Source organism: Streptomyces sp. NPDC127117 (genome assembly GCF_042677325.1).
In the GTDB taxonomy this organism is placed as follows: Bacteria; Actinomycetota; Actinomycetes; order Streptomycetales; family Streptomycetaceae; genus Streptomyces.
In genome coordinates, this window is the sequence record NZ_JBHXTM010000027.1 from 1 (window position 1) to 54,462 (window position 54,462).

The 54,462-nt window shown below is 70.9% G+C and carries 52 protein-coding genes, 1 rRNA gene and 2 pseudogenes (1 of these 55 only partly in view); 26 read left to right on the forward strand and 29 right to left on the reverse strand.

What is annotated here, in order from left to right; translation table 11 throughout:
- From rrf to ACFVH0_RS23380, 9 genes are all read left to right on the forward strand, one after another.
- A 5S ribosomal RNA gene (rrf, locus tag ACFVH0_RS23340) occupies window positions 1–107 on the forward strand; the annotation flags it as partial.
- Window positions 108–181: 74 nt separating this feature from the next.
- Complete coding sequence (locus ACFVH0_RS23345; protein WP_385822919.1) at window positions 182–826, forward strand: HAD family hydrolase; 645 nt, start codon at window positions 182–184, stop codon at window positions 824–826.
- Between the two features lie 42 nt (window positions 827–868).
- Entirely contained in the window at window positions 869–2,074 is a 1,206-nt protein-coding gene (locus ACFVH0_RS23350; protein WP_385822921.1) for an MFS transporter, read from the forward strand.
- Window positions 2,043–3,215, forward strand: coding sequence for an acetoin utilization protein AcuC (locus ACFVH0_RS23355; protein ID WP_385822923.1), 1,173 nt, complete (start codon window positions 2,043–2,045; stop codon window positions 3,213–3,215). Before ACFVH0_RS23350 ends, ACFVH0_RS23355 begins: the two co-directional genes overlap by 32 nt.
- 122 nt (window positions 3,216–3,337) lie before the next feature.
- Entirely contained in the window at window positions 3,338–4,153 is an 816-nt protein-coding gene (locus tag ACFVH0_RS23360) for a phosphatase (RefSeq protein WP_385822925.1), read from the forward strand.
- Window positions 4,154–4,281: 128 nt separating this feature from the next.
- Window positions 4,282–4,494: a helix-turn-helix domain-containing protein gene (locus tag ACFVH0_RS23365; RefSeq protein ID WP_014046653.1), complete on the forward strand. Its 213-nt coding sequence runs from the start codon at window positions 4,282–4,284 to the stop codon at window positions 4,492–4,494.
- A gap of 110 nt (window positions 4,495–4,604) precedes the next feature.
- Complete coding sequence (locus ACFVH0_RS23370) at window positions 4,605–4,703, forward strand: 30S ribosomal protein bS22 (protein ID WP_003948845.1); 99 nt, start codon at window positions 4,605–4,607, stop codon at window positions 4,701–4,703.
- A gap of 198 nt (window positions 4,704–4,901) precedes the next feature.
- Window positions 4,902–5,996, forward strand: a complete 1,095-nt coding sequence (locus tag ACFVH0_RS23375; protein ID WP_385822927.1) for an NAD-dependent epimerase/dehydratase family protein — start codon at window positions 4,902–4,904, stop codon at window positions 5,994–5,996.
- 15 nt (window positions 5,997–6,011) lie between these two features.
- On the forward strand, window positions 6,012–7,076 hold the full coding sequence (locus ACFVH0_RS23380; protein WP_385822929.1) for a lysophospholipid acyltransferase family protein: 1,065 nt from the start codon (window positions 6,012–6,014) through the stop codon (window positions 7,074–7,076).
- 84 nt (window positions 7,077–7,160) lie between these two features.
- On the opposite strand, the gene ACFVH0_RS23385 is transcribed toward ACFVH0_RS23380, so the two are convergent.
- The 3 genes from ACFVH0_RS23385 to ACFVH0_RS23395 all read right to left on the reverse strand — a co-directional run bounded on the left by ACFVH0_RS23385 (window position 7,161) and on the right by ACFVH0_RS23395 (window position 10,669).
- Complete coding sequence (locus tag ACFVH0_RS23385; RefSeq protein ID WP_385822931.1) at window positions 7,161–8,351, reverse strand: DUF5667 domain-containing protein; 1,191 nt, start codon at window positions 8,349–8,351, stop codon at window positions 7,161–7,163.
- A gap of 225 nt (window positions 8,352–8,576) precedes the next feature.
- Window positions 8,577–9,353: an ECF subfamily RNA polymerase sigma factor, BldN family gene (locus ACFVH0_RS23390; protein WP_385822933.1), complete on the reverse strand. Its 777-nt coding sequence runs from the start codon at window positions 9,351–9,353 to the stop codon at window positions 8,577–8,579.
- A 362-nt stretch (window positions 9,354–9,715) separates the two neighbouring features.
- The gene (locus ACFVH0_RS23395) at window positions 9,716–10,669 is read right to left on the reverse strand and encodes an HAD family hydrolase (RefSeq protein WP_385822935.1); all 954 of its coding nucleotides are present in this window, start codon (window positions 10,667–10,669) and stop codon (window positions 9,716–9,718) included.
- Window positions 10,670–10,816: 147 nt separating this feature from the next.
- Between ACFVH0_RS23395 and ACFVH0_RS23400 the strand changes: the two genes are divergently transcribed.
- The 6 genes from ACFVH0_RS23400 to hemB all read left to right on the forward strand — a co-directional run bounded on the left by ACFVH0_RS23400 (window position 10,817) and on the right by hemB (window position 17,402).
- Window positions 10,817–11,092 carry a glutaredoxin family protein gene (locus ACFVH0_RS23400; RefSeq protein ID WP_385822936.1) on the forward strand — a complete coding sequence of 92 codons (276 nt, stop codon included), beginning with the start codon at window positions 10,817–10,819 and terminating at the stop codon, window positions 11,090–11,092.
- A gap of 272 nt (window positions 11,093–11,364) precedes the next feature.
- Window positions 11,365–12,132, forward strand: a complete 768-nt coding sequence (locus ACFVH0_RS23405) for a redox-sensing transcriptional repressor Rex (protein ID WP_385822938.1) — start codon at window positions 11,365–11,367, stop codon at window positions 12,130–12,132.
- Window positions 12,129–13,628 carry a glutamyl-tRNA reductase gene (locus ACFVH0_RS23410; protein WP_385822940.1) on the forward strand — a complete coding sequence of 500 codons (1,500 nt, stop codon included), beginning with the start codon at window positions 12,129–12,131 and terminating at the stop codon, window positions 13,626–13,628. The genes ACFVH0_RS23405 and ACFVH0_RS23410 overlap by 4 nt, the downstream gene beginning before the upstream one ends.
- Window positions 13,625–14,611 carry a hydroxymethylbilane synthase gene (gene hemC / locus ACFVH0_RS23415; RefSeq protein WP_385822942.1) on the forward strand — a complete coding sequence of 329 codons (987 nt, stop codon included), beginning with the start codon at window positions 13,625–13,627 and terminating at the stop codon, window positions 14,609–14,611. Before ACFVH0_RS23410 ends, hemC begins: the two co-directional genes overlap by 4 nt.
- Window positions 14,608–16,278, forward strand: coding sequence for a uroporphyrinogen-III synthase (locus ACFVH0_RS23420; protein ID WP_385822944.1), 1,671 nt, complete (start codon window positions 14,608–14,610; stop codon window positions 16,276–16,278). The genes hemC and ACFVH0_RS23420 overlap by 4 nt, the downstream gene beginning before the upstream one ends.
- Before the next feature lie 128 nt (window positions 16,279–16,406).
- A complete protein-coding gene (gene hemB, locus ACFVH0_RS23425) occupies window positions 16,407–17,402 on the forward strand; it encodes a porphobilinogen synthase (RefSeq protein WP_385822945.1) in 996 nt (331 codons plus the stop codon).
- 67 nt (window positions 17,403–17,469) lie between these two features.
- Here hemB and ACFVH0_RS23430 read toward each other — a convergent pair whose 3' ends face one another.
- From ACFVH0_RS23430 to ACFVH0_RS23470, 9 genes and pseudogenes are all read right to left on the reverse strand, one after another.
- Complete coding sequence (locus ACFVH0_RS23430; protein ID WP_385822947.1) at window positions 17,470–18,747, reverse strand: choice-of-anchor A family protein; 1,278 nt, start codon at window positions 18,745–18,747, stop codon at window positions 17,470–17,472.
- A gap of 188 nt (window positions 18,748–18,935) precedes the next feature.
- Window positions 18,936–20,903, reverse strand: coding sequence for a transglycosylase domain-containing protein (locus ACFVH0_RS23435; RefSeq protein WP_385822949.1), 1,968 nt, complete (start codon window positions 20,901–20,903; stop codon window positions 18,936–18,938).
- A 102-nt stretch (window positions 20,904–21,005) separates the two neighbouring features.
- A complete protein-coding gene (locus tag ACFVH0_RS23440) occupies window positions 21,006–21,491 on the reverse strand; it encodes a hypothetical protein (RefSeq protein WP_385822951.1) in 486 nt (161 codons plus the stop codon).
- A gap of 25 nt (window positions 21,492–21,516) precedes the next feature.
- On the reverse strand, window positions 21,517–21,888 hold the full coding sequence (locus ACFVH0_RS23445) for a DUF983 domain-containing protein (protein WP_385822953.1): 372 nt from the start codon (window positions 21,886–21,888) through the stop codon (window positions 21,517–21,519).
- A gap of 71 nt (window positions 21,889–21,959) precedes the next feature.
- Window positions 21,960–22,751, reverse strand: coding sequence for a DUF4253 domain-containing protein (locus ACFVH0_RS23450; protein WP_385822955.1), 792 nt, complete (start codon window positions 22,749–22,751; stop codon window positions 21,960–21,962).
- Between the two features lie 52 nt (window positions 22,752–22,803).
- A complete protein-coding gene (locus ACFVH0_RS23455; protein ID WP_385822957.1) occupies window positions 22,804–23,466 on the reverse strand; it encodes a 1,4-alpha-glucan branching protein in 663 nt (220 codons plus the stop codon).
- A gap of 24 nt (window positions 23,467–23,490) precedes the next feature.
- Window positions 23,491–23,742 carry a DUF397 domain-containing protein gene (locus ACFVH0_RS23460; protein ID WP_385822959.1) on the reverse strand — a complete coding sequence of 84 codons (252 nt, stop codon included), beginning with the start codon at window positions 23,740–23,742 and terminating at the stop codon, window positions 23,491–23,493.
- Window positions 23,739–24,402 (reverse strand): annotated as a pseudogene (locus ACFVH0_RS23465) (DUF5753 domain-containing protein); the annotation flags it as partial. The gene ACFVH0_RS23460 and the pseudogene ACFVH0_RS23465, both read right to left, overlap by 4 nt.
- Window positions 24,403–24,529: 127 nt before the next feature.
- On the reverse strand, window positions 24,530–25,333 hold the full coding sequence (locus ACFVH0_RS23470) for a HEAT repeat domain-containing protein (protein ID WP_385822961.1): 804 nt from the start codon (window positions 25,331–25,333) through the stop codon (window positions 24,530–24,532).
- Between the two features lie 68 nt (window positions 25,334–25,401).
- Here ACFVH0_RS23470 and ACFVH0_RS23475 point away from each other — a divergent pair, with 68 nt between their 5' ends.
- Complete coding sequence (locus tag ACFVH0_RS23475; RefSeq protein ID WP_385822962.1) at window positions 25,402–25,869, forward strand: hypothetical protein; 468 nt, start codon at window positions 25,402–25,404, stop codon at window positions 25,867–25,869.
- A 124-nt stretch (window positions 25,870–25,993) separates the two neighbouring features.
- A pseudogene (locus tag ACFVH0_RS23480) lies at window positions 25,994–26,413 on the forward strand (GNAT family N-acetyltransferase); the annotation flags it as partial.
- Window positions 26,414–26,425: 12 nt separating this feature from the next.
- Here the strand turns inward: ACFVH0_RS23480 and ACFVH0_RS23485 are convergent.
- The gene (locus ACFVH0_RS23485) at window positions 26,426–26,884 is read right to left on the reverse strand and encodes a hypothetical protein (RefSeq protein WP_385822964.1); all 459 of its coding nucleotides are present in this window, start codon (window positions 26,882–26,884) and stop codon (window positions 26,426–26,428) included.
- Window positions 26,885–26,906: 22 nt separating this feature from the next.
- A complete protein-coding gene (locus ACFVH0_RS23490) occupies window positions 26,907–27,638 on the reverse strand; it encodes a hypothetical protein (RefSeq protein ID WP_385822966.1) in 732 nt (243 codons plus the stop codon).
- A 351-nt stretch (window positions 27,639–27,989) separates the two neighbouring features.
- On the opposite strand from ACFVH0_RS23490, the gene ACFVH0_RS23495 reads away from it, so the two are divergent.
- Window positions 27,990–29,177, forward strand: a complete 1,188-nt coding sequence (locus ACFVH0_RS23495) for a serine hydrolase domain-containing protein (RefSeq protein WP_385822968.1) — start codon at window positions 27,990–27,992, stop codon at window positions 29,175–29,177.
- Between the two features lie 291 nt (window positions 29,178–29,468).
- Here ACFVH0_RS23495 and ACFVH0_RS23500 read toward each other — a convergent pair whose 3' ends face one another.
- Window positions 29,469–30,179: a DUF4232 domain-containing protein gene (locus tag ACFVH0_RS23500; RefSeq protein WP_385822969.1), complete on the reverse strand. Its 711-nt coding sequence runs from the start codon at window positions 30,177–30,179 to the stop codon at window positions 29,469–29,471.
- 311 nt (window positions 30,180–30,490) lie between these two features.
- Between ACFVH0_RS23500 and ACFVH0_RS23505 the strand changes: the two genes are divergently transcribed.
- Window positions 30,491–31,930: a helix-turn-helix domain-containing protein gene (locus ACFVH0_RS23505; RefSeq protein ID WP_385822970.1), complete on the forward strand. Its 1,440-nt coding sequence runs from the start codon at window positions 30,491–30,493 to the stop codon at window positions 31,928–31,930.
- Between the two features lie 69 nt (window positions 31,931–31,999).
- Here ACFVH0_RS23505 and argS read toward each other — a convergent pair whose 3' ends face one another.
- Entirely contained in the window at window positions 32,000–33,781 is a 1,782-nt protein-coding gene (gene argS, locus ACFVH0_RS23510) for an arginine--tRNA ligase (RefSeq protein WP_385822972.1), read from the reverse strand.
- A 172-nt stretch (window positions 33,782–33,953) separates the two neighbouring features.
- Here argS and lysS point away from each other — a divergent pair, with 172 nt between their 5' ends.
- The gene (lysS, locus tag ACFVH0_RS23515) at window positions 33,954–35,720 is read left to right on the forward strand and encodes a lysine--tRNA ligase (RefSeq protein WP_385822974.1); all 1,767 of its coding nucleotides are present in this window, start codon (window positions 33,954–33,956) and stop codon (window positions 35,718–35,720) included.
- Between the two features lie 115 nt (window positions 35,721–35,835).
- On the opposite strand, the gene ACFVH0_RS23520 is transcribed toward lysS, so the two are convergent.
- The 3 genes from ACFVH0_RS23520 to ACFVH0_RS23530 all read right to left on the reverse strand — a co-directional run bounded on the left by ACFVH0_RS23520 (window position 35,836) and on the right by ACFVH0_RS23530 (window position 39,497).
- Window positions 35,836–37,281: a DUF2637 domain-containing protein gene (locus ACFVH0_RS23520; protein WP_385822975.1), complete on the reverse strand. Its 1,446-nt coding sequence runs from the start codon at window positions 37,279–37,281 to the stop codon at window positions 35,836–35,838.
- Between the two features lie 173 nt (window positions 37,282–37,454).
- The gene (locus ACFVH0_RS23525; RefSeq protein ID WP_385822977.1) at window positions 37,455–38,342 is read right to left on the reverse strand and encodes a DUF3558 family protein; all 888 of its coding nucleotides are present in this window, start codon (window positions 38,340–38,342) and stop codon (window positions 37,455–37,457) included.
- A gap of 255 nt (window positions 38,343–38,597) precedes the next feature.
- Window positions 38,598–39,497, reverse strand: a complete 900-nt coding sequence (locus tag ACFVH0_RS23530; protein ID WP_385822979.1) for a DUF3558 domain-containing protein — start codon at window positions 39,495–39,497, stop codon at window positions 38,598–38,600.
- Window positions 39,498–39,667: 170 nt separating this feature from the next.
- Between ACFVH0_RS23530 and ACFVH0_RS23535 the strand changes: the two genes are divergently transcribed.
- Window positions 39,668–40,861 (forward strand): RtcB family protein, encoded by a 1,194-nt coding sequence (locus ACFVH0_RS23535; RefSeq protein ID WP_385822982.1) that lies wholly within the window; start codon window positions 39,668–39,670, stop codon window positions 40,859–40,861.
- 73 nt (window positions 40,862–40,934) lie between these two features.
- Here ACFVH0_RS23535 and ACFVH0_RS23540 read toward each other — a convergent pair whose 3' ends face one another.
- Window positions 40,935–41,693: an SDR family NAD(P)-dependent oxidoreductase gene (locus tag ACFVH0_RS23540; protein WP_385822984.1), complete on the reverse strand. Its 759-nt coding sequence runs from the start codon at window positions 41,691–41,693 to the stop codon at window positions 40,935–40,937.
- Window positions 41,694–41,902: 209 nt separating this feature from the next.
- Complete coding sequence (locus ACFVH0_RS23545; RefSeq protein ID WP_259930096.1) at window positions 41,903–42,238, reverse strand: YnfA family protein; 336 nt, start codon at window positions 42,236–42,238, stop codon at window positions 41,903–41,905.
- 85 nt (window positions 42,239–42,323) lie between these two features.
- Here ACFVH0_RS23545 and ACFVH0_RS23550 point away from each other — a divergent pair, with 85 nt between their 5' ends.
- Window positions 42,324–42,884 carry a hypothetical protein gene (locus ACFVH0_RS23550; protein WP_385822986.1) on the forward strand — a complete coding sequence of 187 codons (561 nt, stop codon included), beginning with the start codon at window positions 42,324–42,326 and terminating at the stop codon, window positions 42,882–42,884.
- 91 nt (window positions 42,885–42,975) lie between these two features.
- Here ACFVH0_RS23550 and ACFVH0_RS23555 read toward each other — a convergent pair whose 3' ends face one another.
- Window positions 42,976–44,433, reverse strand: coding sequence for an FAD-dependent monooxygenase (locus tag ACFVH0_RS23555; RefSeq protein WP_385822988.1), 1,458 nt, complete (start codon window positions 44,431–44,433; stop codon window positions 42,976–42,978).
- A 125-nt stretch (window positions 44,434–44,558) separates the two neighbouring features.
- On the opposite strand from ACFVH0_RS23555, the gene ACFVH0_RS23560 reads away from it, so the two are divergent.
- Together ACFVH0_RS23560 and ACFVH0_RS23565 are read left to right on the forward strand one after the other, a co-directional pair.
- The gene (locus ACFVH0_RS23560) at window positions 44,559–45,131 is read left to right on the forward strand and encodes a TetR family transcriptional regulator (RefSeq protein WP_385822990.1); all 573 of its coding nucleotides are present in this window, start codon (window positions 44,559–44,561) and stop codon (window positions 45,129–45,131) included.
- 125 nt (window positions 45,132–45,256) lie between these two features.
- The gene (locus ACFVH0_RS23565) at window positions 45,257–45,745 is read left to right on the forward strand and encodes a MarR family winged helix-turn-helix transcriptional regulator (protein WP_385822992.1); all 489 of its coding nucleotides are present in this window, start codon (window positions 45,257–45,259) and stop codon (window positions 45,743–45,745) included.
- A gap of 154 nt (window positions 45,746–45,899) precedes the next feature.
- On the opposite strand, the gene ACFVH0_RS23570 is transcribed toward ACFVH0_RS23565, so the two are convergent.
- From ACFVH0_RS23570 to ACFVH0_RS23585, 4 genes are all read right to left on the reverse strand, one after another.
- Window positions 45,900–46,643, reverse strand: coding sequence for a Mut7-C RNAse domain-containing protein (locus ACFVH0_RS23570; RefSeq protein ID WP_385822994.1), 744 nt, complete (start codon window positions 46,641–46,643; stop codon window positions 45,900–45,902).
- A gap of 50 nt (window positions 46,644–46,693) precedes the next feature.
- Window positions 46,694–47,548, reverse strand: a complete 855-nt coding sequence (locus ACFVH0_RS23575) for an NAD(P)H-binding protein (protein WP_385822996.1) — start codon at window positions 47,546–47,548, stop codon at window positions 46,694–46,696.
- Between the two features lie 219 nt (window positions 47,549–47,767).
- Window positions 47,768–48,301, reverse strand: a complete 534-nt coding sequence (locus ACFVH0_RS23580) for a GNAT family N-acetyltransferase (protein ID WP_385822998.1) — start codon at window positions 48,299–48,301, stop codon at window positions 47,768–47,770.
- A 36-nt stretch (window positions 48,302–48,337) separates the two neighbouring features.
- Window positions 48,338–49,138: a DUF6597 domain-containing transcriptional factor gene (locus tag ACFVH0_RS23585; RefSeq protein WP_385823000.1), complete on the reverse strand. Its 801-nt coding sequence runs from the start codon at window positions 49,136–49,138 to the stop codon at window positions 48,338–48,340.
- A 91-nt stretch (window positions 49,139–49,229) separates the two neighbouring features.
- Between ACFVH0_RS23585 and ACFVH0_RS23590 the strand changes: the two genes are divergently transcribed.
- The gene (locus tag ACFVH0_RS23590) at window positions 49,230–49,802 is read left to right on the forward strand and encodes a TIGR03086 family metal-binding protein (protein ID WP_385823002.1); all 573 of its coding nucleotides are present in this window, start codon (window positions 49,230–49,232) and stop codon (window positions 49,800–49,802) included.
- A 409-nt stretch (window positions 49,803–50,211) separates the two neighbouring features.
- On the opposite strand, the gene ACFVH0_RS23595 is transcribed toward ACFVH0_RS23590, so the two are convergent.
- The 3 genes from ACFVH0_RS23595 to ACFVH0_RS23605 all read right to left on the reverse strand — a co-directional run bounded on the left by ACFVH0_RS23595 (window position 50,212) and on the right by ACFVH0_RS23605 (window position 53,472).
- On the reverse strand, window positions 50,212–51,357 hold the full coding sequence (locus tag ACFVH0_RS23595; protein ID WP_385823005.1) for a hypothetical protein: 1,146 nt from the start codon (window positions 51,355–51,357) through the stop codon (window positions 50,212–50,214).
- Window positions 51,358–51,460: 103 nt separating this feature from the next.
- Window positions 51,461–52,417 carry a universal stress protein gene (locus tag ACFVH0_RS23600; protein WP_385823007.1) on the reverse strand — a complete coding sequence of 319 codons (957 nt, stop codon included), beginning with the start codon at window positions 52,415–52,417 and terminating at the stop codon, window positions 51,461–51,463.
- Window positions 52,418–52,470: 53 nt separating this feature from the next.
- Window positions 52,471–53,472: an Acg family FMN-binding oxidoreductase gene (locus ACFVH0_RS23605; protein WP_385823009.1), complete on the reverse strand. Its 1,002-nt coding sequence runs from the start codon at window positions 53,470–53,472 to the stop codon at window positions 52,471–52,473.
- 165 nt (window positions 53,473–53,637) lie between these two features.
- On the opposite strand from ACFVH0_RS23605, the gene ACFVH0_RS23610 reads away from it, so the two are divergent.
- On the forward strand, window positions 53,638–54,462 hold the 5' portion of the coding sequence (locus tag ACFVH0_RS23610; protein ID WP_385823011.1) for a universal stress protein. The gene runs 147 nt beyond the window's last position; the window shows 825 of its 972 coding nt (coding positions 1–825); its start codon is at window positions 53,638–53,640; its stop codon lies off the right edge, out of view.

Below are 54,462 nucleotides of genomic sequence, written 5' to 3' on the forward strand. Positions count from 1 at the left end.
ATTGCGTTAGGGAAACGCCCGGTTACATTCCGAACCCGGAAGCTAAGCCTTTCAGCGCCGATGGTACTGCAGGGGGGACCCTGTGGGAGAGTAGGTCGCCGCCGAACTCCTTTTACGGGAAAGCCCCGTGTCCTTGTGGACACGGGGCTTTTCTGCGTTTCCGAACGTCTAGGCTCGAACCATGCGCTACGAACTGGTCATCTTCGACAACGACGGTGTGCTCGTGGACAGCGAGCCGATCTCCAACACCATCCTGGCCGAGTACCTCACGGAGCTCGGTCACCCCACCTCGTACCAGGAGAGCCTTCGGGACTACATGGGGGCCGCCGTGCACCGGGTGCACGATCTCGTCGAGGAACGGACCGGGGAGAAGCTGCCCGCGGACTTCGACGACACGCTCCACTCACGGATCTTCGCCGCGTTCGAGCAGGAGCTGGAACCGGTGGCCGGGGTCGAGGACGTACTGGGGAAGCTCGTGGCCGACGGGGTTCCGTACTGCGTGGCGTCCTCCGGCAGTCACGAGCGGATCCGGGTCGGGCATCGCAAGACCGGGCTCGACCAGTGGTTCGAGGAGGAGTGGATCTTCAGCGCGGAGGACGTGGGGCGGGGAAAGCCGGCGCCGGATCTGTTCCTGCGCGCCGCCGAGCGGATGGGCGTTCCCCCCGAGCGGTGCGTCGTCATCGAGGACAGCCCGCTCGGAGTGGAGGCGGCCAAGGCCGCCGGGATGGATGTGTACGGGTTTACGTCGATGATGCCGGCGGACCGGCTCTCCGGGGTCACCGGGCACTTCTCCGACATGAGCCAACTCCGGGAATTGCTGGCCTGATCCATCTACCCACGGGTAGAAACTGGCCTTACGCTCGCCGCCATGACAGATGCTCGTTTGCGCCACGGCAGGGCCTCCCTCGCGGTGAGTTTCTTCGTGCAGGGAGTCACCTTCGCTCTGCTGGTGACGCGGATTCCCGCCATCCAGGACCGGTACGGGATATCCGACGGGCTGCTGCCCGTCTTCCTGGCCGCAGTGCCCATCCTGGCCGGGGTCGGCAGTGTGGTCACCGAGAAGGTGGTCGTGCGGGTGCGGCCCAGGGTCGTGCTCAGGTGGGCGCAGCCCGTCGTGATGCTCGCGCTGCTCGGCGCCGGCGCCGGGAACGCGCTGTGGGAGGCGGCCCTGGCGCTGGGCGTGTTCGGGCTGTCCGTCGGGGCGCTCGACGCCTCCATGAACATGATGGGCGTCAGCCTCCAGCGGGCCTACGGGCGGTCCATCATGCTCGGGTTCCACGCCGCGTACAGCCTGGGCGGGATCGCCGGGGCGTCCATGGCCTGGGCCGGTGCGCACTGGGACCTTTCGCTCCTGGTCTCCTATCTGCCGGCGGTCGTCGTGCTGCTGCCCGTCGCGTTCATCGGGAGCCGGTGGTACGCCGAGGGCGCGGAGCCGGAATCGGAGTCGGGCGAGGCGCAGGGCAAGGGGGCGGCCTCGGTCTCCTTCAAGCTGCTGATGCCGCTCTGTCTGGTGATGAGCTTCGCGTACATCGGGGACTCGACGGTCTCCAACTGGAGCGCGAAGTATCTGCAGGACGTGCTGGGCAGTTCGGAGCAGCTGTCGACCGTCCCGTACAACGTCTACATGGTGACGACCCTGCTGGGGCGGGCCGTGGGGGACCTCGGGGTGCGGCGGTTCGGGGCCGTGGCCGTGGTGCGGTTCGGGAGTGTGCTGGCCGCTGCCGGGTTCGCCGTGGTGGCGGTCGCCGGTGGGGCGTGGGTCGGGATGCTCGGGTTCACCATGCTGGGGCTCGGGCTCTGTGTGATCGTTCCGCAGACCTTCGCCGCCGCCGGGCGGATGTTCCCCGGGGCGAGCGATACGGCCATCGCCCGGCTGAACGTCTTCAACTACGTGGGATTCCTGGTGGGATCGCCGTTGGTGGGGGCGCTCGGGGACGCCTGGAGCTACCGGGGGGCGATGCTCGTACCGATGGTGCTGGTGCTCGCGACGCTGGTGTACGCCAAGTCGTTCGGCGCGGAGTCCGCCCGATACGGTGGCGGGCATGAGCGGCCGCGCACAGTTGATGTGGGATGACGCAGTAACGGGATACGACTTCGGGGAAAGTCATCCGATGGACCCTGTCAGGCTCGCCCTGACCATGGGGCTGGTCCGGGCGTTCGGGCTCGACGGCATGGTGGACGTGGTGTCGGCCAAGCCCGCCGGGGATTCCACGCTGCGGCTGGTGCACCGCGAGGACTATGTGGCCGCGGTGCGTGCCGCCTCGGCGGATCCGAAGCACGCCGATCAGAAGTACGGGCTCGGGACCGTGGACGATCCGGCGTTCGCCGGGATGCACGAGGCGTCGGCGCTGATCGCCGGGCAGTCGGTGGCGGCGGCCGAGGCGGTGTGGCGCGGGGACACCGCGCACGCCGTGAACTTCACGGGCGGGCTGCACCACGCCATGCCGGGCGGCGCGGCGGGGTTCTGCGTCTACAACGACCCGGCGCTCGCCATCGCGCGGATGCTGGAGCTGGGTGCCGAGCGGGTCGCGTACGTCGATGTGGATGTCCACCACGGGGACGGGGTGCAGGCGGCCTTCTGGGAGGATCCGCGGGTCCTGACCATCTCGCTGCACGAACACCCGCGGACCCTCTTCCCGCAGACCGGCTGGCCGGAGGAGACCGGCTCCGGGGCGGGTGAGGGCAGTGCGGTGAATGTGGCGCTGCCGGCCGGTACGGGGGACGCGGGGTGGCTGCGGGCGTTCCACGCGGTGGTGCCGGAGCTGCTGGCGGACTTCCGGCCGCAGGTGCTGGTGAGTCAGCACGGGGCCGATACGCATTTCGAGGACCCGCTCGCCCATCTCGCGGTCTCGCTGGACGCGCAGCGCGCGGTGATGTCGGCCTGTCACGACCTCGCCCATGAGCATGTGGAGGGCGGTCGTTGGGTGGCCCTCGGCGGGGGCGGTTACGCGGTGGTCGATGTGGTGCCGCGGTCCTGGACGCATCTGGTGGGGATCGCCGCGCACGCGCCGGTCGACCCGGAGTCGGTGATCCCGTCGTCGTGGCGGGACGAGGTCTACGCCCGGACGCGGCAGTTGGGGCCGGCCCGGATGACGGACGGCCGTACGCCTTCCTGGAAGTCGTGGGAGGAGGGGTACGACCCCGCGGACCGGCTGGACCAGGCGGTGCTGGCGACGCGGCGGGCGGCGTTCCCGTTGCGGGGGCTGCTGACCTGAGCCGGGCGGGGGTGGTCGCGGTGCGGCCGTTTCTGTGCGGTGGCGCGTAATGGTTACGCCAACTGTGGGGCGTAACCGGGCTTCCGGCCCCCCGTCCGGGTGGTTGAGGGAGCATCGGTGGAGTGTTGAGCACCGGAGCGCTGCGTGCGCATCTGCTGGCGGCCCGGCTGGCCGGGCCCGTGGCCACCTCGCGGGAGGTGAGTCTGCGGAGCTATCGGCTCTTCGCGGCCCGGGATCCGCGGGTGACACTCGGCCTCGACCCCGGGCGTGGCTGGGAGGAGCAGGATCTGCTCCGGCTGATGGCCGACAGGTGCGGGGTCTCGGACGATCCCGCTCATGTCTCGGGGCCGGATGTGATCGATCCGGAGCGGACCCTGGCAGGTCTGGACGCTTTCGCCGAGCGGCTCTCGCATGCCGCGGTCCGGCGGGCGCCGGTGCTGTTCGGGACCGGTCATCCGCACCGGCTGCTCGGTTTCTACGCAGCGCTGGCAGACGCCATGTCGGCGGCCGGGTGTTCCGTACTCACCCCCGCGCAGGGGCGATGTATCGACATAACGACCCGGTTCGGCGTACGCACGTGCAGCCTCGACTACGTACGGGGAGTCGCGATGGTGCGCGAACCCGGCGTGCGGTCGCGCGGTGGTGACACCGGCGCACATACCCATTCCCCGCTGCCGGTCAGGGTCGTCCTGGAGGCGGCCGCGGAGGGCCGGGGGCGGTTGCCGGAGCTGGTCGTCGGGGACCACGGCTGGGTCTGCGGGGCAGGTCAGCTGGGCATTGAGGCGATCGGTCTCGCCGATACGGACGATCCCGCGCTGTTCGTCGGGGAGGCCGAGGGGCGGGTGGCGGTCGCCGTGCCGCTCGATGACGCGGTGCCGTCCGCGTACTACCGGCCGCTGACGCGCTATGTACTCAATCGGGCGTTTCTGTCACGGTAGGCGGCCGATCGTCTCACCTCTTCCCCACTCGCATCACACGCCCCTAATCTGGGGAGTGAGCGCACAACGACGAAGAGTCACCGGAGGGGAAGCCGGTGGGCGTCTCGTGCGGAAGGTACAGGTGGGTCATGGCTGCTGGCAGCGAGAGGCCTCTCAACGAGGTCAAGTTTCTGACCGTGGCGGAAGTCGCCTCTGTCATGAGAGTGTCGAAGATGACCGTGTACCGCTTGGTGCACAGCGGTCATCTGCCGGCGATCCGGGTGGGCAGGTCCTTCCGGGTTCCGGAGCAAGCGGTTCACGAGTATCTCCGCGAGTCCTTTGTGGGGGTGGAGTCCGCCTGAGGTTCACCTCGGATTACGCCCCTCACGCGCTGGCGGGTAGGCTAGGCCGACGTAGGTCGTGTGGGCCCAGACGCCCCGCACCAGTGAAGAAGAAGTGAGCGAGGGTAGTCGTGGGCTCTGTTATCAAGAAGCGGCGCAAGCGGATGGCCAAGAAGAAGCACCGCAAGCTGCTCAAGCGCACGCGCGTTCAGCGTCGCAACAAGAAGTAAGCGAACGCTGTTCGTGAATCCGCAGCCCTCCCGCCGGTCAGGCGGGAGGGCTGCGGTGCGTTGTGGGGACAGTCGCTCCGGCAGTCGCCCGCATTCGGGCCAAAGACTTGGAGGAAGGCCGCCGCGCGGTCATCACAGGGCAACATCCACCCGCTACGGTGACGGCCAGGGGAAACCTTTCGACGGAAGGCGCTGATCTTGGGGAAGGTCGTGCTGGTCACGGGAGCGGCCCGGCAGCTGGGCGGCCGCTTCGTGCGGCGCATCCAGCGTGATCCGGGTGTGGACCGGGTGATCGCCGTCGACGCGGTCGTACCCGGACACGGGCTGGGCGACGCCGATTTCGTGACGGCGGACATCCGCCAGCCCGCGATCGCCAGAGTCCTCGCCGAGCACTCCGTCGACACGGTGGTGCATCTGGACGTCTCGGCCAAGGCGGTCGGCACGGGCGGCCGGACGACGGTCAAGGAGACCAACGTCATCGGCACCATGCAGCTGCTCGGTGCCTGCCAGAAGGCGCCCAGCGTGCGGCGGCTGGTGGTCAAGTCCAGCACGAACGTGTACGGCTCGGCGCCCCGCGATCCGGCGGTCTTCACCGAGACCACCCCGCCCAAGTCCCTGCCCAGCGGGGGCTTCGCGAAGGACGCGGTGGAGGTCGAGGGGTACGTACGGGGCTTCGCGCGCCGCAGGCCGGACGTCGCCGTGTGCGTGCTCCGGTTCGCGAACATCCTCGGGCCGAAGGCCGATTCGCCGCTGGCCGACTATCTGTCGCTGCCCGTGCTGCCGACGGTGTTCGGATACGACCCGAGGCTCCAGTTCGTGCACGAGGACGATGTCATCGACGTCCTGGGCGTCGCGTCCGGAGAGCCGGGGCGCGGGACGCTGAACAGCGGCACGTTCAACATCGCCGGGGACGGGGTGCTGCTGCTCTCGCAGTGCTCGCGGCGGCTGGGGCGGCCGACGGTGCCGTTGCTGCTGCCCGCGGTCACCTGGGTCGGCCAGGCGCTGCGTACGGCCGGCATGACGGACTTCTCGCCGGAGCAGATCCGGCTGCTCACCCACGGCCGGGTGGTCTCCACCGTGCAGATGCGCGAGACCCTCGGCTTCCACCCCCGGTTCAGTACCGCGGAGACGTTCGCGGAGTTCGCGCGCAGTCAGGGGCCCGGACTGCTGCCGCCCGAGACGGTGGGCAGGGCGGTCGACCGGCTGGCGGCGGTGCCGTTCGCCACGGCGGGCGGCGATGCCGCGGGGATCACCGGGGCCGGCGACACCGAGCCGACCCCCAGCGCCAGGTAGAGGAGCGCATCGACGATGGCGGATGCCAAGGTCATTCCGTTCGACGACGACCGTTCGCGGACGGGCGGTTCGGCGCGCCCCGCACGGCGCCGGCCCTCGGGGGGCGGTGGCCGGGGGCCCACGGCGGCCTCCGCGGTGGGGACCGCGGCCGTGAGCGCCCTGCCCGGGCAGCAGGACGCCTCGAAGCAGCCCCCGGAGCCTCAGCGGGCCGGGCAGCAGGGCGTGGAGTCCGACGGGCGCGGCGGCTGGGACCGGCGGATCGCCGGCGGGCTCGCGTTCCTGCGGCGGCGGGTCACGGGTGAGTACGACGTGGACGAGTTCGGGTACGACGAGGAGCTGACCGATCAGGTCCTGATGTCGATGCTCCGGCCGGTGTACGAGAAGTACTTCCGGGTCGAGGTGAAGGGCATCGAGAACATCCCCTCCGAGGGCGGGGCGCTCATCGTGTCCAACCACTCGGGGACGCTGCCGCTGGACGGGCTGATGCTCCAGGTCGCGGTGCACGACAACCATCCGGCGGACCGGCATCTGCGGCTGCTCGCCGCCGATCTCGTCTTTGTGCTGCCGGTGGTGAACGAGCTGGCCCGCAAGGCCGGGCACACGCTGGCCTGTGCGGAGGACGCGGAGCGGCTGCTGCGGCGGGGCGAGGTCGTGGGGGTGATGCCGGAGGGGTTCAAGGGCATCGGGAAGCCGTTCGGGGAGCGGTACAAGTTGCAGCGCTTCGGGCGGGGCGGCTTCGTGTCCACGGCGCTGCGGGCCGGGGTGCCGATCATTCCGTGCTCGATCGTGGGGGCGGAGGAGATCTACCCGATGATCGGCAACTCGAAGACGCTGGCGCGGCTGTTGGGCTTCCCGTACTTCCCGATCACGCCGACGTTCCCGTGGCTCGGGCCGCTCGGGGCGGTGCCGCTGCCGACGAAGTGGACGATCCAGTTCGGGGAGCCGATCTCCACCAGCGGGTATCCGGTGGAGGCGGCGGAGGATCCGATGCTGATGTTCAACCTGACGGATCAGGTGCGGGAGCAGATCCAGCACACGCTGTACAAGCTGCTGGTGCAGCGGCGGTCGGTGTTCTTCTGAGGGCGTGCCGATGCGCAGGGGCGTGCCGACACGCGGAGGGGGACGGGCTCGTGGAGTCCGTCCCCCTCCGCGTATGAGGTGGCGCTAGTCGTTCTTCAGGTCCTCGCCGTTGATCCCCAGGCCGGGGAGGAGGCCGGGGAGGAGCGGCGGGAGGGTCACGTCCGGGGTGGGCGGGGTGCTGACCCGGCCGTCGGCGGACGGGACGGTGCCGGGGGGCGGGGTGCCGAACAGGCCGTCCGTGCCGCTGATCAGGCCCTCGGACGAGGCGTTGCCCGAGCCCGAGGGGTGGGGCGAGGTGCTGTCGCCCGTACGGCCCTGGGGGGCTTCCGGCGATGTGGGCGCGGAGGGGGCGGTGTGCGAGGGGCGGGTGCCCCGATCCGCGGTGCCCGAACGCCGGGCGTCGCCGCTGCCTTCCGGGGGGCGGGGCAGCAGTGACTGGAGCGGCTGGACCTCTTCGTCTATGGCGTCGAAGACCGAGCTGACCTGGTCACCGACGTCCGTCAGCTGCACGGGGAGCCGGTCGCGCAGGCTGCTCCAGCTCTCGCGGTGCGAGCGGGAGAAGGAGTCCAGGGTCTGGATGGGGCCGATGGCGCCGTTCTGCTGGTAGGCGGAGTGGAGCAGGCGGTGGCCCTCGCTGGCGTCGTGCGTCATGCCGTTGAGCGTGCGCCTGACCTCGCCGAGCTGTTCGTGGTCCAGGTCGCCGGAGCGGGCGCGCTCCATCAGCCGACGGGCCTCGCTGAGCCGCGTGGATGCCTGGTCGAGGTAGACCTCACCGCGGTCGGCGTCGCCGCTGGCCATGCCGAGGTGGATGTCCTCCATGCCGCGCTTGAGCCCGTACAGCGAATCACCCGGCAGGGCGTCGGAACTGGCAGCGGCCACTCCGCCGAAGGCGCCCGCCGCCACACCGACGGTGAGCCCGCCGGCCGCGAGGCCCTTCGTCCAGCGTGAACGCGGACGCAATTTCCGGAGCGGGGAGGCCCGGTGGGCTCCCTTGGCCCGCTGTTCGGGCACCGTAGGGCCCGCGGACGCACCGCCCTGGGTGAACATGGCCTCCATGGCGGCGACGAGCTGGGCTCGCTGCACCACTTTGACCTCGGGATCCAACTCCGGCCTCGGTACCTCACCGAGGCCGTTCGCCAGGGCCAACAGCTGTCCGTGGTCGGCCGGTTCGGCCGGTTCCTCGGGCTGTGCGGCCGCCGCACCGCGGAGCGACTGCTCCTCCAGGGCCTGGGCGAAGGCGTTCGCCCGCCGGTGTGCCGAAACGTTTGCGATCACTGGCGGCACCTCCTCTCGTCATGACGGTCGACTCCCCTGGGGGTCCGGAAGGTTGCACACCTTGAGCGCTTCCACACGAATGAGTGAGTGTCGGCGGACATGGGGTGACGACAGGGGGCCTGCAACCGGCACAACGAGGGGCGCGGCACTTGGGTTACGCACGAAGGATGATCGGACCAGTGTGTGACGGGGGTGTCGCCGAGAGTGACTCGGCCGGGCGTGTGGTCAGCGGGCATCGTCCGGGAGGAGCCGGGCCAGCGTACGGACGGCGCGGTACTGAAGGGTCTTGATCGCGCCCTCGTTCTTGCCCATGACCCGGGCGGTCTCGGCGACCGAGAGGCCTTGCAGGAAGCGCAGGGTCACGCACTCCTGCTGCTGGGGGTTGAGCCGGCGCACGGCCTGGAGGAGCGCGGCGTTGGAGAGGGACTCCAGGACGGAGTCCTCGGGACTGCGCTCGACCTCGTTGGCGTCGAGCATTTCGCCGGTGGTCACTTCCAGCCGGAAGCGGCTGGACTTGAAGTGGTCGGCGACGAGATTGCGGGCGATGGTGACCAGCCAGGCGCCGAAGTCGCGGCCCTGCCAGGTGAACGTGGAGATGCGGCGCAGGGCGCGCAGGAAGGTCTCACTGGTGAGGTCCTCCGCCGTCGCCTTGCCGCCCACGCGGTAGTAGATGTATCGGTAGACGGTGTCGCTGTACTGGTCGTAGAGGCGGCCGAAGGCGTCGGCCTCGCCGGCCTGTGCGCGCTCGACGAGATCCATCATGCGCGCGCTGTCGCTGTCGGCGGTCGGCCGACGAACGGTGGACGTGGTTGTTGCGCCGCGGTTGCTGCGTCTTCCGACCGCCGCACTGCGTTCGGCCAGGGCGTAGCAGGGGCCGGCAGGTGCAGGGGCGGCAAATGCGGGTACGGCGTACGCGGTGGGGACGAAGCCGCGCAAGCGGTCGGCGACCGTTGCGCGCAGCGTAGCCAGGCCCGAGGCGTCAACCCCGACGTGTGGGTACACGGGACTCCCAGAGGCAGAGCTTCCATCACGTGCAGTGCGAAACCGTCACTCGTCGTAGTGAGTGGTGGGTTCCGGAATGCGTCTGAGGAGAATAACGCTTCGTACAGGCAGTGCTACACCCAGTTGCTCAAATCATCGATTACGTCGCTTCTGTAGCGACTAAACGACGCATCTAGTAGCACATCGTGACCGTTTACTGATCGAATTACTTCGCTATCTGCCTGTCGGGGCGACGGGTTGTGGTCGTGTGCGAGCAATGCGACTGGCCGGAGCGGTCGGTGGGTAAGGGGTTCCGATCGGCCGCCGGGCTCCGGGCGTGGCTGACCCGGCCCCCGGAGGGGCCGGGCGGGGAGAGCGCCGGGTCAGCGGCGGCGGCGGTGCAGGGCGACGGCGGCGGCGGTGCCGCCCGCGATCGCGCCGACGCCGGCCGCGGCCGGGATGCCGACCTTGGCCGCCTTGCGGCCCGTCCGGTAGTCCCGCAGCCGCCAGTCGAGCGCGCGGGCGTGCTTGCGGAGCTTGGCGTCCGGGTTGATCGCGTACGGGTGTCCGACCAGGGACAGCATCGGGATGTCGTTGTGCGAATCGCTGTACGCCGCGCAGCGGTCGAGGTCCAGGCCCTCGGCGGCGGCCAGGGCGCGGACCGCCTCGGCCTTCGCGGGGCCGTGCAGCGGCTCGCCGACCAGCCGGCCGGTGTAGACGCCGCCGACGGATTCGGCGACCGTGCCGAGGGCACCGGTCAGGCCGAGCCGGCGGGCGATGATCGTGGCGGTCTCGACCGGGGCCGCGGTGACCAGCCAGACGCGCTGCCCGGCGTCGAGGTGGGCCTGGGCGAGGGCCCGGGTGCCGGGCCAGATGCGGTCGGCCATGTACTCGTCGTAGATCTCCTCGCCGATGGACATCAGCTCGGAGACCCGGTGGCCCTTGACGATGGACAGGGCGCTGTCGCGGGCGTCCTGCATGTGTTCCGGGTCCTCGACGCCCGCCAGTCTGAACCAGGCCTGCTGCCAGGCGAACCGGGTCAGCTCGCGGCGCTGGAAGAACTTCCGCTTGTACAGGCCGCGGCCGAAGTGGAAGATCGCCGCGCCCTGCATGACGGTGTTGTCCAGGTCGAAGAAGGCGGCGGCCCGTTCGTCGCCGACGACGGGGAAGGGTGCCTCCTCGGCCTCCGCCTTCGCGGCGGCGCCCTGCTCGGTGCCGGGGGACTGATCGTCGGGGAGGGTGGATTTCCGCGCTGCCTCAGCTGCTGCCTCGCCGGCCAGCACGCTCCGTGCTGTCGCGGGGCGCCTACGGGGTGTGAGCCATCCAAGAGCGGCCATGTCGTGAGCATAGCCAGTCGGTTCGGCCCTTCCCGACCTGCCGGGATGCCGCGGCGTGAACTCTCGGCCGCCGATTTGTTGAACGGGTGATTCCGGGCGTACCGGATCAAGGGCGGAACAGCTTCTCTCCCGGCGCAGAATGAAGGCATGAGTGCCTTGTTTCGACGTACGAAGAAGAAGCCCGCGGAACGTGTGGTGACCCTGGTCGGGAAACCCGGGTGTCACCTCTGTGACGACGCGAGGCAGGTGGTGCGGGAGGTGTGCGAGGAGACCGGCGCGTCCTGGGAGGAGAAGGACATCACCGTGGACGAGGAGCTGTACCGGGAGTTCTGGGAGCAGATTCCGGTGGTGCTGATCGATGACGAACAGCACACGTTCTGGCGGGTGGACCCGGCGAGGCTGCGCGCGGCACTGGGGTCATGAGCGAAAGACGGTTACCATCGTGGGCGTTTTGAGTGCTCTCGGGGGAGTGGCTGTGAGGAGTGTGTGCCGCTTTGCCCCCTTCGGGCCCGCAACGGGCTGATGCGATCCTTGGTTCCGGGATCGCGCGACGAATGTGCGTGACCCCGGTCACTTTGACCGGACAAAACGGACACTATCTTTGTGCACGCGTTCACAAAGACATAGCCTGCATTCGACGGGGCGGCCTTGGGAAATACGGCCGCCTGCAGCCCCGCTCATCCCGCAGGAGCACCGTGGCAACTGGCCGAACTCACCGACCGGCGACCCGTAGCCGAGGAATTCCCGAGGCCACCGTCGCCCGACTTCCGCTGTATCTGCGCGCACTGACCGCGCTCTCCGAGCGCTCGGTACCCACGGTCTCGTCCGAGGAACTCGCCGCGGCGGCGGGGGTCAATTCCGCCAAGCTGCGCAAGGACTTCAGCTACCTCGGCTCGTACGGGACGCGCGGCGTCGGCTACGACGTCGAGTATCTCGTGTACCAGATCTCCCGCGAACTCGGGCTCACCCAGGACTGGCCGGTCGTGATCGTCGGTATCGGTAACCTCGGCGCCGCGCTCGCCAACTACGGCGGCTTCGCCTCCCGTGGTTTCCGGGTCGCCGCGCTGATCGACGCCGACCCCGCGATGGCCGGCACGCCGGTCGCGGGCATCCCCGTCCAGCACGCCGACGAACTGGAGCGGATCGTCGGTGACAACGGCGTGTCGATCGGTGTCATCTCGACCCCGGCCGGTGCCGCGCAGCAGGTCTGCGACCGGCTCGTCGCCGCGGGCGTCACCTCCATCCTGAACTTCGCGCCGACCGTGCTGTCCGTGCCCGACGGCGTCGACGTCCGCAAGGTCGACCTCTCCATCGAGCTCCAGATCCTCGCCTTCCACGAGCAGCGCAAGGCCGGCGAGGACACCGCCGAGAGCAGCTCGGACCCGGCCGCGCCCCCGGTGCGCTCGGCCTCCGGCAGCCGGAAGGGACCCGACGGGGACATGCCCGCCGTGATGCCGGCATGAGTCTTCTTGTCGTAGGGCTGAGCCACCGCAGCGCCCCGGTCTCCGTACTGGAGCGGGCCTCGCTGACCGCCGAGGCGCAGGCCAAGCTGCTCCAGGACACGCTCGCCGCGGAACCCGCGGTCGAGGCCGCCGTGCTGGCCACCTGCAACCGCATCGAGCTGTACGCCGACGTGGACAAGTTCCACGCGGGCGTCGCCGAGCTGTCCACGCTCCTCGCCCAGCACAGCGGCGTCGGGCTGGACGAGCTCACTCCGTACCTCTATGTGCACTACGAGGACCGGGCCGTCCACCACCTGTTCTCGGTGGCGTGCGGGCTGGACTCCATGGTCGTCGGCGAGGGCCAGATCCTCGGCCAGATCAAGGACGCGCTGGCGCTGGGGCAGGAGCTCCACACGGCCGGCCGGCTGCTGAACGACCTGTTCCAGCAGGCCCTGCGGGTCGGCAAGCGGGCCCACAGCGAGACCGGGATCGACCGGGCCGGGCAGTCGCTCGTCACCTTCGGTCTCGAACAGCTCGCGGCCGGTGCGGACGTCGCCGGCTGGGCCGAGGGCAAGCGCGCACTGGTGATCGGCGCGGGCTCGATGTCCTCGCTCGCCGCCGCCACCCTGGCCCGTACCGGTGTCGCCGAGATCGTCGTCGCCAACCGGACCCGGGCCCGCGCCGACCGGCTCGTCGAGATCCTGGTCCAGCCCGGAGGCACCGGCGTGGCCGCCCGTGCCGTGGAGATGGCCGCGGTCCGCGACGAACTGACACGTGCCGATGTCGTCGTCTCCTGCACCGGTGCGACCGGTCTGGTGCTGACCGCGGAGGCCGTCGCCGACGCGCTCGGACTGGACATCGGCGACGCCGCCGAGGCTCCCGCCGCGCCCGCGGTGCCCGCTCCCGCCCCGGCCGACGCCGACCGGCACGCCGCCTGGGTGGAGAACGGCAGCGCCGGTGCGGTGCGCCAGGCGGTCCGCCGGGCCACCGTGCCCGCCCAGGGCGCCGGCCCCGTACGCCTGGCCCTGCTCGACCTCGCGATGCCGCGTGACATCGACGGCGGGGCGGCCCGGCTCGACGGTGTGCGCCTCGTCGACATCGAGTCGCTCGCGGAGGCGTCGGCGGACGCCCCGATGGCGGCCGATGTGGACCAGGTGCGCACCATCGTCGCCGACGAGGTCGCCGCCTTCGGCGCCGCTCAGCGCGCCGCCCACATCACCCCGACCGTCGTCGCGCTGCGCACGATGGCCGCCGGAGTGGTCGCGGGCGAGATCGCGCGGCTCGACGGGCGCCTCCCCGACCTGGACGAGAAGCAGCGCGCCGAGATCTCGCAGACCGTGCGCCGCGTCGTCGACAAGCTCCTGCACGCGCCCACCGTGCGGGTCAAGCAGCTCGCCAGCGAGCCCGGCGGCGCCGGGTACGCCGACGCGCTGCGGGAACTCTTCGACCTCGACCCGCAGACGGTCGCCGCCGTCTCCCGGGCAGACCTGAACGACCCGAATCGAGGGCGGTCATGACCGACAACACAACCCCGGTCGCGGGGGCCGACAAGCCGCTGAGGCTGGGCACCCGGCGCAGCAAGCTCGCCATGGCGCAGTCCGGCCTCGTCGCCGACGCGGTCAGCGAGGTGACCGGGCGCGCCGTCGAGCTCGTCGAGATCACCACGTACGGCGACACCTCGCGGGAGCATCTCGCGCAGATCGGCGGCACCGGTGTGTTCGTCGCGGCGCTGCGCGACGCGCTGCTGCGCGGTGAGGTGGACTTCGCCGTCCACTCGCTGAAGGACCTGCCGACCGCGCAGCCCGAGGGCCTCGTGCTGGCCGCCGTGCCGGTGCGCGAGGACCCGCGCGACGTGCTGGTGGCGCGGGACGGGCTGACCTTCGAGCAGCTGCCGTCCGGTGCCCGCATCGGTACCGGCTCGCCGCGCCGCATGGCGCAGCTCAACGCGTACGCCCGTAACCACGGCCTCGAAATCGAGACCGTGGCGATCCGGGGGAACGTCGATACGCGTATCGGATTTGTCCGGAGCGGTGAGCTGGACGCGGTGGTACTCGCCGCGGCCGGGCTCAGCCGCCTCGGCCGGACCGGTGAGGTGACCGACTTCCTGTCGGTCGACACCGTCCTGCCCGCTCCCGGCCAGGGAGCACTGGCGATCGAGTGCGCTGAGACCAGCGCCGACCTCGCCGCAGCGCTCGCCGAGCTCGACGACCCGTACACCCGGGCCGCCGTGACCGCCGAGCGTGCCCTGCTCGCCGCCCTGGAGGCCGGTTGCTCCGCACCTGTGGGTGCGCTGGCCGACCTCCTGGTCGACGGACAGGCTGTCAACGAACTGCGCCTGCGCGGAGTCGTCGGTTCCACCGACGGTTCCTCGCTGGTGCAGCTGTCCACCACCGGTCCCGTCCCCACGTCGCAGGACGACGCGGCGGCTCTCGGTCGCGAGCTCGCGGCCGAGATGCTTGCCAAGGGTGCGGCCGGTCTTATGGGGGAGCGAGCACTTTGAGCCCCACCGGCCCCGCCGCATCCGACTTTCCGGCCCTGTCCGCACAAGGGCACGTCACCTTCCTCGGCGCCGGTCCCGGCGACCCGGGGCTGCTGACTCTGCGCGCCGTCGAGGCGCTTGCGAGCGCGGACGTCCTTGTCGCCGAGCCGGACGTCCTCGGCGTCGTTCGCTGCCATGCGCGGGCAAGCGTAAGCACACCCGAGCTGACGGTTGTTGACGCGCAGTCAGCAGCCGCCGGTGTTCCCGTTCTCAGGGATGCGGCCAATCTTGTCATGGAGGCCGTGAGGGGCGGCAGGCGGGTCGTCCGTGCCGTCTCGGGTGATCCGGGACTGGACGGGAACGCGGGTGCCGAGATGCTCGCCTGCGCCGCCGCCGGCATCCCCTTCGAGGTCGTGCCGGGTGTCGCCAACGTCGTGGGTGTGCCCGCGTACGCCGGTGTGCCGCTGCGTGACGCGCAGGGCGCGGACGTCAGGTTCGTGGACGCCCGTACCGCCTCCGACCGCTGCTGGGCCGAGGTCGGCGCGAGCGATGCCACGGCCGTCATCTCGACGACGCTCGACTCGGTGGCCGCGGCTGCCGGTGAGCTGGTCTCGGCGGGCCGCAAGCCCGACACCCCGCTGACCGTGACGGTCGCCGGTACGACGACCCGCCAGCGCACCTGGACGGCGACCCTCGGGACGATCGCCCAGGTCCTGAAGCAGGCGAAGGTGCTGCCGTCGCCGGAGGGTCACCGGCCCGTCATAGCCGTGGTCGGTGAGCGCAGCTCCGCCGCCCAGCGCGACCAGCTCGCGTGGTTCGAGTCCAAGCCGCTGTTCGGCTGGAAGGTGCTCGTACCGCGTACGAAGGAGCAGTCCGCGTCGCTCTCCGACCAGCTTCGTTCCTATGGTGCCGTGCCGCACGAGGTCCCGACGATCGCCGTCGAGCCGCCCCGTACGCCCCAGCAGATGGAGCGTGCGGTCAAGGGTCTGGTCACGGGCCGTTACGAGTGGATCGCCTTCACCAGCGTCAATGCCGTGAAGGCCGTCCGGGAGAAGTTCGAGGAGTACGGGCTCGACGCCCGTGCCTTCGCCGGGATCAAGGTCGCGGCCGTGGGTGAGCAGACCGCCGCCGCGCTGGTCGACTTCGGTGTGAAGCCGGACCTGGTGCCGTCCGGTGAGCAGTCCGCCGCCGGTCTGCTGGAGGACTGGCCGCCGTACGACCCGGTCTTCGACCCGATCGACCGGGTCTTCCTGCCGCGCGCCGACATCGCCACCGAGACGCTGGTGGCCGGGCTCATCGAGCTGGGCTGGGAGGTCGACGACGTCACCGCGTACCGCACGGTCCGCGCCTCGCCGCCGCCCGCCGACACGCGTGAGGCCATCAAGGGCGGCGGTTTCGACGCGGTGCTCTTCACCTCGTCGTCGACCGTGCGGAACCTGGTCGGCATCGCGGGCAAGCCGCACAACGTGACGGTGATCGCGTGTATCGGCCCGGCCACCGCGAAGACCGCCGAGGAGCACGGCCTGCGGGTCGACGTCCTGTCCCCGGAGCCCTCGGTGCACAAGCTGGCCGAGGCCCTCGCGGAGTTCGGTGCGCGGCGCCGGGAGGCGGCGAAGGAGGCCGGTGACCCGGTGACGCGGCCGAGCGAGCGGCGTCCCGGTGCGCGGCGGCGTCGTACGACGACCTGAGCCGCGCGTTCGGAGTGTGTGAGGGGCCCGGTCGCTTCGGCGGCCGGGCCCCCGCTCGTTCGTTTGGCGCTCTTTTCCCGGCGCAGGTGTCGGTAAGACGGTGATGTGTACGGGTCTAATCTCGAAGAATGACTGTGTACGGAAACTTCCCCGGCTCCCGCCCCCGGCGGCTGCGGACGACCCCGACGATGCGGCGGATGGTCGCCGAGACACGGCTCGATGCGGCGAATCTGATCCTGCCCGCGTTCGTGCGCGAGGGCATCGATGCCCCGGTCGCCATCTCGACCATGCCCGGCGTGCAGCAGCACACCCTGGACACCCTGCGGAAGGCCGCCGTCGAGGCGGTGTCGGCCGGGGTCTCCGGAATCATGCTCTTCGGCGTCCCCACGGACGAGAAGAAGGACGCCCGGGGCACGGCGGGCACCGACCCGGACGGCATCCTCCAGGCCGGGCTGCGCGCGGTGCGTGCGGAGGTCGGTGACGATCTCGTCATCATGTCGGACCTGTGCCTGGACGAGTACACCGACCACGGCCACTGCGGTGTGCTCACCGAGGACGGCCGGATCGACAACGACGTGACGCTGGAGCGGTACGCCGAGATGGCCCAGGTCCAGGCCGACGCGGGCGCCCATGTGGTGGGCCCGAGCGGCATGATGGACGGCCAGGTCGGTGTCGTCCGCGACGCGCTCGACCAGACGGGCCACGAGGACGTCTCGATCCTCGCCTACACCGTGAAGTACGCCTCGGCGTTCTACGGGCCGTTCCGCGAGGCCGTCGGCTCGTCGCTCATGGGCGACCGCAAGACGTACCAGCAGGACCCGGCGAACAGCCGTGAGTCGCAGCGCGAGGTGGCGCTCGACCTCGCGGAGGGGGCCGACATGGTCATGGTGAAGCCGGCCGGTCCGTACCTGGACATCCTCGCGAAGGTCGCCGACTCGGTGGACGTGCCGGTCGCGGCGTACCAGATCAGTGGTGAGTACGCGATGATCGAGGCCGCGGCCGAGAAGGGCTGGATCGACCGGGACGCGGCGATCTTGGAGAGCCTGACCGGGATCCGGCGCGCGGGTGCGCAGATGATCCTGACGTACTGGGCGACGGAGGTCGCGAGGCGGCTCTCCGCGTAGCCGGGCAGGTGCCGGGGCGCCTGTGGGATTTCCGCGTGTGCGGGGTTCCCACAGGCGCCCTTTCGCGTCAGGCCCGCTTGGAGCGGCGGCGGGCCGCCACGGTCAGGCCGGCGCCCGCGGCGAGCACCACGACGGTGCCGATGGCCAGCGGGATGGTGCCGCTGCTGCCGGTCGAGGCCAGATCGCCGTCCTTGCCGCCGGGCGTGCTCTGCGACGGGGCCGGGGTGGCCGGTGCGGATTCGGAGGGGCTGTCGGACGGGGTGCCGCTCGCCGGCGGTGTGCTCGCCGGGGCGGAGGGGGTGCCGGTCACCGGCGGCGTGGTGCCGGGGGTGTTGCCCGGGGTCGGGGTGGCCGGGGGCGGGGTCCCGCCGGTCTCCGGGAGGCAGCCGGTGAAGGGGAAGTGGTGCGTCTCCGCGCCGCCCGAGCCGTGCAGCGAGGCGACCCAGACCGAGCCGTTGACGGGGGCGCCGGTGCCCAGCTCCAGGTGTGCCCTGGGGGCCAGCACGCTGCCGGGCCAGGCGGCCTGGCTGCTCTTGGTGACCGTAGTGGCGTCGGGGAAGTTCCACAGCAGGCGGGCACGGACCTTGCCGTCGGAGGCGCTCTGGAGCTTGTCGTCGAGTACGTAGTCCTGGCCGCCGGAGAGGAAGAAGCCGGTGGTGCCGGCCTTGGCCATGTCGTACGTCGTGCCGCTGACGTTGACGATCGCGGTGGCGCCCGCGGGGACCTTGAGGTAGATGTCCTTGGCGCCTTCGAGCTGTTCGGCCGTCACCTCGAAGATGTTGCGGGTGGTGTTCCCGCCCTCCAGGGTGAGCTTGCTGCCGCTCGGCTTCACTTCGGTGCCGCCGGTCGCCGGTTCCTTCGCCAGTGCGGTGGAGTAGGACCGGAGCTTGCCGAACTCGGCGTCGAAGTCGATCAGTCCGGCGTTCTTGCTGAAGGTGCCGGAGTGCATTTCGAGGGCGCGGTCGCTGACCTTGCCGCCGACGACCGCGTTGCCCTTCATCACCGCGGTGACGGAACTGCCGTTGAGCAGGTCGCCGCGGACGACGAGGGACGCCCGGCCGGGCAGGGCGTCGACCTCCGCGGCCGTCAGTTCGTTGGCGGCGCTGAAGCCGCCGCGGAAGTCGGCGTTGCCACCTACGGCCACCGCGCCTTCCGCGTCGGGGGTGTGGACGTCGTCACCGAGGACGAACTCGCCGTACTTTCCGGCGATTCCGAAGGCGTCGGTGGTGCAGGCCGCCGCGTCGGCGGCGGGTGTGGCCTGTGCGGCCGGGACGGCCGTCAGGCCGAGGACGAGGGCTCCGCCGAGCACTGCGGACGCGGCGGCGGCGGTTGCGGATATGCGCATGGGGGCGTGTCTCTCCAGCGGAGGTGCTTGTAAAGATTCCGTGGCGGCTTCGGCCAAGTTCTTCACACAATAGGATATTGGTCAAGACCAATGCGCAGAGTGCTGCTTTGCCCGGTTGCCGGCTCCGGCTCCGGTTGTCGGTTGTCGGTTGTCGGCCCCACGCCGTTGTCAGCCCCCGGTCCGTGGGCCTACTTCCCTGTGACGTAGGCGTTCCAGATCCGGAGCGGGAAGACATTGCCGCGCCCCGAATCGGGTCCGCCGACCCCCTGCATTCCCAGCAGTTGAGGGGTGCCCGGCTTGTTGCGGAACATCGTGACGGCCGTGGTCAGCCCTTGGGTGTGGCCGATGAACCAGGCCGACTTCATCCGGTCGTCCTCGCTGGTCGCGCCCGCCGAGAGGTCGTCGGCGGCCTTGGTCCTGGCGAACGTGCCGAACTGCCCGTCCTGGCCCAGCCGCGTCCAGGCCGCCATCCCCAGGGTGCTGTTCACATCGTCGGCCACCGAGGCGTCCATCGCGCGCCGCAGTTCGGGCTTCTCGAAGCCCTCGATCTCCTCACCGTCCCGGGTCATCCCGGTCACCGAGTAGGGGTCGGCCCTCATGCCGTCGTTGCTGAAGGCGGTGTACGCGTCCGCCATCCTGACCGCGCTCGGTGTGGACGTGCCGAGGGGGAAGGACTTGTCCAGACGGGCCAGGCTCTCCTTGTGCAGCCCGGCCGATACCGCCAGTTCCTTCACCTTCTTCAGCCCGATGTCCTTGCCGAGCAGCGTGAAGGTGGCGTTGGACGATTTGATCAGCGCATCGCGCAGGGGAGTCGGTGCCGTGACCATCGCCCGACCGGGACCGGCACCCGACGGGGTGGGGAGCGCCGTGTACGGGCCGTTCTTGATCAGACGCCCCGTACTGTCGTAGCCGCTGTCCAGGGTGATCCCGTCGCCGTGCTGGAGTGCCGCAGCCAGCACGAAGGGCTTGAAGGCCGAGCCGACGGGGACGCCCGCCGTGTCGGCGTTGTTGGCGAAGTGGGTGATCGCGTCGGCTCCGCCGTACACCGCGACCACGGCCCCGTCGGCCCGCACGGATGCGGCGCCGACCTCGACGTACTTGTCCTCGGAGCGCTTCTTCGGGTCGAGGTCGCGCTTGCGCACGCTGCGCACGGCCCGCTCCAACTGCCCCACCCTCGCCTTGTCGAAGGTGGTGTGCACCCGGTAGCCGCCCCGGAAGAGGTCCTTGTCGGTGAGGCCCGAACGCTTCTTGATGTACTTGTTGGCGATGTCGACGAGATAGCCGGTCTGGCCGCCGAGGCTGGTCGGCTTCGCGGCCGGCTTCGGCTCGGGGAACTTCTGGTACGCGGCCCGTTCGGCCTTCGTCATCGTCCCGATCTCCACCTGCCGGTCGAGGATCCACTCCCAGCGGTCGACGGCGCGTTCGTGGTTGCCCTTGCCACCCGCGGGGTCGTACTGCTCCGCCCCCTTGAGCAGGGAGGCGAGCAGCGCCGCCTGGCTGGGGTCGAGGTCCTTCGCGGGGATTCCGTAGTACGCGTTCGCCGCTGCCTGGATGCCGTAGGCGCCGCGGCCGAACCAGCTGGTGTTCAGATACCCCTGGAGGATCTCCTTCTTGCCCTGCTTGTTGTTCAGCTTCAGCGAGATGAAGAATTCCTTGAACTTCCGGGTGGCCGACTGCTCCTGGCTGAGATAGGTGTTCTTCACGTACTGCTGGGTGATGGTGGAGCCGCCCTGGGTCTCACCGCCCTTGACGATGCTCACGGCCGCGCGGGCGATGCCCGTCGCCGATACCCCCGGGTCGGAGTAGAAGGTCTCGTTCTCGGCGGCGATGACCGCGTTCTCCACCGAATCGGGTATGTCGGCGAGCGTCACGTTCTGCCGGTTGACCGCGCCCACGCTCACCAACTGGCTGCCGTCCGCCCAGTAGTAGACGGTGCCCTGTCTGCGCGCCTCGTCGTTCTCGTTCGGGATGTCGACGGACGCGTACACCACGGCGAACAGGCCGGCCAGTGCGACGACTCCGAGCAGGACCCCGCTCAGCACCTGCCGCCACGAAGGGATCCAGCGGCGCCAAGTGCGTTTCCCCCGGCGGGGATAGTCGATGCCGAGTCTGCGATGGCGGATCGCTCGGGTGGGGCGGATGGGGCTTCGGGCCATGCTCCAGCTCCTCGTTCACCGTCCCGTACCGGTGGCGCGGGGCTTGTGAGAGAGGATGTTCCGGATCGCGATCGGGTTGTCTCGAAGTCTGTCCGGATGTGATCAGGCGAGGCCCGCTTCTTCCAGGGCGGATCTCGCGCAGGCCTGTACGAGGGGGTCCTCCGCGGACCCTCCGGCGGCGATCAGGGCCTCGGTGACCGCCGGGTCGTCCGAGGCGTAGGGGCCGAGCGCCATCGCCGCGTACTGCCGCACCAGATCCTCCTCGGGGTCGTTCAGCGCCGCCAGCAGGGCCCTGCCCGCGCGGTGGCGCAGATCGGGGTCGGTCGGGGGCCACAGGCGCAGGACGGTGGCGGCTTCGGTACGGGCGAGGTCGTACTCGCCCGCGTCGGCGACCACCGAGACGAGGAACGGCTGCGCGGCCGTGTTGTCGTCCAGTCCGGCGATGATCTCGCGTTTCCTGTCGCTGTCGGCCGGCAGGGCGCGGAACTCCTCGACGAGGCGGGCGAGGTGGGTGAGCTGGTCGGCGGGGGAGGCAAGGGTGGCGTGGGTAGCGCGGGTGGCGTCGTCAGGGGCCGGCTCGGGGGTCATGGGCGGTGTTCGTCCGTTCGAAGGTTCAGGGCCAGTTGATCAGGGTCATGAAGGCGACCCAGGTGAAGAACACGGTGGCGGGTGCGGCCACGGCGAGGCCGATCGCGGTCGGTGGCCTGCGCCTGGTGAACACCCAGCTCGCCACCAGGATGACCAGGGCCAGGAGCAGGCCGAAGCAGGAGACCGTCCAGGCCGGACCGAAACTCGCGTCGAATCGGTCGGCATCCGCCTTTGAGCAGGAGTCGCAGGCCATCGGCGAAAGCATGCTGTACACCAGGGCGAAGAACGCGAGCGGGAGCGTGACGACCGTGGAGATCAGTGAGGCGACCCAGGTGTGCCGGGCACTGTTGGTGCTGTTGGTGCTGTCGGGGGCTTCGTCCGTGACGTTGTCGGGCATGCGTGCGATTCAACCGGGTGCCCCGGTGCGGCACATGAGTTTCCGTACCCAGGGCCTCCGGTCGGCTCGGGTCAGTCCCACCAGAAGGACCAGGTCTCCTGGTTCAGCACCATCTTCTCGGCGTAGACGTCCAGGTCGTACGGCGGGTTCTGCTCGATGTTGTCCGGGCAGAACGCGAAGTGCTCGGCGGCGACCGCGCGGGCCTCCGGGAGGGTGGTGGGCGGGCGCCCGACCGAGACCATCAGGGTGTCGAAGCCCAGCACCACGACCCGTATGCCGAAGCGGTCCTCCCAGGAGCGGAGCACGGCACAGAGCCGGGCCGTGTCCTCCTCGAAGTTGAGCGGGCCCGACCAGCCGATCGCCGCCGGTATGTCCGCGCTGCGCCGGGCCGGGACGAGTGCCACCCGCGAGCCGGGGTACCAGCCGTCCGGGCCGACGCACTCCTCGGCGATCGCGGCCGCCAGGTCGTCGGGGGCGTCCTGTCCCTCGGCGGCCGGGACGGGGGCCAGGCCCGGCCACTCGCCCTCGGCGGCGTCGAGCTCCTCGGGCGCGCAGTCCTCCCAGTACTCGCTGAGCACCTCCTCGGCGTCGTGGTCGCCGGGGTACGTGGTGCTGTCCGGGGTCAGGTCCCAGTCCTCGGGCCGCTCGTCGCGTCGCCCGCCGTCTATCAGTACGGGAAGCAGGCCGACCGCCCGCCCGGCCGCGCGCAGTGTGCGCCATGTGCCGTGGGACGCGGGCTCGTCGGCACACCAGAGCAGCGGCTCGTGCCAGGTGCCGTCGATCGTGGTGTCCACCAGCGTGCCGGGCGGGAGTCGGAGCCCTGAAGTGGCCAGGGACGGGAGCGGGTTCGGGAGCGTCGCCATGCCTATGACTCTAGGCGCGGCCACTGACAACCGGTCCGGCGCTCCGGTTCGGCTACGGGTGTGCGTGAACGACGACGAACTCGGTGGGCGCCATGGTGCCGTCGGGCAGTGGCGCGGGCGCGGTGACGTCGCCGAGTGCCTGGCCGTCGGCGTTCTGTCCGGGCCGGAGCACGCGGTTGACGCGGAGGGTGAGTCCGCGTCCGTCCGGTGCCGTCGTGACCAGGATGTCCGTGCCGTCCGGGCTGTTGGTGGCGGTGAAGGAGGCGACCTCCGCCGTGCTGCCGGGTTCGTCGAGCCGGGCGGTGACGGACGGGTCCGGGGTGTCGCTCGTGCTCTGCATCTGCGGCTCGGCCTCGCCGGCGACGAGCGCGAGCAGCTGGGCCACGACGACCGGGTCGTGCGCCCCGTCGTACACCCAGCGCTGCCCCAGTACGCCGTGTTCCGTGGTGCCGATGAGTGCGTCGTCGGCGCCCGCGAGCGGTGTGCCGCGATAGCTGAACAGCACCTGGTACGTGACCGGTTGGTCCCCCGAGGTGTCGGTGACCACCATGAACTCGATCCCGACCTCGCCCTTCGGGTCGTCCAGGCGGAATCCGCCGGTCCGGGCCGGCTCGGGCTGCTGCCCGGTGCTCCGGTACCAGGGCTGCGCGGGCAGCCAGGTGGTGAGGAGTTCCAGCTTGGTGGGCGTCAGGGTGGTGCGGTGGATGACAGCCATGGCGGTGCGATTCCTCCGGTGGGTTCAGGCGGGTCGCCGGTCGGCGGCGAAGCCGGCGAAGGCCGTCCAGGTGGTGGGGGCGAAGGTGAGGACGGGGCCGTCCGGGTTCTTGGAGTCGCGGATGTGGATCGCGGCGGGGTGGGCGGCGATCTCGACGCATTCGCCGCCATCGCTGCCGCTGTGGCTCGATTTCTGCCAGTCGTAGGCGATTTCGAGGCAGGCCCCGCCCTCGCTGCCGCTGTAGCTGGACTTGAACCACTCTCGTGCGGTGCTCATAACTCTCCTGGCGGCCGGTCCAACAGGCCCTGCTTTTCCTCGGCGTTTAGGGCCTGCGTCCGCAGCATCGCATATCTCTGGGCCAGGATGCTGATCTCGTCCGGTCGGAGATGAGCCGGCTGCCGCGCTGAGTTTCGGTGTACGCGACGCGTTGGTGGTCCGGTGTTTCCAGCAGGATGAACGGCCCGTCGAGCCCTGCGTGAGACGTCCGGCCCAGCGGCATGACCTGGAGGGAGATGCCCGGCGGATCGGCGCATTCCCGAAGGTGGTGCAAGGTTTCCCGGTACACCGCGTTGCCTCCGAGGCGGTCTCGGACAATGGCCTCGGAGATGACGAAGCTGGTCGTGGGTGGCACTTCGCGGCGCAGGATCTCCTGGCGCCTCGGACGTGTGCCGATATGCGTGTCGATCTCCTTCCTGCTGAACGTGGGAACTCGGCTGTCGAACACGGCACGTGCGTAGTTCTCGGTCTGGAGCAGGCCGGGCAGGACCTGGTTGTCGTACAGGACAGCGCCAGGGCCTCCCGCTCCAGGTCCAAGTACGCCTCCGCCCACGCCGGGATCAGGTCGATCTCCGGCATGTTCGCCACTGCCTCCTTCGACGCGCCCTTGGTGTCCAGCTGTTCGTCCAGCTTGGCCGCGAGGTCGGGCAGTGGAGCGCGTCAGCCGACGCTTTCCGGCGCTTCCGCTTTCCGGGGTGCATACGGAGCGAACTTCCACGTGCGCGCTCGCGTCACGCGCGCATGACCCGTACAAGAATTCTGTACGGGTGCGCATGGGCCAGGACGGTCAGGACCGGGGCTCGGGCGGGGTCCATTCGACGGCCTCCCGGACCGTCGCGTCCGGGTCCTGGGCGAGGCGGTTGAGGAGTTCCGTGGCGGCCGGGCTCGACCAGTTCTCGACGGCCCATACGAGGGCCCTGCGGACCTTCGGGTCGGGGTGGTCCGCGAGGTGGGCCAGTTGGTCGACCGGTCCGCGTCGGCGCATCGCGAACCAGTTGAGGGTCTGGACGAGCTGTTCGGGGTCGCCGGGGCTGCCCGCCGCGGCGATCTGGCGCAGGAGGACCGCGGAGGCGGGGGGAGGGCCGTCGAGGGGGTGCGGGCGGCGTTGCCGCAGGCGCTGCGAGCCGTACTCGCCGCGTACCCGGCAGCCGAAGCAGGTGCAGGGCGTCTTGCCGTTCGAGTCGGGGAAGTAGCGCCAGCCGGTGACCTGGCTGACCGCGCGGATGCGATGCACCTCGCGCTTGGTGACCGCCCGGGGGACGAACACCTCCCAGCCGCGCGGGTCGGGCAGGGCAGTGACACGGCGTACGGCTTCGGCGGCCGTGACGGTCGCGGGGTCGCGGTGGTAGCGGCCCAGGGTGACGGGTTCGTCGTCCGGCAGGCGGATGTGCACGGCGACGAGTCCGCGCGGGCCGCTGCGCCGGGACAGTTCGCGCAGCCACTGGTGGGTGAGGGTGTACGAGGGGAGGACGGGGAAGCAGTAGAGGCCCCGTGGCAGTGAGGCGTCGCGGCCGTGGCTGATGGCCCGTATTCCGGAGCGGCGGACGCGTGGAGCGTTCGCCGCGGGTGTCAGGTGCACGAACATTGCCATGCGGACGATGCTAACGAGCGGGTGTGCGGCCGGCCGGGTCCGCCGTGTGTTCTGGGATGCTCGGCGGTGTGGATGCGGACAGCGTGGTCGTGCAGATCATCGTCGTGCGGTGGTCCGTGTCGTCGAGGGGCGGCGAGGGGGCCCGGCTGCGGAGCAGGGTGCCGAAGGGGTTCCTGCTGCCCGAGGGGGTGTCCGGGCCCGTTGTCCACCGCGTGGAGTGCGACGAGTGGAACGGGTTCGTGCCGCGCTTTCGTACGTTCGACAGTTTTCGCCCGCTGGAGAGCGACACGCCGTTGCGGCTCGCGATGGAGGCCGACGGCGTACGTGTCTTCGCCGACCGGAACCGGCGGGTCACCGCTCCTCCTGCCCGCCGGTTGAGGTCCGGGCAGTGGCTGCGTTGGCGGGACACGTCCAGCGGGCGCCGACGGGTCGGGATGACGGTCGTGAACGTCGCGGCCATCGGCCGCCCTCCGTCGAACCTCTTCCTCGGGGCACCCACGTACAAAGCCGAATCCGTGGAAACCTGGATCGGGTGACGGGCCGCCCGCCGTCCGTCGCTGATCACCAAGAGTGCAGTGAGCCGTATGCCGATGACGAACACCCCGAAAACGGCAACGGTCGACGATGCTGAGCAGATCGGCCGCATGCCGGCCAGTGCCTTTCTGGGTGTCGCCGGAGGGCCGGAAGAAGGCCGTTCCCGACGCGGAGACCGTCCAGGAACCGGAGAGCATCCTCGGCGACCGGGCTTCGCTGTTCCGCTCGGCCGTCGGGGCGGCGGCCGAGCACGGGCCGAAGGAGCCGCACTGGCACCTGGCGGTGGTCGGCGCGGACCCGGCCGCCCGGGGACAGGGGCACGGGGCGGTACTGCTGCGCTCCGGCCTGGCCAAGGCCGACGCGGCGGGCCTGCCCGTCTACCTGGAGTCCTCCAAGCCGGACAACCTGCCCTTCTCCGAGCACTTCGGCTTCACCGTGCTCGGCGAGGCGGAACTGCCGGGCGGCGGACCGAAGCTGTGGGCCATGCGGCGTGCTCCCCGTACGCCGGACGGCGTCCGAGACCCCTCGTACGGAACGACCGGCTGACCCCGGCGCCGGTCACCCGTCCCGGTCCGGGGCGGAACGGCCTTGGTTCCTGCGGTGGTTCAGCCAGGAGACGGCCAGGACGGCGGCTCCGGCACCGAAGACCGTGACCGGAACCCAGACCTGCCGGTGCAGCGGTGACGTGGAGTCGTACGCCCAGCCGGCGCCCGCGAAGATCGTGTCACCGGCGGACACTTCGGCGCCGGAGATCTTGCCGGAGGCGGTACGGCCGTCCGCGAACGCCCACGTCCCGTAGCAGTGCGAGGCCGGCAGCTGCGGCCCGCCTTCCACGCACTGCGTGACGCTGCGGACGGTGGCGGACTCGCCGGTGATCAGTTTCCGGGCGCCGTCTGCGACCCACAGGGCGACCAGGACCGGCAGGAGGGCGGCCAGGAGCGCGGCGGCGGCAATGGAGGCCAGGGATTTGAGCCGGGTCGGTCCGCCGGGACGGACCCGGTCGCTCGCCTCGGACATGGCAGCCCTCTCCCGTACGGCTCTAGAGCCTGTCGGCGCAGAGGAGACGGTCGCTGTGCACCGGGTCGTCGTCGATCAGCGAGTTCTCGGTGAACATGGCGTCCGCCTCGCCGTCGCACGGGTCGTCGAAGCCGCCCACGACGGCGTCCTCGATGATCTTCGTGACCTTGTGGGTGGCGCGGTCCTTCTTGCCCTTTGCCCGGCAGGCCACTTCCGAGACGGAACTCCCGGCCTCGGCCGTGCCGTGCACGCAGTCACCGACCTCGATCCGCGGGCCACCGCCCCCGCCCGGGTCGCCGGGGTGCGGGGCCTTCAGATTGCGCATGCAGGCGTAACCCTCGCCGGAGACCGGCCTGTCCTCCAGGACCGCCATGCTGACCGGCACGTTGACCGCGAAGTCGGCGTTGTCGGAACAGGCGGTGGCTCCGAAGGGATCGGGGAGGCCGATGTCGGCCCGGTCGATGACCTTCGCGACGGCCTCGGGACCGTCGCAGGGAACCTCGCGGTAGACGACCTTCTGGCCCGGCTCGGCGGCCGCGCACTCGCCCTCGGCGAGGAACTGCTCTCCGTACGACGGATTCACGGAGGGGGTCGGCGGAGCGACGGCGGTGGCGGATGTCCGGGGCATACCCGACGGATGGCCGTCGCCCGCCTTTCCGCAGCCGGTGATCAGCACCAGCGCCGCGACCGTGGCGACGGTCGCGGCAGCGTGTCTGCGTGATGACGACGGCGTACGACCGCTCCTCGTACGCACATTTCCCCCTCGGGCTCGACCTCCTATTCTACGATCGACTTCCCTTGGGGGAACGTGAGTTGCCGCAGTGCCGGGTCTCGCTTCGTGGGGATCACGGAGTGGGGCGAGGGGGGCCTTCCGGTGGCCGGTGGCCGGTGGGCGGCGGGCGGTGTTTGAGCCGTTGTTTCCCGTTGCGGGGCAGGGCCGGGCGCGGTCGCTGCGACAGGGGGGTAACCCGACCACCGATCCGGATGATTGCCCCATCGCGCCGGCCCGCACCAGGCGGGCACCGTGGAGGGCACGGGGCAGCGGGGATGAGGAATCGTCAGGCACTGGGCCGCAGCCATGACTTCGAGGATTGAGGACGTACACGTGGCGAAGCACAAGCGTGCGCTGGCCGGTGCACTCACACTCGCAGTGGCGCTCGGCGTCGCGGGGGCCGCGCTCCCGGGGAGCGCCGCCGCCACGACCGCCGCCGCGGAGTCCGCGGGCCACGGGTCCGCCACCGGCCACGCCCGGCTGCAGGAGATCCTCCAGCGGCTGACCACTGTCGACGGCGCGCCCGGAGCCCTCGCCGAGGTGCGGGACCGGCGCGGCAGCACGGTGCTGACCAGCGGTGTCGCGAACGTGGAGAGCCACGCGCCGGTCCGCCGCGACAGCAGGTTCCGGATCGGCAGCATGACCAAGATGTTCACGGCGACGGCCGTGCTCCAACTGGTGGGAGAGCATCGTGTCCGCCTCGACGCTCCGGTGGAGCGCTATCTGCCCGGCGTCGTCCGCGGACACGGCAACGACGGACGGAAGATCACCGTCCGTCAGCTTCTCCAGCACACCAGCGGCCTGCCCGATTTCCTCGACCACCTCAAGCCGCAGGAGATCGTCTCGAACCCGCTGGTCCGCTACGACCCCCGCGACCTCGTGGAACTGGCGCTCAAGCACCCCCGGGTCTTCGAGCCGGGGACCGACTGGGACTACTCCAACACGGGCTATCTGCTCGCCGGCCTGATCATCGAGAAGGTGACCGGCCGCACATACGCCGAGGAGGTCCGCGAGCGCATCATCGAACCGCTGCACCTGCGCGAGACGTACGTGCCGCGCGCCTCGGCGATTCCCGGCCCGCACCCGCGCGGATACGCGCAGCCCGGCAAGGACGCGCCGCTCCTGGACATCACGAGGGTCGACCCGTCCGTCGGCGGCGCGGCCGGCGGGATGATCTCCAGCGGTACCGACCTCAACCGGTTCCTGGGCGCCCTCCTCCGCGGCGACCTGCTGCGCCCGGCCGAGCTCCGGGAAATGATGAAGACCCGGTGCACCGGCGGCAAGGACGGTCGCGCGTACGGCCTCGGCCTGGAGAGCAGGCCGCTGCCCGGTGGCGGCCTCTACTGGGGGCACGCCGGTGACTTCCTGGGTTACGAGACGATGGCCGGTGCCACGGTCGACGGCAGGCGGGCGACGGTCATGGTGAACCTCGGCCCCGGGGGTTCGGACGCCCGGAGCGATGACATCGAGGCGGCCGTCCGGACGGCGCTGTCCGAGGGCCGCCCCTCGATCCGCCCGTAGGGCCTCTCGTTCGGATCAGGCCGGGCTCGCGTGCCCCGGTGCCGCACCTCGCCGCGTTGTCGTCGGTAGCCAGGGCTCCTTTCCCGAGCTCTCGGCCCCGCTCGACCAGGGGAGACCCCATCCGGCTCCCCCTCCGCCCTGCGATGCACGACACCGGACCCCACTCCCCGATCCGGCCCGATCCAGACGAAAGACCCTGGCCGTGCCCGCGGCGAGGTGAGGGGCGGCCCGCGGTCCGGTGCGGCACGGCTGTGGGGCTCGCCGCCTCCACCGAGGCCGGACACCGGAGGATCAGTACGTGAGGGCGTCGGCCATCTCGCTCTGCCAGTAGGTGACGAAGCCGTTGTCGCCCCAGGTGGTGCCGGCGGGGAGGGTCAGCTCGGCCGGGGCGCCCGTTGAGCCCTGGTTGGCCTTTCCGGTGAAGTACACCGAGAGGTGGGCGCTCTTGTGCAGTTCCTGGCCGTCGGGCTCACCGGACAGCCCGATGGAGGCGTAGGCGGACTGGCCCGGCGCGAGGGTGACCACGGCCTGCGGGATGCTGTCGCGGAGGACCGGGAAGGCGGACTGGGCGTCATCGAAACGGAGTGCCGGCGCGTGGTACGCGTAGCAGGGCACGGAGCCGGTGTTGGTCGCCGTGAGCAGCAGGTGGTTGATGGGGCGGCTCACCTTGCTGACGGTGACCTTGGTGTTCGAGCCGGTGCAGGTGACGGGGGACTTGCTGCCGCTGCCGGTGGAGCCGGCGCTGCTCTTCCCGCTCCTGCTGCCGCCGGTGGAGCCCTTGGCCGCGGTGGAGACGGTCTCGGCGGGGGCGTCGGCCGTGCCGCTGTCGGTCTCCTTTGCGTCCTTGCCCGTGTCGGGGGCGGTGGCGGTGGTGCTCGCTGCCGGAGCCCCCGCGCCGGACTTGCCGTCGTTCCCGTCCTCGTTGCCGCCGCAGGCGGTGAGCGAGAGGGCGGCCAGGAGGGCGGTCGCGGCAAGGGCGGTGGTGCGGATGTGGTTGCGCATGGTGCTGGTACTCCCCGTGTGCTGGTGATGGTGTTCGGTCAGTTGTGGCAGATCAGGACCATGACGATCGCGGTGGACACGATCACCACTCCGATGGCCACGGCATCGATGGGCTCGATGCGGAAGTGGATTCGCACTGCGTTGTCCCGGTGGTCGCTGCGGTGTGTTCACAGATTGCGGGGCGACGGATTCCGGCCGCAACGCCGAACAGCCCATTGGGGATGCTGGAATGGCTGCGCGTACTGTGACCTGGGCAGATTCCACGTCCCTGGAACGGCGTTCCGGGACGGACCAGGAGGGGGAACGCCGCAGTGGTGACGCCGGAGGCCGGGGAGTTCGCGGCTCTGCTGAAGGAACTGAAGGAGCGTTCGGGACGCAGCTACGGGGTGCTCGCCGGGAGACTGCACGTCAGTACGTCGACGCTGCACCGGTACTGCAACGGTGACGCGGTGCCGAACGAGTACGCCCCGGTGGAGCGGCTGGCGCGGTTGTGTGCGGCGACTCCGGAGGAGCTGGTGGAGCTGCACCGGCGGTGGATCGTGGCGGACGCGGCGCGGCGACGCCCTGCCGCAACTGCTTCCGCGGCTGCCCCTGTTCCCGCTCCTGTCTCCGGGAAGCCGGAGCCGGAGCCGGTTGAGGTTTCCGGGGCAGGGGCAGAGACCCGTGGCGACGCGTCCGAGAGCACGCCCGAACCTGAACCCGAGTCCGAGCATGCGCCCGAACCCGAACCCGAACCCGAACCCGAACCCGAACCCGAACCCACGATTCTGGCCGGTGGGCCGAGCCGGCCCCGGCGGTTCCTGGCCTCCGCGCGGACGAAGGTACTGCTCGCGGCCGTCGCCGTTGTCGCGCTGACCGTGCCGACCTCGATCGTCGTCAGCAATCTGTCGGGCACGGACAAGGACGATCTCAGCAACATCCCCGCCGTGGACGCGAAGGGCCCGGACGAGGCCGAGATCGCCGGGCCCGGCGACGACGCGAGCGTCACCGCCTCACCGAGCGCGAAGAAGTCGGGCAAGCCCGTGCCGTCCGGCTCGGGGACCGTCTCGGCCCCGCCGTCCGGCGGCGCCTCCGCCACGACCGGGGGACGTGGCTCGGGATCCGGCTCGGGTGGCCGGCAGAGCGGGGGCGTGCCGCTGAGCGCCACCATCAGCTCGTACAACTGGGAAGAGCCCTGCGGCCAGCACTACGTACTGGACCAGAAGCCGGAGGATGTGCCTCCGCCGCCCGCGCCGCAGGGCACCCGGGGCTGGGCCAAGGCGCTCGGCGGGGTGGACGGCGGCAGCATGCAGCTCGAAGTCACCGTGCAGGGGAAGTCGGGGCAGGCCGTCGTGCTGAACGGACTGCATGTGCGGACGCTGTCCCGGAAGGCGCCGCTGGCGTGGTCGGCGTACTCGATGGGCGAGGGCTGCGGGAGCGGTGTCACTCCGCAGTCCTTCGACGTCGACCTCGACGACAGCCGGCCGAACCTCACCCCGGTGGCGGGGCAGCAGGGGGATACACGGGTGCCGCCGAAGGACTTCCCGTTCAAGGTGACCTCCACCGATGTGGAGGTGCTCGACCTCAAGGTCCACGTCGAAGGGCACGACGTCAGCTGGTACCTGGACCTGGAGTGGAGCAGCGGAGGCCGGACGGGGATGCTGCGCATCGACGACGGCGGGAAGCCCTTCCGTACCAGCAGCATCCAGGCGCGGCCGAAGTACATGTACCGGTACGACACGGCCCAGTGGGTGACCAAGGAGTGGGACTAGCGTCCCTCGTGGTCACGGCCACCGGGCCGGTGCGTACGGGCGGGCGCCCCGGGCAGGGGCGCCCGGCGGTCAGAGGCGCTCGGGGGTCCGGATGCCGAGCAGCTCCATGCCCCGGTGCAGGGTGCGGGCGGTGAGGTCCGAGAGGAAGAGGCGGTTCTCGGCCACATCGCCCGGAACCTCGGGCTTGAGCACCGGGCACTGGTCGTAGAACGTCGTGAAGAGCGACGACAGCTGGTAGAGGTACGAGGCCAGCTTGTGCGGCTCGTACGCGGCGGCGACCTCGGCCACGACCTCGGCGAACTGGTCCAGGTGCAGGGCCAGCGCGCGCTCGGCCGGGGCCAGCTCCAGCTCCGGGTGGGGCTGGGACTTCAGCTCGCCCGCCTTGCGCTTGATCGAGCGGGACCGGGCGTGCGCGTACTGGATGTACACGCTGGTGTCGCCGGTCAGCGAGACCATCTGGTCCAGGTCGAACTTGTAGTCGCGGGCGGCCGACGTGGACAGGTCCGCGTACTTCACCGCGCCGATGCCGACCTGCGTGGCGCGCTCGGTGATCTCGTCCTCGGTGAGGTCCTTGGCCTTCTCGCGCACGACGGTGGACGCCCGGTCGATCGCCTCGTCCAGGAGGTCGGCCAGCCGGACCGTCTCGCCCTCACGGGTCTTGAACGGCTTGCCGTCCTTGCCGAGCACCGTGCCGAAGGCGAGCTGGACGGCCTTGACGTCCTCGTTCAGCCAGCCGGCCCGGCGGGCCGTCTCGAAGACCATCTTGAAGTGCAGGGCCTGCCGGGCGTCCACGACGTACAGCAGGGTGTTCGCCTTGAGGTTCTGCACCCGGTCGCGGATCGCGGAGAGGTCGGTCGCCGCGTAGCCGTAGCCGCCGTTCGACTTCTTGACGATCAGCGGCGTCGGGTTGCCGTCCGGGCCCTTCACGTCGTCGAAGAAGACACAGAGCGCGCCCTCGGAGCGGACGGCGACGCCCGACTCCTCAAGGATCCGGCAGGTCTCCTCAAGCATGTCGTTGTAGCCGGACTCGCCGACGATGTCGGCGTCCCGGATCTCCATGTCGAGCTTGTTGAAGACCGAGTAGAAGTAGATCTTCGACTCGTCGACGAAGCGCTGCCACATGGCGAGCGTCTCCTCGTCACCGGCCTGGAGGGCCACGACGCGGTCCCGGGAGCGGGCCTTGAACTCCTCGTCGGAGTCGAAGAGCGCGCGGGAGGCCTTGTAGAGCCGGTTCAGCGAGGACATGGCGGCCTCGCCGTCCACCTCGCCGCCGTCGCCCTCGTGGGTCAGCTCGCCCGGGTGCTCGGTCAGGTACTGGATGAGCATGCCGAACTGGGTGCCCCAGTCACCGATGTGGTGCCTGCGGACCACGGACTCGCCCGTGAACTCCAGGATCTGCGCCATCGCGTCACCGATCACCGCGGAACGCAGGTGGCCGACGTGCATCTCCTTGGCCACGTTCGGCTGCGCGTAGTCGATGACGGTCGTGCCCGCGGCGCTGTTGTACGGCACACCGAGCCGGTCCTCGTCGTCCGCGGCGCGTGCGGCGAGGGTCTCGATGATCGCCCGGTCGGCGAGCGTGATGTTGAGGAAGCCGGGGCCGGAGACCTCGATCTCCTTGATCAGCCCGCCCGCCGGGATCGCGGCCGTGACCTGAGCGGCGAGCTCGCGCGGGTTGCCCTTGAGTTTCTTGGCGAGGGCCAGGATGCCGTTGGCCTGGAAGTCGGCCCGGTCGCTTCGGCGCAGCAGCGGGTCCGCGGTGCCGGCATCCGGCAGGGCTGCCGTCAGGGCGTCCGCCAGCTGCTGCTGGAGCGTGGAAGCGAGGGAATTGACCGAGCCGTGCTCAGGCATGGGACGGGCTGCCGTTTCCGTAGGAGTACAAGGGATCACGCCCAGTATCCCATGGGGTGTAAAGCCGTTTTCGCGCTGCCGGTGGGACCTGGGAGAATGGGCGTGCCCCCGTGGCGTGCCCCTATGAGGTCCCACAAGGGTGTTTCCTACGAGTCCTACAAGAGAGAAGGACGTGCAGACCGTGGCTCAGAGTCAGAGCAGCACAGAGACCGACTGGGTCTCCCGCTTCGCGGACGATGTCATCGCCGAATCGGAGCGTCGTGCGCCTGGCAAACCGGTCGTCGTCGCGTCCGGCCTCTCCCCGTCGGGCCCGATCCACCTGGGCAACCTCCGCGAGGTCATGACCCCGCACCTGGTCGCCGACGAGATCCGCCGCCGGGGGTACACCGTCCGGCACCTGATCTCGTGGGACGACTACGACCGGTACCGCAAGGTGCCGAACGGTGTCCCGGGCATCGACGAGTCCTGGGCCGAGCACATCGGCAAGCCGCTGACCTCGGTGCCCGCCCCGGCCGGGTCCGCGTACCCGAACTGGGCCGAGCACTTCAAGGCCGCCATGACCGCCGCCCTGGACGAGCTGGGCGTCGAGTACGACGGCATCAGCCAGACCGAGCAGTACACGGCGGGCGCCTATCGCGAGCAGATCCTGCACGCGATGAAGCACCGCGCCGACATCGACGCCGTCCTCGACCGGTACCGGACGAAGAAGGACCCGGCGGCCGCGGGCGCCAAGGGCGGCAAGAAGCCGCAGCAGCAGAAGAAGGTCGACGAGGCCGAGCTGGAGGCCGAGGCGGGCTCCGGCGCGGCGAGCGAGGACGACGGCAGCGGCGGCTCGTCCGGCTACTTCCCGTACAAGCCCTACTGCGGCAACTGCGAGAAGGACCTCACCACCGTCACGTCGTACGACGACGACAGCACCGAGCTGAACTACACCTGCACGGCCTGCGGCTTCGCCGAGACGGTGCGGCTGAGCGAGTTCAACCGCGGCAAGCTGGTCTGGAAGGTCGACTGGCCGATGCGCTGGGCGTACGAGGGCGTGATCTTCGAGCCGAGCGGGGTGGACCACTCCTCGCCGGGCTCGTCGTTCGTCGTCGGCGGCCAGATCGTCCGCGAGATCTTCGACGGGGTGCAGCCGATCGGCCCGATGTACGCCTTCGTCGGCATCTCAGGCATGGCGAAGATGTCCTCCAGCAAGGGCGGCGTGCCGACCCCGGCCGACGCGCTGAAGATCATGGAGGCGCCGCTGCTGCGCTGGCTGTACGCGCGCCGCAAGCCCAACCAGTCCTTCAAGATCGCCTTCGACCAGGAGATCCAGCGGCTCTACGACGAGTGGGACTCGCTGGCGCGCAAGGTCGCCGACGGCTCGGTGCTGCCGGCCGACGCCGCCGCGTACTCGCGGGCCATCGGCACGGCCGCCGGTGAGTTGCCGAGCACGCCGCGCCCGCTGCCGTACCGGACGCTCGCCTCGGTCGTCGACATCACGGCCGGGCACGACGAGCAGACGCTGCGCATCCTGAGCGAGCTGGACCCGGAGAATCCGCTGACCTCGCTGGACGAGGCGCGGCCGCGGCTGGACCGCGCGGAGAACTGGATCACCAGCCAGGTCCCGGCCGAGGCCCGCACGATCGTGCGCGACGAGCCGGACAAGGAGCTGCTCGGCTCGCTGGACGAGCAGGGTCGCCAGTCGCTGCGGCTGCTCGTGGAGGGGCTGGACTCGCACTGGTCGCTGGACGGGCTCACCACGCTCGTCTACGGCGTGCCGAAGATCCTGGCGGGCCTGGAGCCGGACGCCAGGCCGACGCCCGAGCTGAAGGTCGCGCAGCGTTCGTTCTTCGCGCTGCTGTACCGGCTGCTGGTCAGCCGGGACACGGGGCCGCGGCTGCCCACGCTGCTGCTGGCCGTGGGCGCCGACCGGGTGCGCAGGCTGCTGGGCGCGTAACGGCCTCCGGTCCGCTCCGGGCCGTGCTGTGCGGAAGGGCCGTCACCCGGTGGATCGGGTGGCGGCCCTTCGGCGTCGCGTTGCCGGTCGTGCTGTGTGGTCGGCTCCGCGGTTCTCAGGCGATGTGGTCCGCTTCGAGTTCGGCGTGGTAGCGGTTCTTGAACTCCGGCATCATGCGGCGGATCAGCGCCGCGCTGCGCGGGTGCCTGACGTTGTGGCCGTCCGTGACGTGTATGTCCAGGGCGTCGACACTCGGGTAGTCGTTGTGCTGGTTCACGAACGCGGCGAACACCTCGTACGCGATCGCGGCGAACTCCGCGTCCTCCTGCGCCCACTCGGCGGGGTCCTGCTCGGGCTCCTGGGGCTGCTCCTGGAGCTGGAGCTGTTCCTGGAGCTCTTCCTGGGCCTCGTGGTTCTGCCGGGGCTGTTCCTGCTGCTGGTGCTCCGCGGCGCGGGGGCCGGGGACGGCGCCGATCGTGCCCACGCTGCCCAGGGGGCGGGTGCGGCCGCCGGGGCCCGAGGGGACCATCACCGGGGTCGGCTCCAGGCCCTCGACGTACGTCGGGTTGTAGGCGCTCTCGTACGCGTCGTCGGGGACCTGGGGCGCCGCGAACCAGGGGCTCTCGTGCGAGCCGGGTCCTTCCTGGGGCCACTCCTCGGCGGCACCGGGGTCGGAGGGGTGGCTGTGCTGCGGGCGTTGCTGTTGGGGTTGCTGGTGCTGCTGGTGCTGCTGGTGCTGCTGGTGGTGTTCGTGCTGCTTGTGGCCCTGTTCGTACTGCTCGGCGTACTGCTGCTCGGGGGCGTACGGCAACTCGGGCTGGGGCTCGCCCGATTCGACCTGGGCCGGGACGGGGGCCGGGGGGAGCAGGGCGGGTTCGATGCCCGCGGCGGCAAGACCGGCCGGCGCGGTCTCGGCGAGCGGGACGCCGTACTTCGCCAGGCGCAGCGGCATCAGGGACTCGACGGGGGCCTTGCGGCGCCAGTTGCGGCCGAAGCGGGCCTGGAGGCGGGCCTGGTAGATCAGCCGGTCCTGTTCGAGCTTGATGACCTGCTCGTAACTGCGGAGCTCCCAGAGCTTCATCCGGCGCCACAGCTTGAACGTGGGGATGGGGGAGAGCATCCAGCGGGTGAGGCGGACGCCCTCCATGTGCTTGTCGGCCGTGATGTCGGCGATCCGGCCCACCGCGTGGCGGGCGGCCTCGACGGAGACCACGAAGAGCACCGGGATGACCGCGTGCATGCCGACGCCGAGCGGGTCGGGCCAGGCCGCGGCGCCGTTGAAGGCGATCGTGGCGGCGGTCAGCAGCCAGGCGGTCTGGCGCAGCAGCGGGAACGGGATGCGCAGCCAGGTCAGCAGCAGGTCCAGCGCGAGCAGGACGCAGATCCCCGCGTCGATGCCGATCGGGAAGACCAGCGAGAAGTCGCCGAAGCCCTTCTGGAGGGCGAGCTCGCGCACCGCCGCGTACGAACCCGCGAACCCGATCGCGGCGATGAGCACCGCTCCGGCGACCACGAGACCGATGAGTATCCGGTGGGTGCGTGTCAGCTGCATCGCGGCCACCCGCGTTCCCTCCCCGTTTCCCGTATCCGACGTCATGTTCCGGCGTCGTGCTGTGACTTCCGGCGGGCACAGCCTGGCACATGAGGGCGCGGGGCGTTGCGCGGGGAGGGGCGAAGCCCGGCGCTCGGGGGAGCACCGGGCTTCGTGAAGCCGTCTCCGGGCCGGGGCGTTTGCTAGCTGGTCTTCCTGACGGAGGACTTCTGGGCGGAGGTCTTCTTCTTGTCCGTCGACTTCTTGCTGTCGTCGGAATTGTCGTCATCGGTCTTGCTGTCCGAGGACTTGGGGTCGTCCGCCTTGTCCGTGGCCTTCTCGCCCGGCGTGGCCGTGCCGGACTTGTCGCCCGGGTCCGTGCCGGCGGCGACCGCGGCCACCGCTTCCTTGACCGCCTTCTCGGCGCCCTTCAGGATGTCGCCGGCGGAGGGGGTCTTCGCGCCCGCGTAGCCCGCACCGTTGTAGGTGAGGGTGATGACGACGTTCTCCGTACGGGTCACGACCGTGGCGTACTTGAAGTCCTCGCCGGTCTTGCTGAGGTCGTAGGTGATCGTGCTTGCCTGGTCCCCGATGCCCCCGGCGGGCGCTTCGACGACCTTCTTGGCGCCCTCGGTCGCCTTCGCCTTTTCGACCTGCTTCGCGAAGTCCTGCTGGGCACGCTTGGCGCCGCTGCCCAGGGCCTGGTCCGAGTCGAAGCGGGTGAAGCCGACGTCGAGCCAGCGGTACTGGGAGCCCTTCACGCCGTTGTCGTCGAGGCCGTTCCAGGAGCAGCCGGCGCGAGAGGTGATGTCGCTGGAGTTGGCGGCCGTGCCGTTCTTGGACTTCGCCGAGGGAACCAGGGACCTGACCGTCTTCGTGGTGATCGACTTGCACGGGTCGGGCAGCGCGGCGAACTTCGCGGGCTCGACGGTCGGTTCCGCCTTCTTGCTCGCGCTCGGCGATGCGGACGACGCGGACGAGCCCGATTCCTTCTTGTCGCCGGAGTCCGACGAGCAGCCGGCGACGACGAGCATCACCGGGACGGCGGCGCAGGCGAGTATGCGGGAGAGTCGCGGGGCTGAACGGTGCATGGTTCCTTCACTCGGGTGGCGCGGCGGGCGGGCTGCCAGGTGGTCGGGCGGTGGTCGGGCGGGGGTGCGGAGGGTGGTCGGGCGGTGGTCGGCCGGGGTTCCGGAGAGTGGTCGGCCGATGTTCCGGAGGGTTTCCCGGAAGCTGCTCCGGAGGGTTTTCCGGAGGGCCACGGTACGACGGACTGCGACCGGATGCCGCCTCGGCCGGGGGTCCGACGGTCGTGGGCGACGTGGGTCAGGGGCGCCCGGGACGGGTCATTCGCTGAACTTCTCTACCAGCTTCCGGGCCACTGCCTGGGCCTTCTCCTGCAGTTCCTTGCTGTCGGGGACCACGGTGGAGACGGCCGGCTGCTCGGCGTACTCGACGGTCACGATGACGTTCGATGTGCGGAATACCACCTTCACCGTGCGGTGCTGTGCGGTGGAACCTGCCCGGGTGAGCAGATCGTCCAGAAATGCACTGTCGCCGAGGTCGTCGAGGACGCGCGGCTGAAGGCTCTCGTCCGGGGTTCCGGTGCCGTCGTCGGTGTTGTCGCCGTCGGTGTCTCCGCCGGTCGCCGCGTCGGTGCCGTCGTCCTCGGGGGTGGGGCCGGTCAGGGCGTGCGAGGTGGGGTCGGAGGCGTCGTCGGAGGCGGCGGTCGTCTGCTTCTTCCCGTCCTCGTCCTTCCCGGTTTCCTTGTCCACCGCGTTCTCCGTGCCCTTCGTGGCGTCGGGGGTCGCGGAGGGGGAGGACAGTCCGGCGGCGGTCTCCTTCTTCGTGTACACCTCGCGGGCGCGGTCGTCGTCGCTCACCGCGGGGTCGTAGGACACGACGCGCTCGAAGTCGATGAACAGGGTGCGCGAGGAGGAGGGGCCCTCGGACTTCCAGCTGCAGCCGACCCGGCGGTCGGTGTCGTAGGTGACGGAGGCGGTGCCCTCGTACACCTTCTGCTGCTGTTCCTCGCTGAGTTCGGCGGCGCCCGGGAGCAGTTCCTTCAGCGTCGAGGACTCGATGGCGCGGCAAGGATCGGGAAGGGTCCGGTACTTGCCCGGGGTCGCGGCGGCGACGGTCTCCTCGCCGGGCTTGCTGTCGGCTGCGGAACCACCGGTTCCGGAGTCGGCGCTGCAGCCGACGACGAGCGCTGCCAGTAGCGCGGTGCCGGTTACGAAGGCCATTCGTCGCACGGTCCTGGGCTCCCTTCGTGCGAAAAACGGTTGCCGCCCGATGGCGACCGGTGGACACAATGTGTATCGCACGCGCCGCTGTGAATGCCGGTCGACCGACTCATTTGCCGACCTTGGCACCGGTTTTGCGCTTTCAGACTTTTCGGGGGAATCGAGGAACTATGTCTTATGTAGAGGTGCCGGGGGCGAAGGTTCCCATCCGCATGTGGGCCGACCCGGCCTCGGTCGAGGACGTCGCGATGCGGCAGCTGCACAATGTGGCCACGCTGCCCTGGATCAAGGGTCTCGCCGTCATGCCGGACGTTCATTTCGGTAAGGGCGCGACGGTCGGTTCGGTGATCGCGATGCACGGTGCGGTCTGCCCGGCGGCGGTCGGTGTGGACATCGGCTGCGGAATGTCCGCGGTGAAGACCTCCCTGACGGCCAATGACCTGCCGGGCGACCTGTCCCGGCTGCGGTCGAGCATCGAGCAGGCCATTCCGGTGGGCCGGGGCATGCACGACGACGCCGTGGAGCCGGACCGGCTGTACGGCCTCCGGGTGCCGGGCTGGGACGACTTCTGGGGACGGTTCGACGGGGTGGCCGACGCGGTCAAGTTCCGTCAGGAACGTGCCACGAAGCAGATGGGGACGCTCGGATCGGGCAACCACTTCATCGAGTTCTGCCTCGACGAGGCGGGTTCGGTCTGGCTGATGCTGCACTCCGGATCGCGGAACATCGGCAAGGAACTGGCCGACTTCCACATCGGGCAGGCGCAGAAGCTGCCGCACAACCAGGACCTGATCGACCGGGATCTGGCGGTGTTCATCGCCGACACTCCGGAGATGGCGGCGTACCGGAATGACCTGTTCTGGGCGCAGGAGTACGCGAAGCACAACCGGGCCATCATGATGGCGCTCTTCCAGAACGTGGTCCGCAAGGAGTTCAAGAAGGCCAAGGTGACCTTCGAGCCGGTCATCTCCTGCCATCACAACTACGTGGCGGAGGAGCGGTACGAGGGCATGGACCTGCTGGTCACGCGGAAGGGCGCGATCCGTGCGGGTTCCGGGGACTTCGGGATCATCCCGGGTTCGATGGGTACCGGTTCGTACATCGTGAAGGGCCTCGGGAACGAGAAGTCGTTCAACTCGGCCTCGCACGGCGCCGGTCGGAAGATGAGCCGGAACGCCGCGAAGCGGCGCTTCTCGACGCGCGACCTGGAGGACCAGACGCGGGGCGTGGAGTGCCGTAAGGACTCCGGCGTCGTGGACGAGATTCCGGCCGCGTACAAGCCGATCGAGAAGGTCATCGAGCAGCAGCGGGACCTGGTGGAGGTCGTCGCCAAGCTCAAGCAGATCGTGTGCGTGAAGGGCTGAACCGGTTCTTCGCGCACGGTGGACGGAGGGGCCCGGGACGCGGGTGGTGTGTCCCGGGCCTCTTCCTGTCCGGTCAGGCGGTGCGGTGGACCTTGGAGTTGGAGGCCTGGGCGCGGGGGCGGACGACCAGGAGGTCGATGTTGACGTGGCTGGGCCGGGTGACGGCCCAGGAGATGGTGTCGGCCACGTCGTCGGCGGTGAGGGGGGCGTCGACGCCCGCGTACACCTTGGCGGCCTTCTCGGTGTCGCCGCGGAAGCGGGTGGTGGCGAACTCCTCGGTCTTGACCATGCCAGGGGCGACCTCGATGACGCGGACCGGGGTGCCGACGATCTCCAGGCGGAGGGTCTCGGCGAGGACGTGCTCGCCGTGCTTGGCGGCCACGTAACCGCCGCCGCCCTCGTACGTGGAGAGGCCCGCGGTGGAGGAGAGGATGACCACCGTGCCGTCGCCGCTCGCGGTGAGGGCGGGGAGCAGGGCCTGGGTGACGTTGAGCGTGCCGATGACGTTGGTCTCGTACATCTGGCGCCAGTCGGCGGGGTCGCCGCTGGCGACGGGGTCGGCCCCGAGTGCGCCCCCCGCGTTGTTGACGAGGACCGCGAGGGTACGGAACGCCGTGGCGAACTCGTCCACCGCATCGCGGTCGGTGACGTCCAGCGCGTAGGCCGTGGCCTGGTGGCCGGCCTCGTTGATCTCGGCGGCGAGCGCCTCGATGCGGTCCTTGCGGCGGGCGGTCACCACGACGCGGTAGCCGGCGGCGGCGAGCTGTCGGGCGGTCGCGGCGCCGATGCCGCTGCTCGCTCCGGTGATGACGGCGATCGGGGTGGCGGCCATGGCGGACTCCTCGGACAGCTGATCGGTACGGGGGCCAGGATAGGCAGGCGCGGGGTGGAGCGGGGCGGGGTGGGGTGGTGGTGCGGGGAGGGGAAGTGGTGCGGGGCGGGGTGGGAGTGGTGCGGGGAGGAAGTGGTGCGGTGCGGGGTGGGAGTGGTGCGGGGAGGAAGTGGTGCGGGCGGAAGCGGTGTGGGCGGTAGCGGGCGGGGTCAGTGACTGCGGGGGGCGTACATGATCACTGCCATGCCGGCCAGGCAGATCAGCGCGCCGATCACGTCCCAGCGGTCGGGGCGGTAGCCGTCGGCGACCATGCCCCAGGCGATCGAGCCGGCGACGAAGACCCCGCCGTAGGCGGCGAGGATGCGGCCGAACTCGCCGTCCGGCTGGAGCGTGGCGACGAAGCCGTAGGCACCCAGCGCGATGACGCCCGCCCCGATCCAGATCCAGCCCCGGTGTTCACGCACGCCCTGCCAGACCAGCCAGGCGCCCCCGATCTCGAAAAGGGCGGCGACGACGAAGAGAGCGACGGATCGGGCGATCGACATGGGGGCAGCGTGTCATGTGGAGGGAAGGGCGCGCCGAACCGGTCGGTAAATACGGATGATTCGGGGCGATCTGTATCTTCGGGGCATGGTAGTGACACATAGAGCTGCGCGAGCCGTCTCCGTGACGGCGCTGTTGGCCGGGAGCACGGTGCTGGGGGCGGGGGTCGCGGCTGCCGTGCCTGCCGCGCCTTCCGCGGCCGTGGCGTCCTCCGCGCTCACCGGGGCGTCCGCTCTTCCCGAGTCCCTCGTGGGCATCGCGCCCGAGGCCGATGTGTCGCACCACGGGCATGTCCTGCTGTGGGGTGCGGGGCTCAAGGTCCGGGTGCGGACCGAGAACCACGGCCCGTCGAGCCTGACCGGAGTGACCGTGCGCGTGCGGACCTCGACGGCGCTCGCCGCACGGCAGGTACTTCCGCCGAGCTGTCTGCAGGCCGACCGGCGGACCGTGCTGTGCCGCACGGGCAGCCTGCGCGCCGACGGGGCGCAGGAGCGGAGGCTCGCTCTCGAACTGCGGCTCGCCGGGCGGCCGGACGAGGTCGTCGTGCGGGTCGACACCCTGTGGAACGGCGGAGCGACCGACCGGAACCCCGGGAACGACGACCACGAGGTGCTGGCCCCGGCCACCGGTGACGAGTACGTGTTCTGAGCTCCTGAGGGTGACACGGCGGTTGGTTCGGGCGCGGTACTCGTGGGGACCGGCGATGCGGGCCCTGTGTTCATCGCGGGCCGCCCCGTGCTCATCGGTCGAGTGCGGCCCGCAGGGCCGCCGGGTCGGGGTGGTCGCTCGCCCAGGCGATGTAGCCGTCGGGGCGGACGAGCAGGGCGGTGGCACGGTCGCCCTGCCAGTGGGCGTGCATCAGCGGGGCCGGTGATGCCGGAGTGGCGGTGCCTTCGGGGGTGACCAGGACGAACGTGCCGTCGCGCAGCAGTTGGTGCAGGCGGCCCTCCCGGAGGCTCAGGTCGGGGGCGCGCTTCGCGGTCAGGGGATGCGCGCCGCGCGGGGCCCGGTAGGCGATCGAGATGCCGGAGACCATGCCGATGGCCTTGTCCGAGGCGGGCCGGACGATGGCCAGCGTCCTGGCGGTGGCGGCTCTGACCGTCCGCTGGAGCGGGGTGCGGGCCATGGCGAGACGGACGAGCGCGCCGCTGGTGCGGAGCACTGTCGTGCCGACCGGGTGCCGTTCGGCGTGGTAGCTGTCGAGGAGCGCTTCCGGGGCGGCCGTGTGCCCCCGCAGTACGGCGGCGAGCTTCCAGGAGAGGTTGGCCGCGTCCTGGAGGCCGGTGTTCATGCCCTGGCCGCCCGCGGGGGAGTGGACGTGGGCCGCGTCCCCGGCGAGGAAGACCCGGCCGGTCCGGTAGGACGGCACCTGGCGCTCGTCGCTGTGGAAGCGGGAGATCCAGCGGGCTCCGTGCATGCCGAAGTCGGTGCCGAGGGCGGCTTGGCAGATCTCGCGCAGCTCGTCGAGGTCGACGGGGTCGCTGTCGGCGGCCTGGCGCGCACGGTGCCACCCCATCACGCGGTACCAGCCGTCGCCGAAGGGTGCGATGAAGGCGAAGGCGTCTCCCCCGCCGCTGACCGCCAGGATGTCGGAGGGATCTTCGGTGAGCCGGACATCGGCGAGGATGATCGACCGGATCACCGATCTGCCGGGGAAAGGAAGCCCGAGCGCATGGCGCACGGGGCTGCGCATTCCGTCGGCGCCGACGAGATAGCGGGCGGTGAGGGTCGTCCGGCTGTCGTCCGCCTCGCGCAGCTCGGCGGTGACGGATTGCGCTGCGGCGCTCTGGTGGAGCGAGGTCAGCTCCGTCTCGTACCGGAAGTGGACACCGGCGGTGCGGGCCCGGCTCTCCAGCACGCGCTCCACCTCGTACTGCGGGGTGACCAGCACGAACGGGAAGCGGGTGCGCAGCCGGGAGAGGTCGAGCGAGAGCTTCCCGAAGAAGCGCAGGGAGGTGAGGGGCATACCCGTCTTGATCAGCTCGTCTGCCAGACCGCGACTGTCGAGCAGTTCGAGCGTGCGGGCATGCACGGCGAAGGCGCGCGTCATGTTGTTCGTCCGGTGCGGGCGGCGCTCCACGAGCGTGACGGAGATGCCCTGGGCGGCGAGATCCCCCGCCAGCAGCAGGCCGGTGGGGCCCGCGCCCACGATGAGTACGTCGACGGTCTCGGGTGCGGTGCTCGGGGTGGTGGTCATGACTGCCTCCTGGGCCCGTACAACAGCTGTCGCCGTTATGCCAACGAGTGTTGGTCAACGCTTGTTGGCAACGGTAGCTCCGGCGGGACTGGCATGTCAACGCTTGTTGGCCTACATTTGTTGGCATGACAGAGCCCGCCACCGCGCCCCGCCGTTCGGATGCCACCAAGGCCGCGATCCTCGATGCCGCACGCGAGCGGTTCGCCGCCGACGGGTATGAGCGCGCCACCATCCGGGCCATCGCCCGTGACGCGAACATCGACCCGTCGATGGTGATGCGCTACTACGGCAACAAGGAGGGGCTGTTCGTCGCCGCCTCCTCGATCGACCTGCGGATACCCGAGCTGGGCGCGTTGCCGGGCAAGCACGCGGGGGCGGTGCTCGTCGGGCATTTCCTGGACCGCTGGGAGGGTGACGACGTGCTCACGGGCATGCTCAGGGTCAGCGTCACCAACGAGGCGGGCGCCGAGCGGATGAGGGCGATCTTCGCCGGGCAGATCGGCGCGGTCACGGTCGGGGTCTGCCCCGTTCCGGCCGAAGCGTCCCGCCGTGCGGCGCTCGTCGCCTCGCAGATTCTCGGAATGGCGCTCGTACGCTATGTGCTGCGGTTCGGGCCCGCCGCCGAGATGTCGCGCGACGAGGTGATCGCCTGGCTCGCACCCACCGTCCAGCGCTATCTGACCGCCGAGACGCCGTAGCCCGGACTGACCGGCCTGGACTGACCGGCCTGGACTGACCGGCTTGGACTGACCGGCCCGGACCGGGTCTGACCTGGCCCGACCTGGCCGGGCCGAGGCCGTCGTCCGCTCCGTACACTCTCTGCATGCCGCAGAAGTCCCGGCTCGGCCGCAGTGCGCTGATGGCCGAGCTGACCGTCGAGTCACGCCGCTACATGGCCGCCTACGCGCTCTTCAACCAGGCCGTCGCCGACCATCTGCGGCTCCACCCGACCGATCTCCAGTGCCTCAACCTGCTCACTCTGGAGGCGGCGCCGGTCACCACGGGCCGCATCGCGGAGCTGACCGGGTTGACCACGGGGTCGGCGACCCGGCTGGTCGACCGGCTGGAGCGGGGCGGATACGTGACACGCGAGCGGGACACCGTCGACCGGCGACGGGTGCTCGTCACGACCGTGCCGGAGCGCATGGCGGAGATCGGCGCGGTCTGGGAGCGGCTGAACGGGGCGTGGGCGGCGATGTTCGAGGCGTACGACGACGATGAAGTGGCCCTGCTCATCGCCCACATGAGGCGGACGGTCGAGCTGAGCGCGCTACAGGTCGAGTCGCTGCGGGAGACCGCCGACGGCGCGTGACGGCGAGCGATGGCGTATGGCGTTGCCGGCGGGTGCAGCGGGTGCAGCGGGTGCAGCGGGTGCAGCGGGTGCAGCGGGTGCAGCGGGTGCAGCGGGTGCAGCGGGTGCAGCGGGTGCAGCGGGTGCGGCGGGTGCGGCGGGTGCGGTGCCGGGGCTATGCGCCGTCCGCCGACGTGGGTGCGAATTCCCGGAGGGCCTTCGTGACGATCGCTTCCAGATGGGAGTGGTGGGCGCCCCGCCAGTAGACGCGGTCGCACTCCGTGCACTGCGCGAAGACGTCGTACGAGCGCCGGGTGCCGTGCTCCAGCTGCCCGCTGACCGTGTCCTTGTCGGCCGCCTTCAGCGGGCCGTTGCAGGCGGTGCACCTGGTCCATGGGGCGAGGTGCGGGGCGAACCGCTCCAGCACGTCGCGGAGTTGGTCCTCCGGACGGTCGCTGTAGACGTACGCCCCGGCCCAGATCTCCCGCCGGTGCAGCAGCCCGCGGTCCCGTGAGAGCAGTACGCGCCGCTCCTGTGCCGACCGGGCGGCCAGCGCGGGATCGCCGATGTCCTCGCTCTCGTACGCCGCGTCGACACCCAGCAGCCGCAGCCGTCGGGCCAGGGTGCCGAGGTGGACGTCGAGCAGGAACCGCAGGGGCGCGCCCGGGACCTGCTGCGGGCGTGCCACGGCGCGTACCTCGACCAGCTCCCCGGCCCCCGGGATGTGCGAGACCGGCACGGGCCGGCCGTCGACCAGGATCTCTCCGGCCTCGGTGAGCGGGATGCCGAGCGACTCCACGACATGGCCGAGAGTGGACGAGCCGTCCGTGGTCACGGCCGTGCGCCCCCGGCGGCGCTCATGTGCGACGAAGAGCCGCAGCTCGGGGGCGACTTCGAGGTGGATCTCCGGTCCGTTCACCCCGCCAGGATGTCATCGGCCGGGGTGTGCCAGCCAGGGGGTTTCGCTGCTCAGGGGCGGAAAGCCGCGGCGTTCTCCGCGGCCCAGGCGGCGAAGGTGCGGGCCGGGTGGCCGGTCAGCTTCTCGATCTCGCCCGTCACCTCGTCCGGGACGCCGTCCAGAGCGGCCATGTACGCGAGCAGCCCGTCGGCGACCGGGCCGGGCAGGAAGGCCGACACGGACTCCTTCCAGGCGGCTCCGGTCACGGTGTTGATGGCGATGGGGCGTCCGGACGCCGCCGCCAGCAGGCCGACCTGCTCGGTTGCGGTGATCGATTCGGGGCCGGTCAGGTGGTACGCCGCGCCTTGCAGCCGGGGCTCGGTGAGCACGGCCAGGGCGGCCTCGGCGATGTCCGTCGGATCGATGGGGCTGGCATGGCTGCCGGGGTGGGGGAGGTCGACGGAGCCGTTGGCCCGTACCGACTGCGCCCACTGGTACGCGTTGCTCGCGAAGGTCCCCGGGCGGAGCAGCGTCGTGGTGAGGGGTGAGGCGATCAGGGCCTGCTCCACCGCGTGGTGGGAGGCGGCGATCGGGTTGTCCTGGGCGTCCGGGGCCAGCACAGAACTTGAGGAGAGCAGCACGATGTGGCCCACCCCGGCGGTCTCGGCGGCGGCGAGGAAGGCATCGATGCCGGAGGGATCGGCGTAGAGGAAGACGGCGTCGATGCCGTCGAGAGCGGTCCCGAAGGTGGCCGGATCGCTGAGATCGCAGGCCACGACGGGCACCCCGGCGGGCAGCGCTTCGGCCGTGGCGGCAAGGCTCTCGGGCGTGCGCGAGGCAGCGCGGACGGCGTGGCCGTCGCGGTGCAGCAGCGAGACGAGCGTGGAACCGATACGGCCCCGGCATCCGGTGACGAGAGTGTGCATGGCGGAGGAATCCCCTCTGCGGGCGTGCGGCGAATGTGGCTGCGGTACGCATATGACGGCAGTACAAAAAAGCTGCGGTACCAAAACTGCGGTACCAAAGCTGCGGTACCGAAACTGCGGTACCGAAACTGCGGTACCAGTAAGCTGCGATACGAATAAGCTGCGCGACGCAGATAAATATCCAGCAGCGGCGCCGGACCGTCAAACGTTTTCGAACGGCTACGAAGCGAAGTGGCCGAGGTCGAGCCGCCAGTCGTTCGTCAGCAGTGCGTGACCGGGCGGGTACTCGAAGTCGCACTCGCCGACCAGGGTGAAGCCCGCCTTGCGGCACACCGCGTTCGACGCGCCGTTCTCCACGGACGGGTAGGCGTGCAGGAAGCGGTGCTTGCGCTCGGCGCGGGCCTGCTCGGCGACTGCCGTCGTCGCGGCCGTCGCGATGCCCAGGCCCTGGTACTCGGGGAGGACGGCCCACCCCGTCTCGTACACCTCCTGGCCCTGCCAGGTCCGCTCCCAGAAGCCGATCGTGCCCACCGCGTCGGCCCCGTCCGCCAGTGCGACGCGGAACATCCTGCCCCGGCCCGTGCGGTCCGCGCTCAGCTCCACGTAGCGCCCGTGCCGGGCTATGAGCTGCTCCTCCGTCTCGGGGCCGCCCAGGTGGTCCATCAGCTCCGGTGCGTTGGCACGGCGGAGCAGCTCCAGGTCGGCATCCGACCAGGCCTCGATCCGTACGGAAGATGACGCGGTGCGTTCCATGCCGGAACTGTAGGACGCGGCACTGACAACGAGCGGTCAGTGCGGGGCGAACGCCGTCGGGGGCACACCGACCGTGGTGGTGAAGTCCCTGATCAGATGGGCCTGGTCGCTGTAGCCGAGCTCCGCCGCGAGTGCCGCCCAGTCCACCTGCGGGTCCGACTCGGCCCGCTCCAGGGCCTCGTGGATGCGGTAGCGGAGGATGACCCACTTGGGGCCGACACCGACGTACGAGGCGAAGAGCCGCTGGAGCGAGCGCGGCGACAGCCCTTCGGCGCGGGCGAGTCGGCCGACCCGGCGCACCGTGCGGTCCGTGCGCACCAGGTCGGCCAGCGCCATCGCGCGTTCGGCCTGCGGGTCCGCCGCCGGTCCGAGCGCCAGCAGGTACCGGTCGAGCGCCGCCACCCGCGCGTCCTCGTCCGCCGGGCCGAGGACGTCCGACGGCGGGGCGGACGGGGTGAACACCTCGTCGGCGGGGAGCCGACGCCCCGTCCACTCCGAGACCGGCCGGTCCGGTGCGAACGGCCGGAATCCGCCGGGCCGGAACTGCACCCCGCAGACCCGGCCCCGGCCCTCCAGCTTCTGCGTGAAGAGCTCCAGCCCGATGCCCGAGACCTCCACGAAATCGTCCTCGCCCTCGAACCGCTGGAAGACCAGGTTCACGGACGGGTGCGGCACCACATGGGAGGCGTAGGGCTGCGACAGGTCCCAGTCGATGAGCCAGTAGTGCTCCACGTACGGCCGCAGCCCGGCGGCGGGTTCACGGCGGCGGAAGCGCACCTGGGCGAAGAGTTCGGGGGCGTCGACGATGCCCCGGGTGTCGCGTCGAGGACCGGCCATGGCGGCGATCCTACGATCCGCGGACCGTCCGGGCGCGGACGGTGTCGCGTTTCTTCAAGCGCCCGGCCGCCCGGCCGTGCATCGTCGGAGGATGACGAAGATCAGTGAGTTGCTGGCCACGGCCGTCGGGCCGGCCGTGGCCGTGCTGGACGGGATCGACGACGACAGCCTCGACGCCCCCACTCCGTGCGCGGAGTACGACGTACGGGCCCTGATCGGCCATCTCTTCCAAGTGGTCGTCAACTTCCAGGCCTTGGCGGCCAGGAAGGAGGCCGACTTCGGAGCGACGCCGGACATCGTCACCGGGGACTGGCGGGCCCGGTTCGGCGAGGAGGCGGCCGGGCTGGTGGCGGCCTGGGCCGTGCCCGGCGCGGACGAGGGGACCACGGGGGCCATGGGGCTTCCGGCCAGGACCGTCGGGCACATGGTGCTGGGCGATCTGACCGTCCACGCCTGGGACCTGGCGCGGGCCACCGGCCAGGAGTTCACCCCGGACGAGTCCGTACTGGACGAGATCGGTCCCGCGCTGGCCGCGATGGCTCCGATGGCCCGGGAGGCGAAGGTGTTCGGCGAGCCGCACCCCGTACCGGACGGGGCTGGCCCCTTCGACGAGGCGCTGGCGCTGACCGGCCGGGATCCCGGCTGGCGGCCGCCCGACGCCTGACATCGGCGGCCGGAGGACGGGGGTCCGGCGCTTCGGCCCCCGGTGCCTCGTAGAGGCCGTCCAGCCTGGTGAACGCGGTGTCGACGACGCCCTCGGCGTCCATCAGTATCGCGCTCTCGGCCTGCCGGGCCGCCCGGTGGGCCGGCAGGCGCGGACATGGGGGCGCCGGACGCCGTCGCCGCCACCAGCGCTCGCACGCCGCGTAGATGCCGCAGGCGAAGACCAGCACCGGGATGGACAGGGCCAGCAGGGCGTCGCCCACGGCAGACCTCCTCGCGCACACGGGACCAAGGCAGGTCTCCTCTGCATCGGCAGGTCCGCCGGGCCGGCTGAAGATCTCTCTTCGGCCAATGAGCGGGAGGAGCGGCCGGAAGCGGGCGGGGACGGGGCCGCGGGTGTGCGAGGGGGTCTACCGGCTCCACACATGCAGTGCGTCGCCCGTCTCCGACACCGTGTACCAGGTGCCGTCGCCGAGCGCCGTGGGCGCGCCGGATATCGGGAACGGGTACGTGACCTGCGCCGTCAGCCGCATCCGCGCCCCGGCCGTGGTCACCAGCCAGTGGCGCTGCTCGCCGTACTCCCCGTCCCGCTCCGACGTACCGGCGATGACGGTCTCCTCGTCGAGGAAGCCGCACTCGTAGTCCCAGAGCGTCTCGTCGGCGTCCCGGTCGTCGGGATCGGCCCCGGGGTGGCGGGGGACGGTGTGCTCGGTGCCGAGTTCGGAGAGTACGGAGCCGTCCTCGATCCGGTGCACGCCGAGCGTCTCCTCGTAGTGAGTCACCGTCAGGAAGCGGTCTCCCGAGGGGCTCACCCCCGTCAGGATCCGTTCGTCGTTGCAGAACTGCTCGACGGAGAGCTTCGAGCCGTCCCACCGGCCCCACCGCAGCGGCACCCCGTCCTGGCCCTCGCCGACGCAGAGCCCCATCCGGGCGGGGTCGGGATGGGGGACGTGGTCGGAGCCCGCCGCCACCGTCGCGGTCTCCGCCCGGCCGAGCACCCGTCCGTCGGCGGCGTCGATGACCAGCCACTCGTCCAGCGCCTCCGGATCGGGGCCCGAGGCGGCGACGGGGCCGCGGATATGGGCCCAGACGAGCGTTCCGTCCGCGGAGAACACGGCCGAGCCGCTGTCCGCGTACAGATGCCGGCGGTCGGCCGCGTACTCCTCGTACGTGGTGTGGAGGGTGTGGCAGCTGCCCTCCCAGCAGCCGTGCGCCACCTCCCAGCGCACCGCCCCCGTCGGATCCACCGCGCGCACCGCGTGCACCCCGGCGAAGACCGCGAGGTCGCCGCCCGGCGACACCGTGCAGGTCCCGAAGCTGCGGGGCCAGGGGGCGGGGAAGCGGACCGGTACCGCGTCCGGGGCGCCGGGGTCGACGGCGATCAGTTCGGTGTCGCCGCGCTGGACGAGCAGGCGCCGGGTGCCCGCCGACGGTCCGTCGCCGGACTCGGGCCGTGCGTCCGGCCAGTGCAGGAGCTGCGGGGCGTCCGCCGTTCTCCGTGCGTGGTCCAGCGGTGCGGCGAGCGTGGTGACAAGGCGTGCGGCGGCGTCGGCCATGGGGCGGGCCCTCCCCCTCGTGCGTGAGTGCGTCGACTCGTACGTGAGTGCATCGGTACGGGGAGAACCGTAAGGCCGGTCGGTGGGCGCCCGGTCGGCGGCCTCAGCCCTGGTACGTGTCCGGGACGATGGCGACCGGGCAGGGCGAGTAGTGCAGCACCGCGTGGTCGACCGGGCCCAGTTGGAGCCCGTGCCAGCCGCTGCTGCGCCGGGCGCCGACGACCAGGAGCTCCGCGTTCTCGGCGGCTTCGATCAGTACCTGGTGGGCCGGGCCCTGTGCCACGGAGCGGTGGATGACGACGGTTCCGGAACCGGCCTGGCCGGGAGTTCCCTGTGGTCCCTGCGTCTCTTGTGGCTGGTGTGTCTGCTGTTCCTTCCGGGCCTCCAGGGTTTCCAGGGCCTTCAGGACCTCTTCGAGGTGTTCCTCGGCCTGTCGGCGGTGGGTGGAAGCGGAGGTGCCCGGGAGGGGCGGATGGGTCAGGAGCGCGTGCGCGGGGCGGCGCCAGGCGCGTACGGCGGTGAGCTCGCCGTGTCGCGAAGCGGCCCGGGCCAGGGCGAAGACGGCGGCGGCCGACGGACCGGCGGCATCGCTGATCCCGACGACGATGTGGCCGGGTTTCGGCGGTGTACCCGGATGCCTCGCCGGAATCACCACGACCGGGCAGTGCGACCGGCCGGCCAGTGCCAGCCCCACGGACCCCAGGAGCATCCCGGCGATCCGGCCCCGGCCGCGGGAGCCCAGGACGACGAGTGACGCCTCGTGGCTCTCCCGTACGAGGGCGGCCACCGGGTCCTCGGGCTGCACGTCGGCCACCACGCTCACCTCGGGCCTGAGATCGCGCACCCGGTCGCGGGCCGAGGCGACCAGATGCTCGGCGAGGAGTTGTTCGCCGGGTACCCCGGCGTCCATGGTGGGCCGCAGGCCCTCGTAGTGCTCCCACAGCGACGCGTGCACGACGCGCAGGGTGAGCCGGGAGCGTGACGCCTCGGCCGCGGCCCAGTCCAGGGCCCGCAGGCTGCCCTCCGAGCCGTCCACTCCGACGACCACCGGAAGCCCCATCGCTCCCACCGCCTCTCTCTACGGATCGATCGTCAGCATCCGCTTTCTCTTCTCTACGGATCGATCGTCAGCACCCGGTCCAGGCGGCGGCGCGGCGTCCGCGGGCCGGTGGGCCCGTATCCCATGCGGATGATCATCTGGGGGTTCCCCGTGCCGTGGACGGGGTCGCGAAGGACCCAGCGCAGGTCCGGCCATTCGACGGGCTGGGTCGCGAACGAGGTGGACACCGAGTCCAGCGTGGCGGTGAGCAGGACGCGCTCCAGCGCCTGACCTGCGCGGAGCCAGTCCGCCGGGCGGTCGTCCGCGGTGCTCAGCAGGGCCAGCTGCGGCCGTCGCTCGAACAGGACGCGGGCCCGGCCCGCCGGGGCGCCGGCGCCGGTGAAATCGCGGTTGGTCGCCCGCTCGGAGGCGTCGCGCGGGCCGAAGGCGTAGTCGGGGATTCCGTCGACCGGCGCGTCGGTCTTCGTGAACCGGGTCCAGTGCTCCTGCTCGGCCTCGCGCGCCGGGTCGCCGTGGCCGTACCCCTCGGCGTCCCGGATCAGGTCGAGCACGGTCTCCAGGTGCGGCGGGACCAGGAACGCGAGGTCCGCGCCCTCGGTGCGGGCCGCGCTCACGAGGCGTGCGCGGACCTCGTCGGGGATCGGCTGCTCGTCGAACGGGTAGCGGCTGGTGTGCCGGTCCGCGATCGCCGGGTGGAGGGCACGGAGTGCCTCGTCGGCCCGGTCGTTCGGGGCGTCGCGGCCGGGGTCGAGGCGTACGGCGGCCAGGAACGCCGGATCGGACGGGTCGGGCAGCGAAGTGGTGGCCGCGGCCAGGCCGTGGTGGGCGGCGGACACCCGCAGGTTCAGCAGGGCCGCGCCGCAGCCCACGTGCAGGGCGCGGGTGGTGGGGTCGGCCGCCGGCATCGCACGCTCGAAATCGGCGCGGAGGGCGAGGGTGCGGTCGCCGCGTGTGTAGCGGAAGAGCCAGGGCTGTGCGTTGTGCATGGACGGTGCGGCGGTGGCGTCGGCCACGAGGTCGGCGACCACCGTGTCGGTGAGTGTCTGGGCGGACATCTGACCCCCGAGGATCGGGAACTGTCGATGTCTCTCCAGCATGTATCAAGTGCCGCCGCGACGGTACGGGAGGCGGTCCGGGTTTCCGGGATCCCGCCGGGTGGGGGATCGTGGAAGGGAAGCAGGGGAGGGCGACGGCGGAACTTCGCTCACCGGAGGTGGATCATGACCGTCCCCGTGACCGTAGGCCTGAACGGGACGCCCGCGAGCATGGCCGCGGCGGACTGGGGCGCCCGTGAGGCGGCGCTGAGGGGTCTGCCGCTGCGGCTGGTGAGCGCGTGGGAGTGGCAGCCGTTCTCGTACGCGCCCCTGGCCGGCAGCGAAATGCCCGAGCAGTGGTCCGTACGGGTGCCGGAGGAGACCGCCGAGGAGCTGCGGCGCCGCTACCCCGGCCTGGACGTCACCGCCGACCGGCTCACCGGTTCGCCGCCCGAGGTGCTGCGCGAGGCCGCGAAGCAGAGCGAGCTGCTGGCCCTCGGGAGCACCGGGCTCGGCCCGCTCGCCGGATTCCTGCTGGGGTCCGTGGCGATGGCAACCATCGCGCACACCGAGCGGCCGGTCGTCCTCGTCCGCGCCGATGAGGAGGAGGACGCGGGCGACGACGGCGAGGGCGACGACGGCGAGGGCGGGGAAGCGGGCGGTGGCGACGACGGCGAGGGCGGGGAAGCGGGCGGTGGTGGTGACGGTGGGGCGTCGGAGGCGGGTGACGGTGCCGTGGTGCTCGGCATCGACCTGAGCAGCCCCGGTGACGAGACGATCCGCTTCGGTTTCGCGGCCGCCGCCGTCCGGTCGGCGCCGTTGCGGGTGATCAACGGCTGGAATCCGCCGCCCTACTTCGGGCACGGCATCGGTGACGACGAGGGCCGGCGGGCCGAGGCGATCGACCGGGCCGCCGAATCGATGCGGGCCGTGCTGGCGCCGTGGCGGGAACGGTACCCGGCCGTAGAGGTGGCTGAGGAGCCCGGGATCGGGCGGCCCGCCCGGCTGCTG

Bases quoted from the DNA above. Each gene is read 5' to 3' on its own strand.
- ACFVH0_RS23345 (WP_385822919.1), top strand. From the start codon at position 182: ATGCGCTACGAACTGGTCATCTTCGACAACGACGGTGTGCTCGTGGAC.
- ACFVH0_RS23350 (WP_385822921.1), top strand. From the start codon at position 869: ATGACAGATGCTCGTTTGCGCCACGGCAGGGCCTCCCTCGCGGTGAGT.
- ACFVH0_RS23355 (WP_385822923.1), top strand. From the start codon at position 2,043: ATGAGCGGCCGCGCACAGTTGATGTGGGATGACGCAGTAACGGGATAC.
- ACFVH0_RS23365 (WP_014046653.1), top strand. From the start codon at position 4,282: ATGGCTGCTGGCAGCGAGAGGCCTCTCAACGAGGTCAAGTTTCTGACC.
- ACFVH0_RS23380 (WP_385822929.1), top strand. From the start codon at position 6,012: ATGGCGGATGCCAAGGTCATTCCGTTCGACGACGACCGTTCGCGGACG.
- ACFVH0_RS23395 (WP_385822935.1), bottom strand. From the start codon at position 10,669: ATGGCCGCTCTTGGATGGCTCACACCCCGTAGGCGCCCCGCGACAGCA.
- ACFVH0_RS23400 (WP_385822936.1), top strand. From the start codon at position 10,817: ATGAGTGCCTTGTTTCGACGTACGAAGAAGAAGCCCGCGGAACGTGTG.
- ACFVH0_RS23410 (WP_385822940.1), top strand. From the start codon at position 12,129: ATGAGTCTTCTTGTCGTAGGGCTGAGCCACCGCAGCGCCCCGGTCTCC.
- hemC (WP_385822942.1), top strand. From the start codon at position 13,625: ATGACCGACAACACAACCCCGGTCGCGGGGGCCGACAAGCCGCTGAGG.
- hemB (WP_385822945.1), top strand. From the start codon at position 16,407: ATGACTGTGTACGGAAACTTCCCCGGCTCCCGCCCCCGGCGGCTGCGG.
- ACFVH0_RS23430 (WP_385822947.1), bottom strand. From the start codon at position 18,747: ATGCGCATATCCGCAACCGCCGCCGCCGCGTCCGCAGTGCTCGGCGGA.
- ACFVH0_RS23435 (WP_385822949.1), bottom strand. From the start codon at position 20,903: ATGGCCCGAAGCCCCATCCGCCCCACCCGAGCGATCCGCCATCGCAGA.
- ACFVH0_RS23440 (WP_385822951.1), bottom strand. From the start codon at position 21,491: ATGACCCCCGAGCCGGCCCCTGACGACGCCACCCGCGCTACCCACGCC.
- ACFVH0_RS23445 (WP_385822953.1), bottom strand. From the start codon at position 21,888: ATGCCCGACAACGTCACGGACGAAGCCCCCGACAGCACCAACAGCACC.
- ACFVH0_RS23450 (WP_385822955.1), bottom strand. From the start codon at position 22,751: ATGGCGACGCTCCCGAACCCGCTCCCGTCCCTGGCCACTTCAGGGCTC.
- ACFVH0_RS23455 (WP_385822957.1), bottom strand. From the start codon at position 23,466: ATGGCTGTCATCCACCGCACCACCCTGACGCCCACCAAGCTGGAACTC.
- ACFVH0_RS23460 (WP_385822959.1), bottom strand. From the start codon at position 23,742: ATGAGCACCGCACGAGAGTGGTTCAAGTCCAGCTACAGCGGCAGCGAG.
- ACFVH0_RS23470 (WP_385822961.1), bottom strand. From the start codon at position 25,333: ATGGCAATGTTCGTGCACCTGACACCCGCGGCGAACGCTCCACGCGTC.
- ACFVH0_RS23485 (WP_385822964.1), bottom strand. From the start codon at position 26,884: ATGTCCGAGGCGAGCGACCGGGTCCGTCCCGGCGGACCGACCCGGCTC.
- ACFVH0_RS23500 (WP_385822969.1), bottom strand. From the start codon at position 30,179: ATGCGCAACCACATCCGCACCACCGCCCTTGCCGCGACCGCCCTCCTG.
- argS (WP_385822972.1), bottom strand. From the start codon at position 33,781: ATGCCTGAGCACGGCTCGGTCAATTCCCTCGCTTCCACGCTCCAGCAG.
- ACFVH0_RS23525 (WP_385822977.1), bottom strand. From the start codon at position 38,342: ATGCACCGTTCAGCCCCGCGACTCTCCCGCATACTCGCCTGCGCCGCC.
- ACFVH0_RS23530 (WP_385822979.1), bottom strand. From the start codon at position 39,497: ATGGCCTTCGTAACCGGCACCGCGCTACTGGCAGCGCTCGTCGTCGGC.
- ACFVH0_RS23535 (WP_385822982.1), top strand. From the start codon at position 39,668: ATGTCTTATGTAGAGGTGCCGGGGGCGAAGGTTCCCATCCGCATGTGG.
- ACFVH0_RS23540 (WP_385822984.1), bottom strand. From the start codon at position 41,693: ATGGCCGCCACCCCGATCGCCGTCATCACCGGAGCGAGCAGCGGCATC.
- ACFVH0_RS23545 (WP_259930096.1), bottom strand. From the start codon at position 42,238: ATGTCGATCGCCCGATCCGTCGCTCTCTTCGTCGTCGCCGCCCTTTTC.
- ACFVH0_RS23550 (WP_385822986.1), top strand. From the start codon at position 42,324: ATGGTAGTGACACATAGAGCTGCGCGAGCCGTCTCCGTGACGGCGCTG.
- ACFVH0_RS23555 (WP_385822988.1), bottom strand. From the start codon at position 44,433: ATGACCACCACCCCGAGCACCGCACCCGAGACCGTCGACGTACTCATC.
- ACFVH0_RS23560 (WP_385822990.1), top strand. From the start codon at position 44,559: ATGACAGAGCCCGCCACCGCGCCCCGCCGTTCGGATGCCACCAAGGCC.
- ACFVH0_RS23565 (WP_385822992.1), top strand. From the start codon at position 45,257: ATGCCGCAGAAGTCCCGGCTCGGCCGCAGTGCGCTGATGGCCGAGCTG.
- ACFVH0_RS23575 (WP_385822996.1), bottom strand. From the start codon at position 47,548: ATGCACACTCTCGTCACCGGATGCCGGGGCCGTATCGGTTCCACGCTC.
- ACFVH0_RS23580 (WP_385822998.1), bottom strand. From the start codon at position 48,301: ATGGAACGCACCGCGTCATCTTCCGTACGGATCGAGGCCTGGTCGGAT.
- ACFVH0_RS23585 (WP_385823000.1), bottom strand. From the start codon at position 49,138: ATGGCCGGTCCTCGACGCGACACCCGGGGCATCGTCGACGCCCCCGAA.
- ACFVH0_RS23590 (WP_385823002.1), top strand. From the start codon at position 49,230: ATGACGAAGATCAGTGAGTTGCTGGCCACGGCCGTCGGGCCGGCCGTG.
- ACFVH0_RS23595 (WP_385823005.1), bottom strand. From the start codon at position 51,357: ATGGCCGACGCCGCCGCACGCCTTGTCACCACGCTCGCCGCACCGCTG.
- ACFVH0_RS23600 (WP_385823007.1), bottom strand. From the start codon at position 52,417: ATGGGGCTTCCGGTGGTCGTCGGAGTGGACGGCTCGGAGGGCAGCCTG.
- ACFVH0_RS23605 (WP_385823009.1), bottom strand. From the start codon at position 53,472: ATGTCCGCCCAGACACTCACCGACACGGTGGTCGCCGACCTCGTGGCC.